Below are 54,353 nucleotides of genomic sequence, written 5' to 3'. Positions count from 1 at the left end.
GGAAAACCCGCCGTCGACGAAGATCGTCTGCCCGGTGACGTAACCGGATGCGCGGCCGGCCAGGAAAACCGCCGCTCCGGCGAAGTCCTCGGCCAGGCCGTTGCGCCCGACCATCGTGCGCGCCGCCAGCGCCGCCACCTTCTGCGGGTCGGACGCCAGCCGCGCGTTGAGCGGCGTCATGACGAAGCCGGGCACCAGCGCGTTGCAGGTGACGCCGTAGGGCGACCACGCCTCGGCCTGAGAGCGGGCCAGCGACTCCAGGGCCCCCTTGGAGACCCCGTAGGCGCCGCTCTGGACGAACGCCCGGTGCGCCTGCTGGGAGGTGATGTGGATGATGCGCCCGAAGCCCCGCTCGGCCATGCCGGGCCCGAACCGCTGCCCCAACAGGTAGGGCGCCTCCAGGTTCACCGCCATCGTGGCGTCCCACACCTCATCGCCCAGCTCGCCCATCGGCGGCCGCAGGTTGATTCCCGCGCTGTTGACGAGGATGTCCGGCTCCCCGAACACTTCCGCCGCCTCCTCCGCCGCCGCGCGCACCCCGTCGCGAGTGCCCAGGTCGGCGCTCACCCAAGCCGCCCGGCAGCCGTCCGCCGCCAGCTCGTCGACCGCGGCGGCCAGTTCCGGCTCCTTGCGCGCCACGACGACCACGCTCGCCCCCGCTCGCGCCAGAGCCCCGGCGATGGCCCGGCCGATGCCGGAACTGCCGCCCGTCACCAGGGCGACCCGGCCGTCCAGCGCGAACAGTTCGGAGAGGTAGCTGTGCGAGCTCATGCCCGCACCCTAGACCGCGCGGTGACGACGGGCAGCGTCCGGGGGTGAACGCACGAGGCCCCGGACGCGGGCGTTCTCATGCCCGCCCTTGCGAGTAAGAAACACATAAGGATGGAACGCATGGACGAGGGACGGCCGGGCAGAAGGCGCTTCGGAGGTTGATAACTATGGTTCCCCTGCTTCTCGTTCTTCTGCTCGCTCTGATCCTCTTCGGTGCCGGATTCGCGGTGAAGGTCCTCTGGTGGGTCGCCATCGCGGTTCTGGTCCTGTGGCTGATCGGCTTCGTCGCCCGTCCCAAGGGCGGCCGCGGCCGCTGGTACCGCTGGTAGCCGCACGGCACCTGTGGCCTGCACCCCCCGAAGGGGGGTGCAGGCCACTGTCATGCCGCCGTACCCCGGGGCGGAAATGGACCTGACGGGGTGAAAGCGGACGCGGCGGGTATCCGGGGAGTCAACCGGGGCGGTCGCCGTGACGCAGCAGGGAACCTGCTCACCTCCAGGATCGACGGCCGTCCCGGCCCCTGATACCGCAGTGGAGCCCGATCGGCGGTGACCCGGTCGACGCAACCGCCCCTGGGGCCTGACGCTCGGCATGGCAGCCGCGCCCCTCGGGTCAGGGGAGCAGGGACGCTACGCCGTCAAGGATCCGCTGCAGGCCGAAGTCGAGCGGGTCCCCGCCCCGCGGGACGAAGGCGCCCTCCGCGACCGCTGACGTGAGCGCGGGAAAGCGGTCCGCGTGGCGCTTCACGACGTCGGCCGTCAGGCGGGCCCATTCCTCGCTCTCCGCCTCGTCGTGGTCGGCCGTCTGCTGGGCGATGTTGCGGATGTGGCCCACGAGCAGCAGGAAGGTTTCATGCCGCTGGGCGGCCGACAGGCCGGTCCCGGCCAGTGCGGCCAGCGCGGTGTCCAGCCAGCCGAGTTGGTGGGGGCCCATGATCTGGCGCCGCATGCCGGTGGCCGCGAGGATCCACGGGTGGCGGCGGTACACGGCCGAGCACTGGCGCGCCCACTCGGTCAGCTGAGGGCGCCAGCCGCCGGGAATGTCCGCTACGGGGACCGGCGGGCCGATCGCGAGGTCGACCATCAGATCGACGAGTTCGGCCTTGCCGGGGACGTACCGGTAGAGGGCCATCGCGGTGACGTCGAATTCCTTGGCGATCCGCGCCAGCGAGACCGCGTCCAGACCCTCCTCGTCGGCGATCCGGATCGCGGCCCCGGCGATCCGGTCCGCGGTCAGTGAAGGCTTCGGCCCGCGGCTCGGCTGTCCCTGTTCGCCCCACAGCAGCGCGAAGCTCGCCTTCGCGCCCCCCTGGCTCCCCGCCGGCTTCCGGCTCATCTCCCACTCCTCACCGTCACCTGTTGACGTCCCCCGCACTAACTGTTTATATCGTATAGCTAACTGCTTACGACATATACAGTTCTGGGGAGCCACCGTGATCGCAGTAGTCCTCGCCACCTCCGCAGCCGCACTCCTCGCCGCACCCGCGGCCGGGCTCCTCGGCCACCGCGCCCTGAAGCGATCCCGGAACGCCTCCGCCATGACGATCGACAGCCGCAACGGCATCGACGAGAGCGGCTTCGTCCGCATCGGCGGCATCGACCAGTGGATCTCGGTGCGCGGCGAGGACCTGGCCAACCCGGTGGTTCTGGAACTGCACGGCGGTCCCGGCGCCTCGACCGCGATCTTCGGGCCGCGCACCCGGTCCTGGGAGAAGCACTTCACGATCGTCCGCTGGGACATGCGCGGCACCCTCAAGACCCTCGGCCGCGGAGGCGCCGACGGACAGGGCGAGATGACCTTCGAACGGATCTACGCGGACGCGGTCGAGGTCACCGACCACATCCGCACCCGCCTCGGCGTCGACAAGGTCGTCCTGCTCGGCCACTCCTACGGGAGCGTCTTCGGCCTGCGGCTCGCCCGCGAGTTTCCCGAGCGCTACTGCGCGTACGTCGGCACCGACCAGAACATCCACGACTCCGGCCGCGACGACTCCGTCCACCGGGCGTTCCTCACCCGGCTCCGGGCGACCGGAAAGCACAAGGAACTCGCGGCCGTCCAGGCCCTGGACGCCGACCGGCACCGCTGGAGCGCCCGCGAGCGCGCGATGTACGCCAAGCTGGCGGCGACCAGCGACCCGCTGACCCTGGACACGATGAAGAAGGTCGTCATGGGGTCCCTGTGGCTCTCGCCGCTGCACTCGCTGCGCGAGCTGACGTACTTCCTCAAGGGCATGAGCTTTTCGGAGCAGGTCGCCGCAGGCCCGTCGGGGTTCGACGACTGGGCCGACGGCACCGGGTTCGCGATCCCGTTCTTCGTCTTCCAGGGCGAGAAGGACGTCCTCACGTCGCCCGCCCTCGCCCGCCGCTTCTTCGACGACGTCCAGGCCCCGGTCAAGGGCTTCGCACTGATCGACGACTGCAGCCACTTCGCGGCGTTCCGCCGGCCGGAGCGATTCCTCGAGCTCCTGCTGGCCCACGTGCGGCCGGCGGTGGTCGCCCCGGAGCCGGCGGCCGCCGCACCCGTCCGGCCGGGTAGCGGATCGGCGGGCTGACGACGGCCGCCGGCGCCCGGCCGCGGAGCCCGGGGCGGGAAACCGTTTGGCGGACCGCCGCGACCACTGCTACGTTCCCGGAGGCCGTGCAGGAGAACGAGGAGGTGGTACCCGTGAACGCAGTATCGACGTGGGTGCTCCCCTCCGGGGTCACGGTCGGGCGATAGGTCGTCCGGGAGCGCCGTTCAACAGCACTCCCGAAAGGCACGACCGTGCACTTCACTTCTGAGCAGCGCCTCGACGACAACGTCCTGGAGCGCGAGTTCACCCTCGGCGAGATCCCCGGCATCCTCTGGGCGCCCGCATCCACACCCGCACCGCTGCCGCTGATCCTGCTCGGCCACCCCCCGCTCGGACTGCGCAGGATGTACCCCCGGCTGGTGGCGCGGGCCCGGCACGCCGTGGCGGACGGCTTCGCCGCAGCCACCATCGAGCTTCCCGGAAGCGGTGACCGGCCCCGGTGGGAGGCCGCCGAGCAAGCCCGCGCCGACCTGCGCCGGGCCGTGGAAGCCGGCGAGCCGGTCAGCGACGAGATCATCGATGCGCTCGTCCTCCCGCTTGTCGACAGGGCGGTCCCGGAGTGGCGGGCGGCCCTGGACGCCCTCCTGGCGCTGCCAGGGATCGGCGGCCCGGTCGGGTACTCCGGGGGAGTGATCTCCATCGGCGTCCGCCTTGCGGTGGTCGAGCCGCGCATCGCGGCCGCCGTACTCTTCGCCGGGAGTTTCGTACCTCGTGCCATGTTCGAGGAGGCCCGCCGGGTCACCGTTCCGCTGCACGTCCTGCTGCAATGGGACGACGAAGGGAACGACCGTCAAGCGGCCCTGGACCTGTTCGACGCCTTCGGCTCCGAGGAGAAGTCCCTCCACGCCCACATGGGCGGCCACACCGGCGTCCCGCAGTCCGCGGCGGAGGCGGCAGCCCGGTTCTTCACCCGCCACCTCAGGTGAGAACGATCGGCCCGCGTCCTGTTCCCCGTATCTGTGTTCGGTTAGGCTTACCTTGCCTGCGATGGGACAGGTGTCGGGTTCCGGCGCCGCAGGCGGTGATCCGGAGGACGGAACGGGCAGGGGCAGGGTGCAGATGAGAGACGGTGGCCGGGGTTCCGTCGCGCCGCTCGGGAGGAGGCGTCGTGGATGAGATCGCGCTCACGGCCGGAGCCCTGTACGCCATCGTCCTGCTCCGTGCCGGAGGGACGTTCGCCGTCGGGTGGCTCGCCGGCGCCGGTGCCCGGCGCAGCAGGCTCGCCGAGAGGATCTCCTCGGCGAAGTTCCGGCGCGTCGAGCGGGCGATCCAGCGGTGGGGTGCGCCGGTGGTCGCCGTCTCCTTCCTGACCGTCGGACTCCAGACCGCCGCCAACTTCCTCGCCGGCAGCATGCGCATGCCATTGCCCCGCTACCTCCCCGCCCTGTTCGTGGGCGGGGCGGCCTGGGCGTTGATCTACGCGACGGCGGGGCTCGGCGTGCTCGAAGTGCTGGGCAGGCTCTTCGCCGAGCGGACGGCCCTCGGGGTGTCCGCCGTGGCCGTTCTCCTCCTCGCGGTGTGCGGGGTGCTGGTGTACCGCAGACGACGGGCGGCCCCGACCCCCGGTGACATCGCGGCCGAGAAAGCGTGAGACCGTCCCGGCCCCGGAGCCGCGGTTACGCCAGGTCGGCAGCGGCCGCGGCGGCGGCCGCTTCCGGGGCGAGGACGAGGAAGTCGTCGTGCGTGCGGACCCGGACCCCCGGCCGGTCCTCGGCCAGGGCGGCGATCATCGCCGCGGCCAGCCTCCCCGCCGGCACCGGCCGGTACGGGCGGGCAGGCCCGGCGAGCAGCGGCGCCAGCACGGTCGCGGCGGTACTGCCCAGGCCCTCGCCCCGGCGGTGCGAGGGGCGGCGGCCGAGAATGAAGGAGGGCCGGAAGAACTCCGTCTGCGGGTAGCCCAGGGCCGTCACCTCCGCCTCCATGTCCCCCTTGACGCGCAGGTAGAAGGTCCGGGAGCCGGATCCGGCACCGACCGAGGAGACCACGGCGATGCGCTCGGCTCCCGCGTCCCGGGCCAACTCGGCCACGTGCACGGTGTGGTGCTGGTCCACCTCGCGGAAGGCCTCCTGCGAGCCGGCTTGCCGGATGGTGGTGCCCAGCGCGCCGTACACGTCCGTCTCGCCCCCCGGCCCGGCCGGGAGGTCGTCGGCGCCGAGCTTGGCGAAGTCCACCACCCGGGCGTCGAGCCGCGGGTGTTCGAGTCCGAGCGGGCGGCGGGCCAGCACGGTGACGCGGTCGTAGCGCGGGTCGCGCAGCAGCCGCGCGAGCAGTTGTCCGCCGACGAGTCCGGTGGCTCCGACCAGGAGCGCGCTGCGGGTCACGGGGGGTCCTTTCCGCCGCCGACGGCCGGCCCGCCGGATTCTCCGCAGGATGTCACATCCCTACGGCCACCCCGGCGCATCTCCAAGCCGCGGCGGGGAGCGAGTGGTTGGAGTACGTACTGCCCGTACGGCAGAACCCGTTGCCCGCCTTCGAGCCCCGTGAGATCATCGAGCCCCAGCGGTCCGTCTCTTTTCCCTCTGCGCCTCGGGGCGCAGCCGAAGGAGTGCGGGCCGCAGTCATGTCCACGGTTTGCGTGATCACCGATCACCAGGATCTGCGAACGACAGGGTTGATGTACACCACAGAGATGGCAGAAGCCTGCCTCGAGGATGCCGGCAACATCCTGGTCGCGCCTCCGGTCTTGCACGACGATGACGCGGTCAGGGATTTCTTCGGCTCCACGATCACGCCGGAAGACCTGATCTCCGGTTCGCCCGACCTCGCGCAGAAGACCGTCTACCTGTGTGGTGACGTGTCCGGGATCGGCAGCCGCCACCTGCGTTCGGCTGCCCGTGTGTTCGTCATCCGGGAGCTGTCACACGGTTGCAGCGAGGACGCCGACGGACCGTGGACCTTCGTCGACGCCGGCCGGGTTCCCCTGCGGGTGCACGGCGTGGGCGTGTACTACCGCCGGTTCTTCGGACCCGGCGCCGATCACTTCGGACGGATCCGTGCGGAGCACGCGTTCCAGTCCCTGACGGAGTCCACCAAGCCGGGAACGGCCCGGCGCAGCGGAATCTATCTGACGCCCGTCACGCGGGACGGTGACGAACTGCATTTCCGCCTGCTCCGGTGTTCCACGAACCTTTCGGGTCCGACCGAGAGCTTCGGCCCGACCGACACGCTCATGGTCGAGGACCTGAACCGCGAGGCCGCCGCCGTTTTCCGGAACCAGGCGCCGCTCAATCACGTCCTCGCCCAGATTTACCACAACACCCCTGCCACGGCCGGGAGCAAGCAGTCCAAGGCCAGGATTTCGGCCCATGCCGACAAGACCAAGGACATGCCCGTCAACGGCGTCATGGCCTTCTGTACCTTCTATGACCGGCTCGACACCCTGCAGCCGCTGGCCGAAGACGCCTTCGACCGCGGCGTGAAGGGTGTCAGCGGGCTGACGAGGATCCACTTTCGACTCAAGGAGCCGACCGGAGAACGCGGGGGGATGGCGCTCCCCCCGCAGTTCACCCTGACCCTTTATCCCGGCTCGGTCTTCTTCATGCCGCTGTCCACCAATCGCCTGTACACCCACGAAATCCGGCCCTCGGCACTGGACGCCGCTTTGCTCCCGACCCGCCTGGGATACGTGGTGCGCTGTTCGCGAGCCGAAGCGGTCCACAAGAACGGCCGCACGTTCCTCAAAGCGGCCGGAGGCCTGGTCGAACTCGAACCACCCACACCGGCCGGCATGGACGAGCTGCGCGGGCTGTACGCCGAGGAGAACAGGACCTCGTCCTTCATCGACTACGGCGATGAATTCCTTTTCAGTATGAACACGGGAGACTACCTTGCCCCCCGGATCTAGTATCTCGGATCAGATCCTGTCGTCCACGGTGTCAACCGAGGAGGACCTCTTCGCGGAGCTGTACGCCTCGGCGCGCTGGGAAGACGTGGGCAGAGGCCGGCGGGGCGCCGTGCTTGCCCGCGTCGACGAGGCGGGCGGGGTGCCTCTCGTCCGTACGACCACCCGGTACAACAGCCCGGCGCAGCGTTTCCGAGCCGTGCACGAGCGGCTGGCGCAGCGGGTCCAGGAACGTGCGGCGCTTCCGGCCGGCTTCAACAACGCCCTCATCGAGACGTACACGAACGCTTACACCACCATGGGCAGTCATTCGGATCAGGCCCTCGATCTGGCCGGCGAATCGTACATAGCCGTCTTCTCCTGCTATCGGCATCCCGAGGCGAGCCCGCCGAGGAAGCTGATTTTCGAAACAAAAGAGTCCGGCGGTGAGAAGTTCGAGATCGCCCTCGCCCACAACAGCATCGTCGCCTTTTCCGTCGCCTTGAATCGGCGACTCAGGCACAAGATCGTATTGGACACGCCGGTCGAGGCGGTGGACAACCCATGGCTGGGTGTCACGTTCCGGACGGCAAAGACCTTCCTTCGGTTTCGCGACGGACACGCGTACCTGCCGCAGGGTGAGCGCCTGATGCCGGCCGACGACGAGCAGAGGCGCGAGTTCTTCCAGCTGCGGCGACGTGAGAACAACGAAGCGGATTTCGTCTACCCGCCGCTGACGTACACCGTCAGCGAGAGCGATCTGATGCCGCCCGTCTGACCTTGCGCCGCCTGTTGTCCGCCGCTGCGGGGAACAACAGGCGGCGGATGCGGCCTGCGGGCCCCTCGGCGTCGGGGCGAGGACCCTTGTCGAACGCATCTCCGCCCGCTCGAACAACCGGAAGCTTCGGCGCGTACGCCGCCCGAGGGTGACCGCCGTCACCGCTCCGCCCCGGCCCCTGACCGCCGCAAAGGCGGTGTTACATGCCTGTTATTTCGGGCAACTGCTTCGAGGTGGAAAGCCACCGCAACCGAAAGCAGAAGCCGAGGTGAGCCGCGTGAATCGCTGGGAGAACAGCACAGCAGTTGTGCCGGCAAAGGAAGTCGTCCGCCTCTCGACGCGCCGGCCGGGAGCCGTCGCGGAGGCGCGCAGGCGGGCGCGCGGGTTCCTGCGAGGTCTGGAGCCGGCCGTCGGGGAGGATGTGGGCGACGCGGTCGTGCTGGTCGTCTCCGAGCTGGTGACCAACGCCCTGCGGCATACGGGCGACGCGTGCTCTTTCGAACTGGTGGCCGATGAAAGTCATGTCGACGTCTGTGTGCGTGACGCCAGCTCCCGTCTCCCGCTCATGCGTCCCCCCGACGTGAGCGGTGAGGCGGGCGGGTTCGGACTGTCGTTGGTGCACCGCCTGGCTCAAGCGGTCACCGTGACCCGCGAGGGGAGCGGCGGGAAGGCCGTCCGTGCCCGCATGGCGCGCCGTTCGGCTCTGTCGGCGCCCGGGCACAGGGCGATCGAACACGCGTAGCTCCGTCCTCAAGCGTGGGCGCCGCGTTGTCGCGCACCTTCTCGATTCACCCGTAACGTCTCGACAGAATGGCCTTCACCATGACGAACTTCCTGGCCGTGGAGCGCGCTGTACGCACGGCAGCCCCGGACGATCTCCTCGGTACGCTCCGTGCCGCGCTGGTCGAGCACTTCGAGGCGAGCGCGGTGGAGCTGCTCATGGCGGATTACAGTCTCACCTGTCTGCAACCCGTGACCTCACTGCCCCACACCGCGGAGCCGCTCCCCGTCCAGAGCACCCCCGAGGGCAGGGCCTTCGCCAGTCAGGAGCCGTACCGCCAGGACGCGGCCGAGAACGGCGCCGTCGATCTGCATCTGCCCGTCACGGTACGGGGCGACCGGTTGGGGATCTTGACGGTGCGCCTTCCCGAGCGCAGATGCACGTCAGAGGCGGTCAATGAACTCAGGGAACTGGCAGAGCTGTTGGGACACGAGATCATCGTGGCCGAACGCGACACCGACCTGTACCTCCAGGCGCGCCGGGCTTCCCGGCTCACTCTGGCCGCGGAGATGCAGTGGCAGATGCTGCCCGCTCGTTCCTGTGCCCGTCCCGAGTACGCGATCGGCGCCCAGCTGGAGCCTGCTTACGACATCCACGGCGACAACTTCGACTGGTCCACCACCGGGGAGACCCTCACCTTGACCGTCACCAACGGGATGGGCAAGGGGATCGAGGCCTCACTGCTGACGAACCTCGCCATCAACGCCCTCCGCAACGCCCGTCGGGCGGGCATCGGGATCGCCGATCAGGCTGCTCTGGCCGACCAGGCCATCTACGCCCGTTACCGGGGCTCGGAGTACGTCTCCACGCTCCTGCTGTCCGTCGAACTGGCCACGGGGCGCGGGCACGTCGTGGACGCCGGCTCTCCGCAGCTGTGGAGGCTGCGGGACAAGACGGTGGAGCGCCTGGAGCTGGAGGCACAGCTCCCCCTGGGCATGTTCGAGGAGACCCCTTATGTGATGCAGGATTTCGACGCGCTGCCCGGCGACCGGCTGGTCTTCGTCAGCGACGGGGTGTACGCGGCCGCTTCCGCGGGCGGAGAGGCGTACAGCGAGCGGGCGCTGGCCCGGGCCATCCAGGCCACCCGTCTGCTGCCTGCCGCTGCGGTGCCGCGCGGCATCCTGCAGGAACTGGCCGTGCACCGTGGCGCGGACGCGGAGGACGACGCCCTGGTGCTGTGCATGGACTGGTTCGGCCGCGCAGCCGCGGGCTGAGGGGCCCTGGCCCCGCCGCCGGGCGGCATCCGCCGGTCAGGCGATGTCGCAGATGTCGTTCGCGGCGGGAGCCTCTTCGGTGACGCCCATGTGTTCCAGGGCGGCACGGTGGAACGCGGTCATGCCCTCGAAGAGGGCTCGCTGCTGCGCGGGCGACATGCGGGTGAGGACTGCCTGGAGCTCGCCCGCCCGGGCGGCGCGTACGGACGCGAGGACGGCGCGTCCCCCGCGGCTGAGCCGCACTTCCAGTTCCCGCCGGTTGGACGTGGCGCGGGAGCGGTGGATGAGGCCGGCGGCTTCCAGCCGGTCACACAGCCGGCTGACGGACGGCGGCGTCGAGCCGAGTACTTCGCCGAGGTCGCGCAGGTTCACGCCCTCCCGCTCGTCGATCACGGTGAGCGCGCGCAGCTGGGACGGCGGAACAGCGGTCATGGCTTCCTGACCGCGGCCCCAGAGCAGGTCCAGCATCTCCAGGAGAGCGGACGCCTCGAGAGCCACCTGTTCAGGGTGGGGGGACGGCAACGGGAAGGCGTGCGGCATCGCACTAATCTAGTCACCCCTGCGGGCGTTTGCCAGCCCGCTCGCGTGTGCCCGTCCGCGGCACACGGGCTTCTGCCCGGCGGGATGCCGCTCCGGCTCATCTGTTCGGTCCCCTCATTCTGAAGGCCAGGGCCAGGGTGTCGTCGGCGTGGTACACGATGGTGTGCATGTCGGCTGCGATGGCGGCGGGAATCTCGGCCACCGGCAGGTGGGCGTGGTCGCGCAGTGCCTGGACCAGCCTGCGCTCGCCTTCGATCATGTCCCGGCGGCTCTCGGTGAGCCCGTCGGTGTACAGCAGCAGCAGGTCTCCCGGTGCGATGGGGACGGTCAGGACCGTGTCACTGCCCGGAGACGGGAAGCCGATGCCTCTGCCCTTCACCTCCAGGTAGTGCGCCGTGCCGTCGGCCCGCAGGAGGAGGGCGGGCGGATGGCTGCCGTTGGCCAGTTGCAGTTCTCCGGTGGCCGGGTCGAGCCGGCCCAGGAGCACGGTGGCCATCAGGTCCGCGTCGATGGGCTTCAGGAGGTCGTGCGTGCGGGCCAGGAGCGACTGCAGGGAGTGCCCCTCCAGTGCCAGCGCCCGCACGGCGTGGGTGACGGTGATGGCGCTGCGGGTGCTGGTGACGCCGTGGCCCAGCGCGTCGACGACGGTGACGTGGACGGTCCCGTCGGGCAGCACGAACCAGTCGTACAGGTCTCCGCCGGTGGGGGCGGCCGGGTCGGCGGGTGCGTAGTGGACGGCGAGTTCGAGGCCGTCGACCTGCGGTGGTGGAGGGCGCAGTGCGTCCTCGAGCTCGCGCAGCACCCGGCCGTGGGCGCTGCGCAGCTGCTCTTCCTGCTCTTCGAGCTGTACGTAGAGGGCGAGGACGCCGGCGTTGGTCTCGGCCAGTTCGTGCTTGAGGAGCCGGTGGTCGGCCGCGAGCGAGTCCGCGAGGGCGAGTGCGGCGCGCATCTCCTCCTCGGCGTCGGCCTGGGCGTCTGCGTCGGCGCGGGCGTCGGCCCACGGCGCGGGGGACATCCGCTGCCGGGGCGGGGGGAACCGGCCGGGGGAGTGCGTGAGGGCGGTCCGCCAGGTGGCGGAGTTCGCCGTGGTGGTGGGGGCGGGCAGCGCCAAGCCGTCGCAGGGCAGGGCCGTGGCTGCGCGGGGGGCGGTCAGTGTGACGACGAGCTGGGCGCCGTCCTGTCCGGAGCCGCTGTCGCAGGCGGCGGTGAGCTCGACGTGATGTCCGGCCTCGAACTGCTCCGTGGCTAGCTCCGTGACGGCCAGGACCAGACGGCCGCGCACCTCGGCGGGCAGCCGGTGGTGGTGGGCGAGAGCGCGTACGGCCCGGCGCAGGGCCGTCACATCGCGGAAGGTCTCACCGTTCGTCATCGTGGGCTGCGGGGCTGGGCCGCGACCACCGTGGCGTCGTCACGGGTGCGGTGGTAGCCGTGTACGAGGGCGGCGGCGAGCAGCGGGGCCGGCAGGCGCAGGAGATGGGGCGGCGGGGTGTGGGCCCAGCGGAGGTCGATGCCGTCGCTGTGGAGTACGACAGTGGCAGCGCCGGTGAGGGGGAAGGCGTGCGTCCGGGGTGCCGGCATCCGCCAGCCGACCGTACCGGGCTGGCCGGTCAGCCGGTGGTGGACCTCGTCCGGACCGAGGGCCACGGCCCGGACGTTTCCGACGCCGCAGTACTCGGCCTCTCCGGCGCTCAGCCGCAGCAGGCCGACGGCGGCGCCGCGGGTGTGGCGCAGGGTCCGGTGCATGGCGGTCATGATCTCCGTGAGCGGGTGTGCGGCGTGGGTCCGGAAGGTGCGCACCGCCGCCTGTGCGGCCTCGGCCGCGTCGGGGCCGTGCCCGAGGCCGTCCACCACGGCAGCGGTGCGCGGGCCGGGGAGGTCGGTGACCGCAGCGGCGTCCCCGCACTGGTCCTCGTTCGCCGCGGGCAGGCTGAGGAGTCCGACCGCCTCCCGGGCCGCCTCGCGGGCGTGGGGCAGCGTGAGCCGGGCGCAGATCAGGGTTCCGGTGCCGGCCCGCGTGCTGATGGCGAGGTCCGTGGCGATGCGGCGGACGGCGCCGAGGCCCGCGCCGAGGGTGCCCTTGGTGGTGTAGCCGTCGGTGAGGCAGCGTTCGAGTTCGGCCATGCCCGGCCCGCGGTCCGCGGCCAGGATCTCCAGGCCGCCGCCCAGCGGCAGCGGCTGGAGGTAGAGGCTGCCGTCGACGGCGTGCTTGTCGAGGTTCCCGGCGAGCTCGGAGGCGAGGACCGCCGCCTGATCCGGCATGGCACCGGGCAACCCGCATTCCCGTGCGAGGGCCCGGGCGGTTTCGGCGGCGTCGTGCACGGCGCTGTGGTGATCGATCCGTACCCGGCGGGTCGCCGGCGCGGGGGAGCTGGCCATCAGTGCGTCCACCTGTCGTGTTCACTGGTCTGGTCGATGCCCCGTCCGCACGGCGGCGGGCCGCATCGAGGGGCGGGTGCCGCATGCGAGCGCTCGGTGCGTGCCTCGGCGAAGACGGCGGCGGCCCTGTCGTCGAGTCGGTCGGGCGGAGCGGTCAACGGGGCGTCTCCGAGCAGCTGATCGCGACCCGTGCGTCCTCGCCGTGCCCGCTCGGAGCGGCTCGTTGCGGCGGTGGCAGGACCCGGCGACCGGTGAGGCTCCCTTGCACCTGGTGCTCTGCGCGTTGGCGGGCAGGGACCGCGCTGCTGATCACGAGCGTGCCTTTCGGGCAGGGGACCGGGGCCCGTCGCACGCCCCGATGGTTGCCGGACGGTAATTGTTGCCCTGTGGCAACTATAGGCACGGTGGCCCGCCCAAGGGAAGCCGGACCCGCACCGGCCGGTCACCGGCCGCGGGCTGCCCGGCCCTGAAATCCTGGTGGGCCGGAGCGATATGAAGGCCGACCGGCGGCCCGGCGCGCGGCTGCTCCCCACCTTCCCGGCCCGGAGGCGTTCCTCGCCGCCCGGGACAGGGGTTGCTCGTGGTGTCGTCCCATACGAGCGGGATACGGCCGCCCCAGGAGGCATACTCTCGTCAGAGAGGGCAGACGCGGGAGACCCCGCGCGGAGGCGGTGGCGGTTGCCGGCGGCTTCTGGGGGCATTGCACCTGCTCATGGAGGCGACCGCCACAATGGACCGCGCGCAACCGGCCCACGATCCTCTGGACGAGGCGTCCCGTGCGGTCGCGGACGCCGCCGAGGCGTTGGTGGACTGCTGGAACCGCGCGGGCCAGAACTCCGCAACCCGCCTTTCGGCCCTGCAGGTCCGGGCGCTGGTGGCCGTACGGCGTGTGCCGGGAGCCAATCTCTCCCGGCTGGCGGAGATGGTCGGCGCATCGGTTCCGGCGGCGAGCAGACTGTGCGACCGGCTCGAGGCCGCGGGCTTCCTGCGCCGCGACCGCGCCGCCACCGACCGCCGCGAGATCGGCCTCTCCCTGACCAAGGACGGCGCGGACGCCCTCCTGTCCCTGTCCGAACGGCGCGCGGAAGACCTGCGCGATGTTCTGCAGCACATGCCGGACGAGGAACGGGACGCCCTCCTGGCCGGTCTGCGCGCTTTCACCCGCGCCTCGCACCCCCCGGACAGTGCTCCGCCCGACCGCGCCCCTGGACGATGACGCCCTCGGCCGTACCCGTCACGCAGGTTGAGGCGGCGCCGCCGGCGGTACGCCAGATGTGATCCGGACGGCCAGGGCGAGGGTGTCGTCCGCGTGCCGGACGACGGAGTGCATGTCCGCGGCGATGGCGGCGGGGACTTCGCGCAGGGGGCGGCCGGCGTGCGTCCGGGCCGACGTGATGAGGCGGCGCCCACCTTCGACCGGATCCTCGCGGCTTTCGACGAGTCCGTCGGTGTACAGCAGGAGCAGGTCACCGGGGGCCAGGCGTTCCCTGCGTACTCCCTCACTGCCCGAGCCGGGGTGTCCGATGCCCCTTCCCCGTGCCGGGAGGTACCGGGCGGTTCCGCTCGCACGCACCAGAACCGGTGCGGGGCGCCCGCCGTTGGCGATCTGGAGGTCCCCGGTGACGACGTCCAGCCGGGCTAGGAGCACCGACGCCATCAGATCGGCATCGAAGGACATGAGGAGGTGGTGGCTGCGGGCGAGGACGGAGTCCAGCGAATGCCCCTCCAGGGCCAGGGTGCGTACCGCGTGGGTGACGGTGATGGCGGTCCGGATGCCGCGCACGCCGTGGCCCAGGGCGTCGACGACGGTGATGTGCACCGTGCCGTCCGGCAGGGTGAACCAGTCATACAGGTCGCCGCCTGTCGGGGCGCCGGGATCGGCGGGGGCGAAGTGCACGGCCAGTTCCACCCCCTCGACCTCCGGCGGTTCGGGGCGCAACGCGTCCTCCAGTTCCCGCAGCACCCGTCCGTGCGCCTGGCCGGCCTCTTCCTCCCGCTCTTCCAGGTGGACGTAGAGGGCCAGGACCCCGGCGTTGGTCTCCGCCAGTTCGTGCTTGAGGCGCCGGCGTTCGGCCGCGAGCCGGTCCGCGAGGGCCAGAGCGGCACGCAGTTCCTCGTCAGCCGCTCTCGTGTGGTCAGCCGGTGAGCCGGGGCCGGGCGCGGGCCGGTCGGCGCGCAGCGTTGCGGCGGGGAGCGCGGATGCCGCGGCCGGCAGGGCGATGTTCCAGGTCACCGAGGTGGCGGACGCGACCAGTGCCGTCAGTGCGAGCCCGCCGGCCTGCAAGGGACATCCTGTCCGGGGAGCGGTCAGGGTCACCGCCAAGTGGGCGCCGGTGCCCGACGCGTCGCGGACGGCGGTCAGCGTGACGGGATGCCCGGCCTCGAATTCGGGGGCGGCCATGTCGGTGACGGACAGGACGAGACGCCCCCGCAGGTCGGCGGGCAGCCGGTAGACCGCTGCCAAGTCGCGCACCTCTTCGCGCAGCGGGGCCAGAGCCCAGAACAGCCGGCTCATGGCCGCGTGGTCCGAGCCGCTACCGCCGCCGCCGTGCCGGCGCTACTGTGCGAACGCCCCCTGGGCGGGCTCCGCAGGGGCCGGTGCGGGGGAAGCCGGACGCCCGGGGCGGGCCGCCCCGCGGCGCGCGGCGCGTCGTGCACCGCTCTTCCCGCACCCGGAAGCGGCGCCGATGACACCCCGCGGGCGGTCAACGCCGCCACCGTGTGGTGGTGATCGTCGTACCGGCGCCCGGCTCCGTGCGCACCTCGAACTCGTCCATCAGGCGGCGGGCTCCGCCCAGCCCGTGGCCCAGGCCCGCCCCCGTGCTGTAGCCGTCGGTCAGGGCGGCCGCCAGATCGGGGATGCCCGGTCCGTGGTCGCTGACCGTCAGGCGCAGCCCGGTGCGTCCTTCTTCCCGCGCGGAGTCGATCCGCAGGCTCCCGCCGCCGCCGTGGACGTAGGCGTTGCGCGCCAGTTCGCTGGCCGCGGTGACCACGCGGGTCTGGTCGATGATGGAGAAGCCGGCCGCCACCGATGCGGAACGGACGGCGTGCCGGACCATGAGCAGGTCGTCCTCCGTGGTCAACGGGATCAGGACGGGTCCGCCGTCGCGGACGGCCGGCTGCGGGGCATCCGGACGGCCGCCGTCCCTGGTGCGCCTGCCGTCAGCCAGTGGCCTCATGGGGCGCCCCTTCCCGGGGCGGCGGTGTCCGCGTCCAGCCCAGCGCGGCCATGCCCTGTTCGGCGTGCAACGCGGTTTCCACGCCGGTCAGTTCCAGCCCCAGCTCCACGAGGGTGATGGCCACCGGAGGGCGCATCCCCGCGACGATCACCCGGGCTCCCAGCAAGCGGGCCATGCTCGTGACCTCCATCAGGTTCCGTGCCACGAACGAGTCGATGATCTCCAGGCGGGAGATGTCGATGAGGACACCCCGTGCCTGATCGGCGGAGATCCGCTCGGTGAGCTCCCGCGCGAAGGCGACGGCCGACGTGTCGTCCAGCTCGTCGAGCAGCCCGGTGACCAGCACGTCGCCCAGGCGCAGGATCGGCACGGCCGAGGAGGGCGCCGTCACCGGATGACCGGAGCGCGGGGTGCCGGCGCGGAACCGCCGGTGATCTTCATGGCTTCGGACAGGGCCTCGGCGAGCGTGGCCCGGGTGAGGATGTCGAAGAGGTCGATGCCCAACTGTGCGATGGTCTGGGCGATGGAGGGACGGATCCCGCTGATGACGCAGTCCGCACCCATCAGGCGCACCGCCCGCACGGTCTGCATCAGGTGCTGGGCAACAGCCGTGTCGACGGTCGGGACCCCGGTGATGTCGATGATCGCGACCTGGGCGTCCTCGTCCTGGATGGCCTGGAGCAGGTTCTCCATCACCACCTGGGTGCGCGCGGTGTCCAGGGTGCCGATCAGCGGCACCGCGACGACCTGCCGCCACAGCCGGACGACGGGCGTCGAGACCTCCAGCAACTGCCGGCTCTGCCGCCCGATGATGTCCTCGCGGCCTTCCACGTAGGTGGCGAAGGACAGCGCGCCGGCCGCGTCGAGGAGCCGGTTGATCAGCAGCGCCGCGGCGAGCAGGGTGTGGGCGTCGTCGATGCTCTCCCGGACGATCCCGAGCAGGACCTCCTTGAGAGCCAGGACCGACATCGACGTCGCCGTCGGCGCCGCCCCGGCCCGCGCCCGGCGCAGCGACAGGTCCCGGACCGCCTCGCGCAGTTCGCGGTGCTCGGCCACCACCTGCTCCACGGGCAGGGCGCTGTCCAGGCCGCCCAGGAGCGCGGAGGCCAGAGCGTCCGCCTCGTCACACAGGTCGCGCTCGCTGTTCGCGGGATCCATGGGGGCCCGCTCCGTCTGGTGCAGGACCCAGCGGTCAGCTATGTCGTCGGCCCGCCCCTTCAGCGACTCCACCACGAGGCGGCGGACATCGGCCGTAACGGCCGCACTGCTGACCACGCAGGTCTCCCTTCACTGGCTGCCCGAGCGCCCCCGTCGGCACCAAGAGTTGATGAACGGCAATAGTTGCTCCACGGCAAATATACGCACAGCGAGCCCCGCGGGGAAAGGTCGAACAAGTCATTACGGGCGGAACCGGCCGAAGACGAAGTCCGATGCGGAAGGCGGCTCGGCTGCCGCGTCGCGGCGCAGCCTGCCGGGGCGTCACTCGTCAGGCGGCCCCCTCGCGCTCGGACGCCTTCCGCGTCCTCACCCCGCCGACGACGAGCGCCAGCCCCACGACGACGACGCCGAGGTAAGCGGCGGACGGAAGGTCGACGACCTTGTGCAACCAGCCCCACTCCGTACCGAAGAAGGTCTGCGAAGCGAAACTGACGAGCCCCTGGGCCCCTACGACGTAGCCGATGCTCTCGACGGTGTATCCGATGGTTGTTCGCACGGATCAACCCTCTCGCGACGCCGCTGCGAGATCGTCCACCGCAGGACTGAAACCCCAGTAGGCCGAAGGGTGCAGTCGCCGGGGGCGGCAGCCCGCCGGGGAGACGGCCAAAACGAGTCCGGTCGTTGGCCTGAACGTTCGCTTACCGTGACCGTGATCAGGCACGATGACACATCGTGCTCATGAACCTCGTCAGTGTCATCGGTCTCGCCGTCCTCCTCTGGGCGCTCGTCAGTACCGCGCGCAACGCCCGGCGCAACCGGAAGGCCGGGCGCTTCGACGCCGCCGCCTACGGCCTCGTCCCCCGCGAACAGCTCGACACCCGCCACTCGGGGCCGCCCCGGGACGAGCCCGCGCTGCGCCAGGCCGTCGAGTCCGCCTTCGACGGCGCATGGGCGCCGGCCGCAGCGATGCTCGCGGCGGCCTCGGAGTCGCAGGACTGGGCCGAGCGCTGGCGGCTCGTCCAGGTGTTCGCGGACGTCTGCGTCGAGGACGAGCGCTGGCTGCGCATCTGGCGCGCGACGCGCCCCCAGGACGCGGACGCCGTCGTCGTCCACGCCCACTCCATCCTGCTGCGCGCCTGGGAAGCCCGCGGCGAAAAGGACATCAGGCACACCTCCGACGAGCAGGTCGCGAGCTTCGCCGAGCTCCTCCCGACCGCCGTGCACGCCGCCGCAGAAGCGGCACGGCTGGCACCGCACGACCCGTCGCCGTGGATCACCATGATCGCCGCCGCGCGGGGACTGGGGCTCCCGCACGACGAGTTCCGACGGCTGTGGGGCGAGGTCGTCAGCCGCGCACCGCACCACTACGACGCCCACTGGCACGCCCTCCAGTACTGGTGCCAGAAGTGGTGCGGCTCCCAGGGACTGATGTTCCAGTTCGCCAGGGCGGCGGCCGAGTCCGCCCCGCCCGGCAGCCTGCTGACCGGGATCCACCTCCACGCCGTGTACGAAGCCGCCCGCCAGGAGGGCGAGGGGGCCTACCGCACCTGGGCCACCGCGTCCATGCTCGCCCGCGTGCGGGAGGACCTGGCACAGGCCGCTCCGGACGACCGACTGCTGCCCTCCGTACGGCACCTGTACGCCGCCGCACTCGTGAAGACGGGCCGCTTCCCCCAGGCCCTGGAGCAGTTCCGGCTCATCGGCGGGTGGTGCGGCGCGGCACCCTGGGACGACCACTCCGATGTCGCCGCCGCCTTCGACCACGCCCGCGGACTGGCGGCTCTGCACTCCCGTTCCACGGGCTGAGCCGGTTCACGGACCCGCCGTACGGCGGGTCCGTGGCGTACGGCGGGTCAGCCGCCGACGTGGATGCCGGGCCGGCGCTCGGGGTCGGGTTCGTTGCTGCGGATGATCTCGCGGGTGACCGGGGCGGTGTCGCCGCGGCCGAGGAGGAAGTAGCGGACCATGTGGACCAGCGGGCTGCCCTCGGCCCAGGCGAAGTAGCAGTGCGGCTGGACCTTGGTGACGTCGCGCAGGGCCAGCAGGATGGCGGCGATGGCGTTCGGGGCGGCCGGGGCGTCGGCGCGCAGGATCCGGTAGCCGTCCACTTCGACGCCGCGGACCGTGAGGGTGTCACTGAAGTCGGAGGGGTCGACGACGTCGATCTCGAGGAAGAGGACGTCCGCCTGCCCGGGTACCGGATTGACGCCGCGCTGTTCGCGCTCCTTGGCGCTGTACTCGGCATGGTCGCCGCCCTGGCGGCGGTTGGCGATGATGTTGATGGCCCCGTCGTGGGCCAGGGTGTCGTCGATGAAGCGGCGTGCGTTCTCGTCGAAGACGATGCGGTCGGCGCGCAGTTCGGTGGTGCGTGAGACGCGGGAGACCAGCGAGACGACGATGATCCCGGCGATGAAGAAGGCGGAGATGGCGATGCCGTCGGGCTTGTCGACGATGTTGGCGACCAGGGCGTAGAGCAGGACCGCGGTGAGCAGCCCGAAGCCGACGGTGGTGGCGCGCCGGCGTCGGCGGGCGACGGAGACGGTGACGGCGAACGCACCGGAGACCATCATCGCCAGGATGCCGGTGGCGTAGGCGCCGGCCTGCTTGTCGACGTCGGCGTTGAAGGCGATCGTGATGAGGATGCACAGGGCGGTGTAGACGATCACGACGGGGCGTACGGCGCGTCCCCATTCGGGGGCCATGCCGTAGTCGGGAAGGTAGCGCGGGACGATGTTGACCAGCCCGGCCATGGCGGAGGCCCCGGCGAACCAGAGGATGAGGATGGTGCTGATGTCGTAGACGGTGCCGAAGGCCTCTCCGACGTGTTCGTGGGCGAGCCACGCCAGGGCCCGGCCGTTGGCGGCGCCTCCGGGTTCGAACGCCTCGTGGGGGATGAGGAGGGTGGTGACGAAGCTGGCCGACAGCAGGTAGACGCTCATCACGAGGGCGGCGGTGGTCAGCAGGCGGCGGGCGTTGCGGACCCGCGCGCGAAGCCGCTGTTCGGGGTCTTCGCCGTCGGCGGCGACGAGGGGCATCATGCTCACGCCGGTTTCGAAGCCCGACAGGCCCAGCACGAGAAGGGGGAAGGCCAGGAGCGCGGGCCCCATCAGCTGCCCGAAGCCCCCTCCGCCGTCGAACAGGGCGTCCGTCCACTGCGACCAGGCGCCGGGGGTGGTGAAGACGTGGACCAGGCCGACGCCGATGACGACGGCGTTCAGCGCCAGGAAGACCGCGACCAGCGGAATGGCCACGCTGACGGCTTCACTGAACCCGAGCAGGAACACCCCGCCCAGCACGAGCAGCAGCACCACCGTCAGGGCGACCTCGTGACCGTGCAGCGCGGCGGGGAAGAAGGGGTTCTCCACCACGTGCACGGATGCGTCGGCCGTGGACAGTGTGATCGTGATGATCCACGAGGTCGCCACGAAGCCGAGCAGGACCAGCACGAACAGCTTGCCCCACCAGAACGGCAGCAGGTCCTCCAGCATCGCCACCGATCCGGCTCCGTTGGGGCTCTCCTTCGCCACCCGCCGGTACATCGGCAGCATCCCCAGCAGGGTCAGCGCCACGAGCAGCAGGGTCGCCAGGGGGGAGACCGCCCCGGCGGCGAGTGCGGCGATCGCGGGCACGTAGGCCAGGCTGGAGAAGTAGTCCACGCCCGTCAGGCACATCACCTTCCACCACGCCTGCGGCTCGGTGTGGCCTTCACCGGCCGCCGGCCCCACCGGCTGGACCCGGTGGCGCAGCATCCACCGCGCCAGACCGCCGGACGGCTGTTTCGCGGCGGCAGGGCTGTCCACCACCTCCGGCATCACCAGCCGACTCGTTTCCTTCATGTCCCCCATCAACCTTTCCTGGCCTACGTGGCATGCGTGCGTGACGGCCGCCGGGCCCTCGGGGCCGTGCGACGATCACCGAGTATGGGGCCGCCCGAGCCAGGGCCTTCACCCCGGGGCGGTCTCCCGTACCGCTTCCTGCCCCGTCTGCCCCAGCCGTCACTGGGCACCCCTGTCACGCCGCCGGACGTCAACAGCCCGTCCCGGGGCGGGTCCAGCCGGGAGCCGGCCCTCCCCGCCCGTCCCGCCTGCCCGGCGCCCGAAGGACACAGCAGGGCGCGCGACCGGATCCCGGCGCGGGAAACCCTTAACGCATCCCTAACGCGGCCGCCGAGGGCGTGCGTTCCAGGAACGCCGCCGCTTCGCCGGACTCCCGTGTGAAAAACTCTGCCGCACCCGTATGGCATGGACCGGTCATTCGTGCATCCTCGTGGTGTACGAGGAGAAGGGCTACGACACCATGAACAGATCAGCCTCCAGGGGTCCGGGCCGGGCGGGCCTCGTGCTCGGTGCGGCCCTGGCGTCGATCGTGCTCTGCACCACCGTGAGTGCGGCGGCGCCCGGGAACGCGAGCGGGGTCGCGGGCAGGGACTCCGCCGCGCGCCCGGCCGGCGAGCGCGGTTGCCGCGTCGTGTACTTCGACCTGGGCGAGACCCTCGTGCACACTGCCGAGGACGGCAGCATCGCCTACCGGTCCGGAGCGGCCTCCTACTTGCGCGCCCTGCGCGAGCGCCACATCACGATCGGCCTGATCACCAACGTGCCGCCCTCCTGGGGCACGACCGACGCCGAGCGGGCCGCCAGGCTGAAGAAGGAAGTCGACGCCCAGTGGAAGGGCTCCGTGCCCTTCGCCTGGGAGGACTTCGGCGGCCGGATCCTCACCCCCCGCACCGAGGCGGAGCGCAAACCGGCTCCCGTTCTCTGGCAGCGCGCGAAGATGGAGTCCGCGCACTGCCGGCTCGTCTTCCAGGCGGAGACGGCCGAGGAGGTCGAGGTCGCGGCCTCGCTGGGCTTCGTGCCGTACCAGGTCGGACAGCCCCACCGGCCCGCGTTCCTCCCGGTCGGACTGGTCCAACTCCTCGGTCACCGCTCCTTCTGACCGGAGCCACGGCATCGCTCGACCACCGGCGCCGCCGGCATGCGCTCGTCCCACACAGGCCACATGCCGCCGGACCGCGCCTTCTGCGGCGGCCCCCGTCAGGCCTGCCGGGCCAGGGCTGTCATCGCTGCGAGGTCCGCCTCCTGCCTGGGGGCCGGGGTCCTGGGCCAGAGCAGTTCGTACTGGCTCTGGATGCGGTAGACCTCGTCGGCGAAGGAGCGAACGACCGCGTCGGTGACCGTGCCCCGCTCCGCGTGCTCGATGAACCGCTCGCACGCTTGCGCGGCGCCCTCGCAGTCGTCGTCGAACTCGAACCGCGCACACAGCGCGTCGACCGCGTGGGCACGCGAGGTCAGATGGCCGACCCCGCAGTCGAGTCCGTCGTCGTCGAGGTCAGCGGGGTACGGCGCGCGGTGCCAGGAACCGCCCTCGAACCAGTAGACGCACTCGACCCTGCCCTGCTCCGGAAGGTCGTTCCGGAGCTCATGGCGCACCCAGTCGGGCGCCCCGGCGAGGAGGTCGATCGGCGGCTCGTACCGCCCGGTCGAACCGGAATCGTCCCGCCCGAAGAGAACGGCCCGGCCGCCGTCGGCCCGGACCATCGCCCATCGGCTGCACGCGCCGTCGTCGTAGCGCAGACGGCTGCCACCGTCGCCGTGGTCGACCCAGTACCCGTGCCGGAAGCGCTCCTTCTCCTCCTGGGCGTCCCACAACGCCACGGCGAACGCCTTCCAGCGCGCCCGCAACACGGACGCCTCCGGCAGGTCCTCCGGCCGTCCCGGACGATGAATCCGCATACCCACCACACAGCTCCCAGCTCTTGCGTCCGGTCCCAGACCCTACGCGGACACCGTCGGTCGCCCGCCCCGGGGAGGGGAGCAGAGTGGCATCCCACCTCGGCGGCCACCCGACACCGCCGGGCACACGGAGACTCAGGCGTACAGGTCGTTCTGGCCGTACTGGGGGCCGTAGTAGCGCTCCAGCTCCTCCAGCGACTTCTCGGGCTTCTCCAGGCTCTTGGAGATGCTCGCCCGGGAAGGCGCCGCGTCGGGGTCCCAGGTGTGCGTCTGCCACAGGCCGGAGCGCAGGAACGCGCGGGAGCAGTGGAAGTAGATCTGCTCGGTCTCCACGAGCAGGGCGATCGCGGGCCGGTGGCCCTTGACCGTCATCCCGTCGAAGAACGGGGCGTCGCGCAGCAGCCGGGCGCGGCCGTTGACGCGGAGGGTGTCGCCGCGGCCGGGGACCAGGAAGAGCAGTCCGACCCGCGGGTTGGCGAGGATGTTGCGGTAGCTGTCCGTGCGGCGGTTGCCGGGACGGTCGGGGATCACGAGGGTGGTGTCGTCGAGGACCTTGACGAAGCCGGGCGGGTCGCCCTTCGGGGAGACGTCGCAGCTGCCGTCGGCGGCAGAGGTGCCGATCAGGCAGAGCGGGGAGCGGGCGATCCACTGCCGGTGGTGCTCGTGCAGGGACTGCCGCTCCTTCTTCGCAGCCGCGGGCGCCACCGGGCCGAGGAGTTGGCGCAGTTCGGCCTCCGAGGTGATCTCCACGGTCTGCTCCGGCTCCGTCATGTGTTTCCCCCTGGTCGGTCAAGAGGCCGACGGCCCGGCCCGGGTGCGACTATCTCATGATCACCCCATCGGGCTCGGGGTCGGTCCTTCCGCCCTGGCCCCGGGCCCGATCGACCGGAAGCGCGCCGGACGGCACCACGCCGCGCCCACCGGGCTCGCGCGGACGGGGCGCCACCGCTCGTGCGCGGGTGCGCGGGCGGGGCCTCCGGCGTCATGGGCGACAGCGTGGGGCCCCGTCGGCGGTGTTGCGGCGCCGGTCCAGACGATGCATGCGTCGGTACGGGGCCTCGGGCCCGCGACCCCGCCGCGTCCGTACCGCCCGTATATGGCACGCCAGGGCACCCGCCGCGGCCGCACCGACCAGGGCGCACACGGCCCCCCACCCGAACCCGGTGTACGCCCGCACCCCCAGCCAGGACCCCAGCGTCCCGCCCAGGTACGCGCTCGTCATGTACGCCGTGTTCAACCGGCTCCGGGCGTCCGGCCGCAACGCGTACACCCGGGACTGGTTCGCGACCGTGCCCGACTGCATGGCGACGTCCAACAGCAGGGTGCCCGCGGTCAGCGCGCCCAGCCCCACCCCACCGCCCCGCGCCCCCACCGCCAGCACGGCCGCCGCGACCGGCACCGCCGCCAGCGTCACGAGGTTCACCGGCCCGGGACCGTACCGGTCAACCAACCGCCCCGCGATCGGCGTGCACACCACCGTCACCGCGCCCACCAGGGCGAGCAACCCGACGGCCTCCGCCCCCAGCCGGTACGCCGGCCCGGTCAGCAGCAGCGCCACACTGGTCCACACGGCCGAGAACCCCCCGAACACGGCCGCCTGGTACAGGCAGGAACGCCGCAACTCCGGCTCCGCGCGCAGCAGCCGGAACGGTTCGGCGAGGAACGCCCCGTACGCACCGCGCCCCGCGGACTCCGACGGCACGGTCACCGGCACCGCGTACGCCATCACCACCGCCAGGACCAGGGCCACGACCGCCGCCACCAGATAGGGCGCCCGCCAGCCCAGCCACTCCCCGAGCGTCCCGCTGAACGTACGGGCCAGCAGCATGCCCGCGGTCGAGCCGCTCAGCAGCGTGCCCAACACCGCCCCCCGGCGGTCCGGTGCCGTCAACCCGGCCGCCAGCGGCCCGATCACCTGCGCGGCCACCGTGGTCAACCCCACCAGCGCACTGGCCGCCACCAGCGGCGGCAGCGCCGGCGCGCAGCCGGCCCCCAGCAGGGCCACGCCCGTGAGCCCGAGCAGCACCACCAGCAGCGAGCGGTGCCGGATCCGGTCCCCGAGCGGCGCCAGCAGCACCATGCCGCAGGTATAGCCGATCTGCGTGGCCGTCACCACCCACGTGGCCGCCTCCGGCCGGACCTCCAGCCCGTCGGCGATCAGCGGCCCGACGGCCTGCGGGAAGTACAGGTTGCCCACGGCCACGGCGCAGGTCAGGGCGAGCAACAACACCAGCCGGCGGCTCACGGTCCCTCCCGCGGCAGCACACTCGAACGCAATCCCGGGCAGCTCATGCCGACCAGTCCACGCCCTCGCCCCCACCCCGCCAATCGATGTAGCGTACGGCTTAATGATCAGCTTCGAACTCGGCGTGGAGGACCTCGCGAACACCCGGTTCGCGGTCTCGCCCCTCGGCGAGACCGTCCTGAGCCTGCGCGTCCTGCACGACCCCGGCCTGAGCGCCGTGCACCTCCCCTGGCGCCGCTCCGTACGCGGCGCACTCGGCGGACTGAACACGGACCTGCTGCTCTCCGTGGTCGCGGCCCGATTGACCCTGCCGGACTTCCTGACGCCCCGCCCCGCGAGCTTCGAGCCCTCCTTCGAGGACGAACTCGCCACCGTCCGCGCCACCCCACCCGCAGTGGTCCGCAGGGACCTGCTCGCCACCCACGCGCCGAGCCCCCTGCCCCCGCCCCTGCGGGCCGCCGAGGCACCCGCCGACGAACCCGTCGCCGCCCTCCGCGACACCCTCTGCGCCCTGCTCCACGCCTACTGGCAGCGGGCGGTCGAACCCCTGTGGCCGCAGATCCGCCTCGTGGTGGAGGCCGACATGACCTACCGTGCCCGCCGGCTGGCCATGGGCGGCGCCCGCCTGCTCTTCGCCGACATGCACCCCAGCCTGCGCTGGCACGAGGGCGTCCTGCACGTCGACAGGATGCTCAGCACCCATCACGTGCCGGCGTCGGGCCACGGCCTCCTGCTCATCCCCAGCGTCTTCGCCCACAAGCCGGCGCCCCCGGTCAGCCCCGAGGAACCGCCCTCACTGCTCTACCCGAGCCGCGCAGTGGCCACCCTGTGGGCCCCCGCGCCCGCCCCGACGCCCGAATCGGCCCTCGTACGCCTCCTCGGCGCCCCGCGGGCCCGCCTGCTCACCCTCCTCGCGGAACCCCTGGCCACCGTCGAACTCGCCCGCCGCCTCCGGGTCACACCCAGCGCCGTCTCCCAACACCTCGCCGTCCTGCACGACGCCGGCCTCGCCACCCGCACCCGCCACGGCCGCCAGGTCCTCTACCGCCGCACCCCCCTGGCCGACCGCCTCACCGCCCCCGACCGAGGGCACCTCACGTCCGACGGCCCGACCGCCGACCGAGCGGGATGAAGCCGGCCGGCCACGACCGCTCTTCACCACGGCCTGACGAAACCTCCCGCAGGCGATCTGGCTCAACCCTGGATGCGGCCTCAGAAGCCGTTGTCTCTCCGATCACGGGACATCGGTTCAAGGATCAGTTGGCTGGACGGCCGCGCAGGTTACTGGAGCCGTCGGAGCTCGCCGATGCGGCGTAGTTCAGGGTGGTCGACGTCGTCGTTGCCGATGACGATGCTTGCTCGCGTGGCCGGGTCGGCCTCGGCCAGGTACTGCCGACAGGCTGCGTGGTAGCGGTTGTCGAAGGCATTCTCGGCCTGTTCAAGTCCTCCGAAGAGCGCGGTGTCCCGCGTGGTGCCGCGCCGGCGGGCGACGGGGAAGCTGGTGTCGGCGAACACGACCTCGTCCCACAGGTGAGCCAGTTCGCTGCGCTGGAGGAAGCTGCCGTCCACGATCAGCACCGCTTCGGCCGGCGCGGTGACTGGGGGTTCGTCGATCTGCTGGTCGCTGGCCAGGTCGATGATGCGACTGCGGTAGCGGCGGTCGCCGCCGGGGCCCATCGGTGTGAGTACTGTCCGTGCGAACGCGGGAAAGTCGTAGGCGTCCTGGTAGTAGCCGACTGCTGAGTCGCGGCCCTGCCGATGGCGGTGGGCGCGCGGGTGGTGGAACCCGTCCATGGACAGGTGAATCGCAGGTCGGCCGCGACTGGCGACCGCAGATGCCAGCGCACGGGCCAGGGTCGTCTTCCCTGCGGCGGTGATACCGTCCACCGCGACCCGAAGCGGATGCCCGGGGTCCCGGGCCGTAAGGTGCTCTGCGATCCGGCCGATGACCTGGTGGCGGGTGGGCCGGCCCGAGCGATCGTCAGGCTGGGTCGCACGGGTCTTGATCAGTTCTGCCACCCTGCGGATCCTACGATGTGCAGGCGTCAGCAAGCTGATTGGACCGCACCGCTGCGGTTGAGAGAGGCTTCGCCTCCCTCGCACACCGCAACCCTGGTCGTGATGGGACTGCTGTCCGAGTTGCACGACCGGTTGCGCGGCCTGGTCCGCGAGCCACGCCAGGCGGGATCCGGACCCCACCACCGGCATCGTCGACACGATCCTCTGACAGATCATCACGCCGCCCTGCCAGGGGCCAGCCTGGATACGGGAAGCGAGCGGGTCGGCGGTTGCCCGGCTGTCGAGCTCTGATCACGTAGACGGTTGGCTGGGTGACGCCCGGAGGCCGCCTCGCGGGGTTCAGCCCGGTGCTGCGACTGACGTCGAGGCGCGGCCAACCGCCCCCGCTGCGTCCTAGTGCTCCGGCTCCCAGGCGCGGAGCAGGTCGAGCAGCCCTGCGTCTCCGTCAACGTGCAAGGAACTCGCCGGGATGCGGTCGTACAGGTAGAGGACCAACTCGCTGGCCGTGCCATGGACGGAGGCGCCGGCTGCGTCCGAGTCCTCGCCGGTCGCGGCAGTGGGCGCGGGGATGCGGGTGGAGCGTGCGCCGTCGCCGTCGACCGTGAGGCGCCACGAGCGGCCCTCGGCGGCGTGGAAGTCGAAGGCCGTGGGCTTGTGCGGCCAGGCGCTGGGCGACGCGACGCAGGTGAACAGGAACTCCTCGACACCGTCGAGTGCGACCTCGGCCGGCAGCGGCTGCGGGGCGCCCGCGGCGAGCTGGGCGTCGTAGGTGTGCACCGCGCTCTCCTGGACCCGGTGCTGGGCGACTCCGCCAGAGGTCCGCGGCGTCTGCAGGCCACTCCACCACGCCCAACAGCCGGTGTCCGGTCCTGCCTCGCGCAGGGCGCTCAGCAGAAGCTGCGTCGACGCGGCCAGCCAGGCCACCAGCGCCTCACGCTCCCGCGGCAGTTCCAGAGCGGCGCGCGCAGCGGCGGCCTCGGCCGGGGGAGCGTCGGCAGGCCCCGCGCCGACGATGGCGGCCCAGAAACGGTCTCCCCCACCCAGGTGCTTCACCAGATCGAACAGCGTCCACTCGGGGCAGGTCGGCACCTGTGCGTCGAGACTGGGCGCGGCGGCGACCGCGGTGCGGAAGGCGGTCGACCGCTCATCGATCAGTCGCAGCAGCTCAGGGAACTCAAGATTTATTTCCACGCCGGATGTCTATCACCGTGCTCCGGTGATCGAACAGCGATTTTTACAGCAGTTCGCCCTGGCGGACGCCGACTTGCGGTCCTGCTCCGCACCGCGCGGGCGTCGCGCAGCGCGAGCATGGCGACGATGCAACCGAGGATCACCACAACGGCCCAAGCAGCGTCCTGCTGGCCGCCGCCGCGGCCGTCACTGACCCGATGGCCCCTGGAGGACACCGGCGCCAGCCACACGCGACGAGCCTCACCGAAGGCGTTCCCGCTAAGGGCTCTTCCTCACGATTGTCGCGTAGGTGGGCAGCATGCCCGATTGCTCAGGCGGTGGGGCCTTACGTGCGGGTAAGTACGCACAGCAGAACGGTAGTTGAGCGCGATCGCCGTCGATCTTCCTCAATTCTTGCTCAGAAGAAAGCTCGACTTCACCGTTTTCCCGCGAACGCGGTTACGGTCGTCGCACAAGGCCGCCTCGTTGACCTGAGGTGGCCTCAGGAAAGTTTCGCATCTGGGGGAAATATGCGTTTGACGGTACGTAACACCGCCGGCCCGGTCGTCGCTTTGGCGCTGCTGAGCGGATTGGCGGCCCCCGCTTATGCGGCGGAGCCCGTGGCCCCTGCGGTGGAGCTCGTGGAGGAGGCCGCTCCCGAGGACGACTCGCTGGCGCAGCTGCCGGAGACGTCGACCAACGGGGAGGCCGGCACGACGGCGTGCGACAACCCTCGCCGCACCTGGTACGAGATCCCCTCGAAGACCGCCGTCCACATGCCGGCCAAGTTCGGCGGCACGTCCTTCAAGGACGGTCCGGGAGGCACCATGGTGGTCAGGGTGGAGCGGTCGGGGAAGGTCCTCCGGGAGGTCAGCGCGGGCGGTGAGGTCGAGGTGAGCGGCATCGTCGCCAAGGCCAAGGTCTCCATCTCGGCGAAGATCGGCACCGAGGCCGGGATCACGGTGGGTCACGAGTTCCGCAGGAACGTGACCAGCGGAAAGTACGGCCACCTGCAGTACGGCTCCTGGGGCTACTCTGTGAAGTGGGCCAAGTACGAGACCAGCGCGGATCGGTGCGGCAAGAAGCTCATCAAGAGCGGGACCGCGAAGCTGCCCACCTCCGAGGTCGGGTGGAACTACTGGGAGACGAGCTCGTGACAGCTCGGCGCAGGCCGCCGGCCGTAGCCGTTGCCCTCGCTCTCACGTCCTTCCTGGCCGCGGCGTGCAGCAGCGCGAACGCGACACCGTCGGACACGCCGTCGCCCAGGTCGCCTGTGGGGGAGACGGAGGAAGCCCAGGGAAACCGTGCCAAGGGCGCGCTGGAGTCGGTCTCTCCCGACGATCCGAAGTTCGTGGAGTCCGGCCTGGAGCGGGTGTCGGACGGCGCGCACAGCCGGCCTTCGCTCGAAAAGAGCAAGGCGTACAAGGTTTCCCTGGCCTGTGTCGGCACGGGAACCGTAAAGGTGGTCATCGGCGAAAAGACGCCGCAGTCCCTTCCCTGTGACGGAATATCCGTGAGCCACGACGTGCGGAATTCAGCGGAGGAATCGCCGATCGACGTCACGGCGGCTCCCGGAGCCACAGGAATGGTCGCCTGGCAGATCATCGCCGTTTCCTCTTGACGGTGGCGCTCGATGGGTCCTGCTCCCCGCCGGAAAAGGCGGGGAGCAGGACCCATTTCTCGTGGGACACGGGAAACAGGCCGTCGGCCTTCCGTTTGACCCGTGGCCGTCAGTGGTCCAGCTGCCTGCCGGTGTCGGCCGGGCGGCTGCCTCCGTGGGAGGCAACCAGGGCATCGGCGACGGCACTTGCGTCCGCGTCGGCTACATCAGCCGGGTATTCGGGCAGGAGGTCGTCCCAGACGGGCAGCCACGACCCGTACAGCTGCGTCTGCCCCTCGGGCCGGGCGAAGAACCACACGTGCAGGTGCGCGGCCCCGTCCCCGATCCGGTAGACGTGGGCCCGGGAGATGTGCGGCAGTGCCTGCACGTGGCGGACGATGTGAGTGGTGAGCACGCCGAGCTCGGCGGCCAGGTCGTCCGGCAGATCGGCCATGTCGTAGTGGTCGCGGGGGTACAGCATCAGCACCAGCGGCACGCCGACGCCCGGTATCCGGCTCAGCCGCCAGCGGTCGTTGAGCCAGATGCCCTCGTCGCGGGAGGCGCACTCGTCGCAGTCCGCCGGATCTTCGCCGTGCCGCGGCCGCTCGGGCAGTACGGGCGGGCGGAGCGCGGAGACGCGTAGGCCGTCCGCCTCGAAGGGACTGATGTCCCATCCGGTCATCCTTGCCAGCGGAAGCCGAAGCTCGTCATCCGCGGCTGCACGTGCGTGGTCGTAGAACTCATCGGGTCGCAAGGCCATGATCGCAAGACTAAGTGGTGTTGCAACCGGATTGCTCTGACCGGCTGTTGGCCGCGCCGGCGGCCCCCTGCCGCCCTCCGGCCCTGGTCGTCGGACCGAGGCCGGAGGGGGACACCGTGACAGCAGGCGCGGCCGCGTCCTAGCGGCGTGCGTCCACCACCGCGAGGAGCTTGCCGCTGGTCGGGCTGCGGTCCAGCGACGCGCCGTCCACCGCCTCGACCACCAGGTCCAGCAGCTGCTCCGTCACCGCCGAGCGGAGCTCCGGGTAGCCGGACAGGAAGACCTCCCGCAGTCGCTCCGCGTCCGTCGTCGGCGCCTGCTCCACCCGTACGGTCAACCGCTCGCGCGTGTCCGTCCCGTCGAGCCGGATCTGCACCTCGCCCCGGTGGCCGCCCTGTTCCCCGGCCAGGGCCACGAAGCGGCGGTAGTTGAGGAAGTACGTCGCCACCCGCATCACGTCACCGGTGCGCCCCCTCAGCTCGAAGCGGGGCGCGTGCCGGCCGCAGGGGCAGCGGCCGGGGATCTCCCGGCCGAGGTCGCCTATCAGGTACCGGCCCAGGTTCTGGCCGCGCCGGGCGTGCGTCGTGAAGACCAGTCGGCCCGTCTCGCCCGGGGCCACCGGCCGGTCCTCGGCCAGTTCCACGATCTCCATCGTGTGGAGATCGGCGTGCAGGTGGTGGACGCCGCCTGCGCTCTCCGTGCACTGGTAGCCCAGCGGGCCGAGGTCGGTGCTGCCGTAGGTGATCGAGCGGACGGCCGCGATTCCGAACTCCTCCCTCAGCGTGCGCAGTTGCTCCTGCGTGAAGTGCTCGCCGCCGTAGAAGACCTTCCGCAGGCCTCCGTACGCACGCAGCGCGTCCGCCTCCGCGTGCAGCAGCTGCCAGAGGTACGAGGGCATGCCGAAGAGGGTGTCGGCCCGGTGCTCGATGAGGGCCTCGGCCGTGGCCCGGTGGTCCGGTCCCGCGGACAGCGGCAGCTGCACCCCGCCCAGCCGCTCCAGTACGGAGAAGAAGCTGATGAAGCTGCCGTACATGCCGCCGCAGTAGAAGAGGTTGGCGGTGCGGTCCCCGACCGGGTCGTAGCCGGCGGCGAGCAGGCCGCGGGCGGCGGCGTGCATCTGGGTGTCGTAGTCGTCGTAACTGAAGACCGACAGGGCGGGAGCGCCCGTGCTGCCGCCGCTGCGGAAGTAGAGCTCGGCATCGGCCCGGGCGAGCTCCCGGGCCGGTCCCTGCACGTCCTCCTTGCCCAGCAGCGGGCCTGTGGGCAGGGGGAGTTCGACGGGCCGGACCAGGTCGTCGAGGCAGGCGGTGGTGGCGAAGGCGGCCGGGTCGGCCTGGACCGCGACGCGGCGGCTGTAGCGCTGGAGGGCGTAGACGCCGTCGTGCGGCTCGCCCGCGTAGCTCTCCAGCATGGCGCCGACCGGCGTCACGCGGGTGACGCCCGCGGCCAGGGCGGTACGGGAGAGCTCGGCGATGTCGGACGGGCTGCCCGCGAGCCCCGCCGTCTGCAGGTAGCGGCGCATCGGGCGCAGGGTGGCGATCAGCCGCTTGCGGGGCAGCGGCTTGACCCACACGCTGCGGTGCAGCGGCGAGGCCGTGAGCGGCGACCGGGTGTCGGCCATGACCCGCCACGAGCCGTCGGGCGCGGCGAACACCCGGGTCAGGCCGAGGTGCTCCTCCAGCCGGGCCACCAGCTCGGTGGTGGTCAGCTCGGCGGCCTCGGCGGGGTCCGGTCCGCCCGCCGGAGCGGAGCTCGCGGCAGGCGGGCGGGCCGCGAGGACCGCGGCGAAACGCTCGGCGAAGGCGAACACCTCCCCCTCGTCCTCCGTGTCGAGGTAGACGACCTGGGGGCTGGAACACGCCTGCTGTTCGTGGCGGCACACGTCGTCCGCGAGGGCGTCGAGCGTCCCGGCGTCCGACCAGGCGTCGCCCGTCAGGTACGCGAAGGAGATCCGGTGCCCCCACTCCACCAGCCGGCAGCCGGCCGGCACATGCGCCGCCACCCCTTCGACGGCGCCTTCCCCGCCCCATACGGCGACGGCGTCCGCGGGCGCGCACATCAGGCGCAGCCACTCCTGCCGGGAGGACGGGAAGCGCAGGACGACGACCCGCGCGGCCAGCGCGCCGCTGGGATCGAGGGCCGCGAGCTCGGCCATCAGGTGCTGGGTGAGGAGCGTGTCGGCGCTGCTGGTCTTGAGGATGTTGACGTTCCCGGCGAGCAGCCCCTCGACGATGCTCAGCGGCGCGACCGTCGAGGCGTTGCCGGGGGCGATGTGGGCGACCAGGCCGACGGGCGCCCACGCCTCGTAGACCGTCTCCCGAGGATCGGCCCGGTTCAGCCGGCCGGGCGTCGCACCGCCGAGTTCCCGGCGCAGCTTGCGGGTCAGCTCCCGCCGGCCCAGCAGGGCACCCAGCTCGGCCAGGACGGCCGGGTCCTCTCCCGCGGGCAGGTGCGCGGCGAGCCGGGCGCGTACCGGGTGGGCCGGGTCGCACAGGGCGGTGGCGAGGGCGTCGCAGGCGGCCAGCACGGTCTCGGTCTCCAGCACCGTGGCCAGCGCGGCCTCCACGGCGGCCGGCAGGCCGGCGAGCCGGCGACCGGCCTCCTCGTCGCCGATGAACGCACCCTGCCAGTAGTGGTGCGCGGCGCCGCCGTCGTGCTGCTCGTCCGCGGCACCGGTCATGGTCTTCGTCACGGTCACGCCATGCCCTTCATCAGTTCCGCTGCGGCCACCGCGCAGCTGCGGTTGCGGCTCACCCCGGCACGGCCGTGGACGGTGAACCAGGGGGTCTCCAGCTCGCACCCGCAGGCGTCGCCCGGCTGGAGGGAGGCGAGGTCGCCCATGACCACGCTCTGCGCCGGCACCGAGGTGATGTACGGCGACACGAGGTGCAGGTAGCCCCGCTCCCCGTACGGCAGGGGCTCCAGCGTGCGCGTGGAGCGGATCGTCACCCGGGACCACACGGGGGCGTGCAGCCGGTGGTGGTCGCACTCGATGTACGGGATGCAGTGCTCCACCGACCCGAAGGTGTCCCGGATGCGCTCGCCCGGGACGCCGAGCTGCTCGGTGACGCGGGCGTACAGCTCCTCCTTGCCGATGCGCCGGTCCGCGTGGCCCTTCCAGCCGCCGCCGAGGACGACGAGGGACCCCTCGGGCAGGCGCAGCGGAGGCAGCCCCATGGCCCGCATCCGCTCCAGGGTGAAGAAGAGGAAGGCCGGGAAGCCGAGGATGCGGACCGGGGCGTCCTCCCGCTCGAAGCGGCGCAGGGCGGCGATGCAGCCGAAGGGGTCGAACTCGTGGTCGCCGCCGGTGTTGCGCAGTGCGTACTCGACGCTGCGCGCCGGGGCGAAGTCGCACAGGTAGTTGTCGGTGAAGGCGGTCCCCAGGCTGAGCGAGGGGGCCGGCTCGTAGCTGTAGAGGAGGTAGTTGACCTCCTGGTCGGGGGTGATCCAGCCGTTGCGCTCGAAGATCCGGGCGACCATCCGCTGGGCGGAGCGGATGGTCCAGTGGTCGAAGAACATCTGCGACTTCTGACCGGTGGTGCCGGAGGAGGTCAGGTGCAGCTCCACGTCCTCGCGCGGGATGGAGAGCACCTCGTGCCGCTTGAAGAAGTTCGCGTGGACGAGCGGCGTCCGGTACGGCGACGCCGGGGGAGTGGCCTCGTACAGGGAGCGGAAGAACGGGGAGCGCTCGACGTGCCAGGCGTTGGTCTCCGCCATGGCGGCGGCGAACAGCTCGTCCTCCGCGGGCCCGCAGGCGTACGGGTCGGTCAGGTCGCACAGCTGCTGTACGTGCGGCAGGAGGGCCGGGTCGGGAACGGAGACCGGCGCGAGATGGGGGTTCATGGGGTGACCTCTGATGATGTGGGCAGGTGCGTCGACGCCCAGGCCGACACGTAGCAGTCCAGATAGGGCTGGAGGGGCGGTTCGACGGCGACGCCGCGGAAGTCGATGCGCTCGCTGGAACGGGACAGGACGGCGTAGTCGTGGAAGCCGTCGTCGTCCGCGCGCATCGCCGGGTAGACGGCCCCGGCGACGAACCCCTCGGCCAGGAACGCCGAGAGGACCTCCTGGTGCGCGAGCGGCACCAGGGCCTCGACGTAGCCCGCGCCCGCTCGGGCCAGGGCCCGGGTGACGGGTTCGAGGCACGCGGCCGCGGCGGCCGGGTCGGGGTGGACGGTGAGCAGGGAGCCGTACCCGCCGGCGCGGTTGAGGTAGGCGTAGACCTCGAACCGGCCGTCTTCGGGAGTGAGCAGCACGTTCGGCGTGTGCAGCGGGTAGAACCAGCCCTCGGCGCTCGGGAACCGCTCGCGGAAGCGGCGCCGTACGAAGGCCGGCGCCTCGATCATCTCCAGCCGGTCGCCGACACCTTGGGCCGACGGCGGCGCAGGGTGCGGGACGGTGACGGCCCGCACCCCGGGGTAGCCGATGCCCAGCGCGGCCTCGGCGGTGCGCAGCAGCGGCAGGAGCGGGGCGGGCACTTCGGTGACGGGAATCCGGCGATCCAGCACCCCGACGGAGTGACGCGCGTAGAGTGCGAGGCTTTCACGGCTGCGGAGGTCCACCGCGTTGGGCAGGATGCCCAGCGGGCGGAAGCCGTTGCGGGCGACGACGCGTTGCGGGCCGGCGCTGACGGTGCGCACGGTCGCGTACACCGAGTCCAGCCGTCCCGTGTCCAGCATGCCCGCGCACAGGGCCTCGGTCAGGGCGGCGGCCAGGCCCGCCGAGCGGTGCTCGGGGTGCACGGCGATGCCCTCCAGGCGGCCGATGCGGCTGCCCGCCTCACCGTGGATGGCGGCGGACGCGGTCAGGGCCCCGGTCTCGGCGCAGCGGCCGACCAGCCACAGGGAGTACGGGTCCTCGATGAGCCGGGCCATCTCGGCCGGATCGGTGCCCAGGGCCACCGGGTAGTGCGGTCCGTAGACGGCGTAGTAGAGCTGGCGCAGTTCGGCGATGTCCGAGCGGGCGGCGGGCGTGATGAGGGGGTTCACCGCTCGCCTCCGGCGGGTTCCGCCGCGGCCGGTGCGGGCGCGGGGGACCGCAGCAGGGCCAGCGCGCAGGCCGCGGGAACCAGCCCGGCGCCCTGCACCAGGCACAGCGTCCGTGGGGAGAGGAAGTCGCCGGCGAAGCCGAACGCCAAGGACGCCACCGGCAGGGAGGCGCCCAGCACGGCCTGCATCACGGCGAAGAAGCCGGGCTTGTCGGCCGGCGGTACCAGCCGCTGGAAGAGCGCCACGAAGCGGACGCTGACGGCCCCGGCACACCAGCCGGCCACGGCCAGGCAGGCCGCGATGACCACACGGTCCGCGAACAGCCCCGGCAGCGCGAGGGCGAGGGCCATCAGGCCCAGGCAGCAGGCGCCGACGGCCGTGGGGCGTCCCGGCACGCGGGTGCCGGTGAAGGCGCCGACCAGCGCGCCGGTGCCCAGGGAGGCCTCCAGCAGGGCCACGGTGCCGCCCCCGCCCGCGAGGACCGAGCGGGTGTAGAGGGGGATGACGACGAACACGGCGGTGGTGAAGAGGTTCGCCGCGGTGAAGCAGATCAGGATGCGCCGCACGTACGGGAGTTCCGAGAGGATGCGGCGCAGCGTGCGCCGCTGGGGCGCGGCCGACGCGCCGGCTCCGACGCCCGGCACGACGGTACGGAAGCGGGCGCTCGCGACGAGGAGGGCGGCGCAGAGGTAGGCGGCTGCGCAGCCGACGGCCAGCCCCGCCACGCCGGTCCGGTCGACGGTGAGGGCGCCGAGCAGCGCTCCACCGAGGCCGGCCAGGGACTGGGTGGACAGCTCGAAGCCGGTGGCGGTCTCGATGTCGGCGTCGTCGACGAGTTCGGGCACCGAGGTGGTCAGGCAGGGGTCGAAGAACGCCTGGCAGGTCGCCAGGGCGAGACCGGCGGCGTACACGGTGGCGAGCGGCAGGCCACCGCCGTACGCCCACAGCGCGAGCACACCCGAGGCGCCCCCGGCCAGGGCGGCGGCGGTGCGCAGCACCGAACGGTGCGCGAACCGGGCGACCGCTGCGGCCACCACGGGCGCCAGCGCCACGGCGGGCAGCGTGCAGGCCGCCATGAACAGCCCGGAGGCGAGCCCCCGCGTATCGTGCACGGCGTAGGCGACGATCCACCAGGACACGCCGACCTGGAACATCCGTGCGGCGGCCTGGGTGAGTATCTGGCCGAGCCACACGGCGCCGAAGGCGCGGTTGCGCAGCACAAGCGGAGCGCGCCGCCGGTCGGCCCCGGTCGCCGTGCCGGTCTCGGCCACGGACGAGGCGCTCATGCGGTCGGCCTCTCGTCGAGGACCCGGACGAGCTTGCCCGAGCGCGGATTGACGGCGAGGTCGCGGTGGTGCACCCACTCCACGGACAGCGGGTGCACGAATCCGGCGCGCACACTGTCCGGATAGAGCGGCCGGACGTTCTCCAGCTCCGCGACGACGGACTCGGCCAGTTCCTTCCGGCCGTGCTCGCCGGGGGCCGTCGCCAGCCGCAGGACGAGCCCGTCGCGGCCTTCCCAGCGGCGGACGACGAGCTGCATGCCGACCACGTGCCCCGCGGTGTCCGCCGCGGCCACGGCGTCCTGGGCGTCCTGGGTGTAGAGGGAGACGGGACCCACCCGTACGCCCTCCTCGGCGCGGCCGAGTATCCGGAAGTGCCCGGGCCCGCCGCCCGTCCACTCGGCCCGGTCGCCCGCGGGGTAGCGGATGATCGGCATGAGGCGGCGGAAGAGGCTGGTGACGACGACCCGGCCGGGCCGGCCCGGTTCCGTGATGGGCTCATCGGTGGAGTCGTCGAGGATCTCGACGACCGAGTACGGCGTGAAGGCGCGGTGCACCCGGGCGTCGGAGCCGGGCACGGGGCGGCCTAGGAGGCCCGCGTCGACGCTGGCGTACCCGACGGAACGGGCCTCGGCGCGGGGGAACGCGGTGGCCAGCAGGCGCCGCTGGTCGTCGAAGAGGGCCTCGCCGCCGAAGAGGAGCAGCTCCACCGAGTCGAGCCGGACACCGGACGACACGGCCTGCTCGGCGAGCCGGCACAGGGTGGTCGGTGTTCCGGCCAGTACCTGCGCGGCGAGATCGCGCAGCGTGGGGAGCGTCGACTCCAGCGGCGCGCCGCCGCCGATGGGCAGGCGGACGTTGTCCACGGGCGCGTGGGTGAGCGAGTCGAGGACGAAGAGGAAGCTGGCGTACAGCTCCCCGGCGTAGAAGAGGTCCGCGACGCGGTGTCCCGGGCGCAGGCCCGTGTCCACGAGTCCCTGGCCGAAGGCGGTGACGAACGTGCGCCACTCGTCACGTGTGTAGACGGAGAACTTGGGGGACCCGGTGGTGCCGCCGGTCTTGTAGACCGTGGCCTCGCTGAGCGGACCGGTCAGCACGCGGCTGTCGTGAAGGGTGTTGGCTGCCCAGAACGCTCGCTGGTCGACCACCGGCAGGTCGGTGAGGTGGTCGGCGTTGGGCGGCAGGGACGCGTAAAGCTCCTGGTAGAAGGGCGAGTTGTGACGGGCGAAACGTATGAGGTCCGAAAGTTGCTGGGCGGACATGAGCCTTTGCCTGGTGACGGAAATGGAACGGGAGTCACGGGCGGGGCGCGTGGAGAGCGCGAACTCTCCTGCCGGCCCGGCCGGTGTGAACGAGGGCCCCCCGGCACCCCGCCTCCTCGATGCGCGCCAAAACATGACGCGCAGTCACAATGATGAAACATCAGTGTCCATGTCACCAAACTGGGCAAGGATTTTCGGCCAGGGCGGCCAAATCCGCCGGAATTTTCCAGAGGTGGCCGAGAGAGCCCACGTGGTCGGGTGTCCGGAACGGCTCACCGGCGTGCTGCACCAGCACGCTGTCCGTGGGAGGAGGGAGGGCTGGCCCGGCGGTGTGGTGGTGCCCGACACGGCCACCCGCCGCCCCCGTCCCGCCCGGCTCGCGGCTGCCGCGACCGCTGCCGAACGGCGCGGCGCCCCGGCTCTCGGTCGCGGTACTTTGCCTGATCCCGACCTGGACGGCGGCCCCGATCCGCCGAAAAGGGCCGGCGTCCCCCCCCCCGGCTGCCGTATCCGTCGTTGTTCAGCTCGTGCGGGTCAACGGCTGCCCGGCGAAGCGCACCCCTGCCAGGCCGTGAGCCATGAGGTTGCGGATGTTGCCGTGATCAGTGTCGTCCGGCGTCGCGAGCACGCTGCGATAGTGCTCACCGAATGCCAGCAGCGCTTCCTGGTCGCTCAGCCCTTCCAGCAGAGCCAGTCCGAGCGTCTTGCAGGAACCCTCGTTCTCACCCGCGGCATTCTCCAGCTCCCCATTGCGGAACGCCTGCGGCTGGTACTCGTAATGCGCGGCGATGAAGGCCAAGGTGTCGGCGAACTCGTGCTCACCTGACGCGAGGCTTGCCCGGAACGAGTGCAGGTCGGTCATGTCGTTTCCCTCGGGTTGAACAGACGATCCGATTGCCGTCTGTGACCGGACGACATTACCCCCTGGTGCTCACGACACGATCTTGCTCGACCGGCCATCCGGCGACGGCGGAGCCGGCCGCCGTGCAGCCGCAGCCGCCTCGCCCTCTGGCCCGTACGCGGCGGGGGAAAGGCCACGCGCTGCGTTGCCGCGCCCCTGGAGCGGCTCGGTTGCCGACCCCACACCTTCGCGAACCCCACCTACCTCGCCTGAAGCATCCGCGCCCGCCTCGGGGTCCGCTGCGGGAGTCGCCTGCTCACTCTGCCGGCCGACCTCCCGAGTGGCTAGTCACTTTCGTATCGGACCTGCTCCTCCTCAAGTCGCACCGGCGGCGGCCGGGAATCATCTTGCGGGCGCTGTCGGCGGTTGATCGTCCGCCGGGATGATTCAGGCATGGACTGGGCTCAGGAAATCGATTCGCTCGCCCTCGCGACCGCCGAGCGGCTCGCCCGACAGCACGTCGGTGTCGTGGTCGCCGCCGTCGCCGACGGGCACGTGGGGTTCGCAGGTGCGGGATCCGCCGGTGGGACCGGCAGCGGGACCCCGGGCGCGGACACGCTGTTCGAGATCGGCTCGGTGACCAAGACCTTCACCGCGCTGACCCTCGCCCGGATGGCGGTCACGGGCGCGGTGGAGCTCGACGAGCCGCTGGCCCGGCTCCTCCCCGACGGCACGGCCGTACCGTCGCGGGACGGGCAGGACATCACCCTGCGGCACCTGGCCACCCACACCTCCGGCCTGCCCCGCCTGCCCAAGGGCATGATGCTCCGGGCCCTGCTGCGCCCCCGCACTCCGGACCCGTACGCCGACTGCACCGCCGACGCGTTGCTGTCCGGGCTGGCCCGCACCCGCCTCCGCTCGGCTCCGGGCCGCCGGATGCACTACTCCAACCTCGGAGCCGGACTCCTCGGGCTGGCCCTGGCCCGCCGCGCCGGCATCACGTACGGGGAACTGGTCGGCTCACAGGTGTGTGCCCCGCTCGGCATGTCCGACACCCTGGTGGCGGCCCACGCCACCCGGCCCGGCCGGCTCGCCCAGGGCCACGACAGGAAGAGGCGCCCCACCCCGCCGTGGAACCTGGCGGACCTCGCGGGGGCGGGCGGGCTGTGGTCGTCCGCGACCGACCTGGTGTCCTACGTACGGGCCCAGCTGGACGGCGGCCCTGCCGAGCTCGCGGAGGCGATCCGCCTCTCCCGGCAGGTCGAGCACCGCAGCACCCGCTTCACCTGGATGCACCTCGGCTGGACCGCCCACCGCCTCCACCCCCGCCAGGGCGCCCACCTCCAGATTTGGCACAACGGCGGGACGGGAGGCTTCTCCTCCTTCGCCGGCTTCGACCCCGAGACCGGCACGGCCGTCATTGTCCTGAGCAACACCCAGCGCGGCGTCGACGCCGCCGCCTTCGACCTGCTCCGCACCCTCCAGGGGCGGGTCTGCGCGCGCGACGCCTCATAGCCGTCGACCCTGCCGCCCGACCTCGCGGAGGGCCGCGCGTCCCTCCACCGGGGTCCAGCGCATCGCCACCCGTCCGGCCGACGGCGAGGGGGCCTTGCCGAGGTCCTGGGGCCCGTCAGCGGTGGCCGAGCACGTTGACCACCAGGCCGTTGGGATCACGGACGAAGAACCGGCGTACCCCCCACTCCTCGTCCTGCAGGGGGTGAACGATCTCCGCGCCGCTCTCCCGCACGGCCGCGTAGGCCGCGTCCACGTCATCCACTTCGATGCTCATATCGGGAGCGACGGGTGCGGTCTTGTCGCCGGCCATGAAGCTGATCTGCGCCGTCGGACTGGACGGGGCCGCGAGCGTCATGATCCAGCCGTGGTTCATCACCTCCTGGAATCCGAGCAGGCCGTAGAACTCCCGGCTTTCCCGCGGGGCTTGCGAGTGGACATTGGGTACGACACGGCGAACGGCCATCGGTGACTCCCGGGGACAACAGACCGGCGTTGACGGTTTCCAGGAGTACTGCACCACACCGACCGTCGCACTCCGCGAGGTGGCCGAGCGGGGCGTCTCACCGCCGTGTCGGGCGTCGCGGCCTTCGGCGCCGCTTCTCGTACGCCTCGCGGATCCCGCCGGCCAGCCCCAGCAGCACCGCCGCTCCGACCGTCACCGCGGCCGCGGTGCGCAGGCCCCAGCCGTGGGCGTCCCCGGCAGCCCGCGGGGAGACCTTGCCCTGCGGGTCGCGCAGCACCGCCAGCGACTCGCCCTCCTCCGCGAGCCGCGAGGGGATGTCCAGGTGCTCCGGGCCGCCCGCGGGGCAGTCCAGATGGTGGTCGTACAAGGTGCGGGTCGTGGAGGTCCAGTGTCCTTGGGCGTCCATGGAGGACTCCGTCCGGGTGTGCTTGCCGACCTCCAGCACGACGCAGCTGATCTCGACGCCCCGGTCTTCCAGCGCACCGTGCCCCACGGACACGAGCGCGAAGAAGGCGCCGAAGCCGGCCGGGAGGGCGGACAGCGAGATGAGCGAGGCCCCGCGCCGCGCGGCGCGGGCGGCGTGCCAACCGAGCAGGGCCAGCGGGAGCAGCAGCCCGCCGAGGAAGAACTCCCAGGGGCCCAACGGCCCGTACGCCGACTCCCAGGCCACCCCGAACGCCAGGGCCGCGGCCAGCGGCGGCGCGGCCACCGCCAGCGCGGTCCGCCACAGCCCGCGCCCCCATCCCCCTTGCCAGCCCGCCATGCCCGCCCCCCGTGGCTCGTACGCGTGCCTTCAGGTAACCGCGACGGCACGGGCACGTAAAGGGAGCGGGACTCCGTGATCAAGGGCTGCCCTTTCCGGGCCTGTCGATCCGGGCCGTGTTCCTGAGGGATGCGCACCGTGAGCCGGCGCTCGACAGATTCCCGTCATGAGTGACGACGAGGACTACCTGGACAAGAGCCCAGCGGCCGCACGGATGGGCAAGGCCGCGGAATACCTGGTCGCGGCCTCGTCCATCCTCAGCCACGGGCGGCGAGTTGAACGTTTCCACTTCGCTCGTGGACGACGAGGGCGTGGACCTCGTCTTCCATCGCCGCGGGAGCTCCGCGACCCTGGCGGTGCAGGTGAAGGCGAGGATGTCCACCGGGACGCAGGTTCAACAGGGCAGGCTGATGGCCTTCGTACGGTCGCAGACGTTTCAGCCGCGAACCGACCTGGACATGCTGTTCGTCGCCGTGGACGTCGAGCGGGGGGCCGTCATGACGGCCTGGCTGATCCCGAGCGGGACGTTCGGAGAGATGGTGACGGAGCCCAACAGCAGAGGCCGCTTCCGGTTCTCGGCGTCGATGAAGCCGGATGCCAAGGACCGCTGGAGCCCGTTCCAGCTCACGGCTGCGGAACTGCCGAGGCGCATCCTTGCCCGGCTCACAGAGCTGGAGAAGACGGGGGCCGAGTAGCGCCGCAGGCACGCGAAGCGGCCGATGCCTGCCGCCCCGCGCAGCTGGGGCGGCCCGCACGCGCGGCAGCTGATGCTCGTCCTGGACCGCACGGACGGACAGGCGGCAGCACTGGCCCGGTACCAGAGCCTTCAGACCCCGCCCCTGCCGACGGCTCGGCCTCCCACGACGCGACCCACCGGAGCCGGCCCGCCGCCGGCACTGGCGTCCGCTGGGGAGAGGCTGCCGGGCTGGTTCTCATGGGCGGGTCAGGCGGTGCGGCCGGGCCGCGGTGAGCCGCCCCCCGAGCACGGCGCCGTGGGGAAGGCCGCGGCGGCTCCGGCGGCGGCCGAGTCGCCCATCCGGCCGAAACCCGCCCTCACCAGGGCAGGCCGGTCATAGCCTCGGGTCATGACCATGACCCAGGACACGACGTACCAGTTCCGTACCGCCCGCCCTGAGGACACCGGGGCCATCGAGTCCCTTGACGGATCCTTCACCACCGACACCGTCTTCGAAGTGGCCGTGACCGAGGACGGCTTCGCCCTGCGCGAGGTCCCGGTGGACCCGCCGCTGGTCAAGGTGTTCCCCGAGGACGACGGCAGTGCCGAGGACGACGAGGCGGAGGACGAGGACGCCGACAGCCGTACCTTCGTGGCCGTCGCTGCCGACGGCGGTCTCGCCGGCTTCGCCGCCGTGTCCTACTCACCGTGGAACCGGCGCCTGACCGTCGAGGACATCGAGGTCGCCCCGAAGCACCGGGGCCGGGGCGTCGGCCGTGCGCTGATGGACCTCGCGGTGGACTTCGCCCACGAACGCGGCGCCGACCACGTCTGGTTGGAAGTGAGCAACGTCAACGCCCCGGCCATCCACGCCTACCGCCGGATGGGCTTCGCCTTCTGCGGCCTGGACACCACGCTCTACCACGGCACCGAATCCGAGGGTGAGCAGGCGCTCTACATGAGCATGCCCTGCCGCTGAGCCGCCGGCAGACAGCTGACGACGAGGCCGGAGCCGTCACCCGGTCCGACCGTAACGGTCAGCACCCAGGCGGCGGGGCCGGCGCGTACCACTGCGCGCCGCTCTGCTCCGCCCGCCCGTCCGCCGCATCGAAGAGAACGCGCGGCTGGACGGGGCGCACGGGCCGCGCTCCGAGCACACGGAGCATCTTGCCGCCCTGGAGCGGGAACTGGCCGACGCCGGACTGGCGCTCCCCGACGGCTTCGCCGCCTTCTACGGCAGCGAGCACCTCTGCGGCACCTTCGACGAGGTCTCGGTGACGGCCTGCTGGAGCCACCTCTCCGGTCCGCTGCACAGCCCGGCCGAGGAAGGCACCCGTCTCGTGCGGTTCCTGCGCGACCAGCAGGACTGCGTCATCTGGTACCTGTACCTGCGCCCCTCCGGCGAGGCGTCCGTGGTCTTCTCGCACGTGGAACTGGAGTCCGCCGGCTGGTGGGCGCAGGGGGAGCCGACCGAGGAGGCCCGTGCCGCGGTGGCCTCCTCGCTGACGCGGTGCGCCGACACCTTCGAGGAGTTCGCGTACCGCTTCGTCGTGGAGAACGAACTGTGGATGCACGCGAACTCCGCCGACGCCGAGAGCCCGCCCCCTCCCCACCTCCAGGCGTACGCCGACCACTACGCCTGCGCCGACTCCTGACCGGGCGGCGTGCCCGCCCGCGGCCGCCGCTGCTGCGCCGACCCGGCAACGTGGTGCGTACGTTTACCCGGCAACACCGGCGGGAGGGCCGGTGCCGACGTACGGTCGAGCAACGACCAGCCCCGGCGGCCGGCACCGCACACCCTGCGCCGGCCGCCGGGGCCGGCCCCTCCACGCATGACCGGAACAGGAGCGGAGCAGCCGATGCTTCTCTACGCCCAGACCCCCGCACGGCGGAACCGCCAGATCCTCGCGGACCTGATCGCCGTGGTCGTGATCGCCGGCGCGGTGTGGTTCGCGCTGGCCGTCCACGACGCGATCATGCAGCTGGCCGAACCGGGACGGAAGGTGGAGAGCGCCGGCGAAGGCTTCGCCGGCGCCCTCGGCGACGCCGGTGAAAAGGCCTCGGACGTGCCGCTGGTCGGCGGCCTCCTGGAGAAGCCGTTCCAGTCCGCGGCCGACGCCGGCACCGGGCTCGCCGACGCCGGACGGTCCCTGCAGGACGCCGTCAGCCAGTTGGCCACCCTGACCGCAGTCGTCCTGATCGTCGTCCCCGCAGCCTTCGTACTCCTGGTGTGGCTTCCCCTGCGCCTGCGTTGGATCCGTCGCAGCGCCGCCGTCCGCAGCCTGTCCGACGCACCCGGAGGCGCCGACCTCCTCGCGCTGCGCGCCCTCACCGGCCCGCCGGGCGACCTCCGTGCGATCCCCGCCCCGCCGGGCGGTCTCGCGGACGCCTGGCGTCGCGGTGACCGGGAAGTCGTCACGGCCCTGTCCGAGATCACACTCAGGCGCGCGGGCCTGCGGCCCTGACGGCATGTCGCAGATGGGCCTGGTGGGGGTGAAAACCGCTATGTAATGTCACATCGCATGTTGCTCTTACGCCGTGCGGCATCGGCCGCCGCCCTCCTCGTCACCGTCCTCCCCGTGACCCTCGCCTCGCCCGCGCACGCCGCCGACGCCACCCCCGCCTGCCACCCCCCGGCCTCCGTACCGCTCGACGCCGAACAGGCACGCCTCGCGGACACCCGCACCACCGCCCTGGTCGAACGAGCCGGGTTCGCGGACTTCGTACGGCGCTTCCCCGCCGCCCTGTGCACGACACGTACCCCCGCCGATGCCGAACGGCTCCTCGACTCCTGGGGCCAGGCCCTCTGGCAGGCCTCCGTACGGCGCGCCCAAGGGCAGCGGCCCGGCGGCGACCTCGCCCCCGGCGACGACCGCCCCCTGTACTGGGCACGGCTCTCCATGACCGCCGCACTCGCCCGCTGGCAGCCGGCCTTCACCGTCGACCGGGCGGCGCTCCGCGCCCGCTTCGAAGACGCCTCCCGCGGCCTCACCGACAACGCCTTCCGGGCCGCTCCCGGCGTACGACGCGTCTTCATCAGCGGCTTCGACCCCTTCGGGCTCGACGCGGAGATCCGCCGCGCCAACCCCTCGGGATCCGCCGCCCTCCAGCTCAACGGAATGCGCGTCACCCTTGCCGACGGCAGCCAGGCCGAGATCCGCGCCGTCGTCCTGCCCGTGCGGTACGCCGACTTCGACGCCGGCATCGTGGAGCGGGCGTTCGCCCCCCGCCTGGCCGCCGGACCCGCCCCGGCCGACATCATCACCACCGTCAGCCAGGGCTACCCCGGCATCTTCACCCTGGAGGACTGGGCGGGGCGGGCGCGGTCCGCCGACCCGTACCCCGACAACGCCCGCGCCCTCTCCGGTGGCACCCGCGAGCACCCGGTGACGGCCCCCGGCCTCGGCCCGGGCCCGGAGTTCATCCGCACCACGCTGCCCGCCGACGCCGTGACCGCCGCCGTCCAGACCCCGTACCCGGTCCTCCTCAACCCCGACGTGACCGAGATCCCGGCAGGCGCCACCACCCCCGTCGACCGGACCGACGGCCCGACACCCGGCTCGCGCGCCGTGGCCGGCGGCGGTGGCGGCTACCTCTCCAACGAGGTCGCCTACCGCTCCAACCGGCTGCGCACCGAACTCGCCCCGCACCTGCCCGGCGGCCACCTCCACACCCCTGTACTCACCGGCCTGCCCGCCGACCCCCGACTGCTGACCGGCCCCGAGTTCGAACGCAACGAGAACGCGATCACCGCCGAGGTCCGCACCGTCCTCCAACACGCCGCCGTACCCCGCTAGTCAGTGCCCGACGGGTCGTGTGACGCTCCCGCCGGCGTCCGGCAGGTGAACGGGTCCGGGTGCCGGACCGCGGAGAGGGGAGGCCCACCGGCAGCACCCCCGACGGAGTTGCTAGGTTCCGGACCATGGGGCGGAACACCTGGATGACCAGGTACTTCGGTGGGGGCGCACTGCTGTGCGCGGTGTTGGCCGTGTGGAGGCTGCTGCTCGGTGCGGGCATGTCGGTGTACCGGCCGGACGTCGTCGCACTCGGGGCGGTGGCCTTGGCCCTGACCGCCGGGTGGGTGTGGTCGGGTTCCCGGCCGGTCCGGGCCGCATCTCGGCGGCAGGTCGAGCCGGTGCCGGCGCCGCCCACGCGGCTGCCTTGGGACCGGTTCAGCCGGTTCGTGATCCTTCAGTGGCTGCTGGGCTTGCTGGTGCTCCTGCCCGCCGTGTCCGTGGTGACCGAGCTGGCCACCCGTCCGGATGGTGATGACCTGAGGCGGATCGCGGCGATACAGAAAGCCGGGGCCGAGGTAGCCGAGGGCAGCGTCGTCGCGACTCACCGGCTGGTCAAGGACGACCCCAAGTACCCGATGTACAGCGGTGACGTAACGGTTGAAGTCCCCCTCCGTACCCGGGACGGCGCCGTTGCGGGCAAGCGGCGGGTGGAGGTGGTGAACGGACACTTCGGGCGTCAGGCCTACGGGGTTTCCGGCCAGACCCACCAGGTGTTGTACGCCCCGACCGCCCCGGAACTCGGTGGCGTGGTGGACTACTCGGGCAACCTCGGCCGTTACGCGAGGACGGGCTCTCTGCTCGCGTTCTCCCTGCCGGCCTATGGCACCGTGTTCGCCATCATTCCCGGGGGACTCCTGCTGTTCGTCCTGGCCATGAAGCTGATCCCGCTCCGGCCGGTCGACGCAGCCGCCCGAACCCTTCGTGACGACGCGGCCGGCGGGGCGCCACTGCCCGCCGTCCGCGCACGGATCACCGCGGCCCGGCGAGCCGACCACATCTCGCTGGGCTCCGTGGACGGCACGGTCCGCGTGACGTCGGACCACAAGCTGCGCATCGAGCTGGAGGACGGTTCCGAGGTGCTGGTCGGCAACCAGGACGTCGAGCCCTCCGCCCTTGCCCTCATCGCGGCGCGCATGGGAGCACGGCCGGGCTGGTTGTGCGGTGCCCGGAACTGGCGTCTGATCAGGAGCGATCAGCCCGTCGTCTTCGTCACCGACGAGGGTGAGGTGGCGTGGCTGAAAATGGCCCGCGAGGACTTCCAGCAGGTCCTCGTCCCGGCCGCCCCCGTGCAGCCCGACGCGGAGCGCCGCACGGTACTCTCCCCCGCGCCCAGCGCCGTGGTGGCGGGGGCGCACTGGCCCTGGCTCACCGGCATGCTGCTGTCCTACGGTCTCGTCGTCCTCGTGCTGACGGTGCCGATGTCCTGGGGCGCCGCGTGGGGCGCGGCCGTACTCGCCGCGGTCGTAGCCGTGGCTTCCTGCGTGTTCCTGACACGGCGCCGGGCGGCACTCTCCGACCGGGCGGACGGCTGGGAGATCCACGAAACCCGCGATCCGGAACTGGACCCGGCCTGAGACCGACCGCTCCTCGGGAAGGGTTACCGAACCTTTGCCCGATCACCCTGAAGGCCGAGCGGGTCTGCGGCCGGTCAGAGGGCCTGAGGTCGGATGAGGGCCGCCGTAGCGAAGGAGGTGCGCCATGTACGAAGGCTTCCGCTTCCGCTACCTCCACGCCGGAGTGGGCTTTGCCGCCGACCTACGCGCTGACGCGTACGAGACGGACGGACCTCCGCCCCCACCGGCCTTCCTCATCCACCGCTCGCTGTACCTGCGGCTTCCCTCGAAGCAAACCCCGTACTGGCTGGAGGCGGCCTGGCTCGCCTTCGGGGCTTCCCTGCACGCGGAACAGCTGGTCGGCGGCCGGGCCCTGGTCCTCGACGTCGATGCCTTCACGTACCCGGGCGGCGACTTCCGCGCTGAGATCGGCGCCCTGGCCATCGACGGATGGATCCACCGCCGTTCGGGCTTGCCCCGTGCAGCGCCTCGATGACGTACGACAGGCCCTCCCACCGCGTCACCTTCACCTGGCCGGGCCCACTCGTCCCCTTCGCGGACGAGCTCCCACCACCGCCACCCGCCGCGAGATGAGTCGGCGACCACAACGGGCGAGGAGTCCGTGCCGCCCATGCGATGGCGGCGGTCTGGCCCTGGCTGACGGGGGCTGCCCCGAGTCGCGCTCTTGGCGTCAGTCGAAGATCTCACTGGACCAGTACTGCCGCACGCACCGCTCCGGGTCGCCCTGCTCGAAGCCCAGACCATAGGCCGTGGTCCGCTCGTACTTGCTCCCGTGCGGGTGCTGGGCGCCACCGACCACGCTGTCTGCGGCCGACACCAGGGCATCGACGGCAGCGTTCAGATCGGCCTTGTCGACATACCCCTGCCGCTCGGCGTGCCTGCTCCAGGCACCGCTGAAGCAGTCCGCGATCAGCTCGGACTCCTTCACCGGGAAGGCATGGCCCTGCTGGTCGAGGACCGGCCGATCGTTGTTCATCAGCACGATGTCCCGCCACCCTCGCTGCTCCATGTAGGCGTGCTGGACCTCGTGGCCGTACTCATGGGCCAGGACGGCGGCCACTGCGAAGTCACCGTTCTCGGCGCGCAGCTTCGCCGCCGCGCCGAACGGGAAGAAGACCCCGCCGGTGAACACGACCCCTTCCTTGTTGGTGTAGCGGTCCGCCGGGCAGTAGAAGATGTCCTGCGTGTTGGAGGTGACCGGTTCCGCGGAGCAGGCACTGCGGTAGCTCTCGCCGGCCATCGGAACGGTGTAGAAGGCGGAGGGTGCCTTCAGGCCGATCTCCTTGAAGTGCTCCGCCCAGTAGAGGGCGACGTTGCCGAAGGAGAAGTCCAGGTACTCGGCCATCCCCTCGGGCGTACCGGTGGGAATGTCCTGCGCGTGCTCCGCCGGGGCGGTGGGTGTGGGCGGCGGCACCGGCGCGACGCCCGTAAGGAGCAGTGCGGTGAGAAGCCCCGAGCACAAGCCGACAAGCCGGATGCGGTGCCGCATGACGATCTCCCGACATTTGACCTCGTCTCCACCGTGCGCCCGGCCCGGGCCGGGGGCAACCCAGGACAGGAGTTGTGCCGTCTCACCAGGCGGTCGCATGCCCCGGACGGTCGGGGGCTTCGTGAGGTCAGTGCCGGAGGCGTGCCGGGGGGCTGGGCCTGGTCCGTACGGGATCTGCGCGGGGTGCTGCGGCGGGCCGGGATCGGGCCGGAGGTGGACCTCGGCAACCCGAGTGCGGTGCGTTGCGGGCGGATCCGCGCCTGTGGCCCGACAGGGCCTGGGTGCGGCGGCCGGCCGGCTGCTTCATGGCTGTGGGGTTGCTGCTGCCGGGGGCGGTCCTGTTCCGGGTCGGCTTGTGGGATGTGATGGGAGCGCTGACCTTCGGCGGCCGCGTCGTCGGGGCGGTGTTCCTGGCCGGCGCACCGGCGGAGGTGGGCGCGGCGGTCGCCGCGGCGGACTTCTGGGGCAAGCGGAGGGTGCGCTACTGCGGACCCGCCGTTGTTTTATGGGGTGATGTACAGGCAGCCGATGCCGAGCATGGCTTGGTGGGCACCCTCCGCCCTTGAACCGGCAGCCGTGGACGATCTTCCGGGTCTTCCTGTGGGCCAATGTGTGCTCGACGCGGGCGCGAACGGCCCCGGAAGGTGTCGGACCTCTGCGGAGCCCGGGGCCGCAGGCACCGGCAGATAGGTACTGCCTCAGAATGTGGCTGTGGATGACAGGTGGGATGTACGGCCCGACAGTGACCGTCCTCAGTGGACCCTGAACCCGTATCTGGGTGTGGGCCCGCTGCGTTTCGGTATGAACCCCGACGAGGTATCGGCCGTCCTTGCCCGCGTGACGACAGAGACTCAATGGTTCATCACCACACAGCTCGGTGACGGTCGGGAGGCCAGGGAGGAGGGCGGGTACCGGGAGTTCGGGCTTTCCCTCTTCTACAACCGGGAGGAGAAGCTCGAGGGGCTCACTGTCGATGGCCTGCGGGGACCACAGGTCCTCGCCGAAGGAGTGGCCCTGACGGGCCGCGTGCCTTCCGAGGTGGAACGGTGGATGACCGACCGTGCCGAGGCACGGTTCCCCGAAGACGATCTCGAGCTCGGCTACCTGGGCACCGGTATCCCGGGCTCATGGAGCCTCGGGCTGGTGGTCAACGTACAGCGTGTAGCCGATCACCTAGTGACACGCCCAGTGATCTTCGCTGAACACGTACTGGACGACGCACACCACATCCTTCCCCGGCAGGCATGGATCATCTACTGAGGGATGCCCCGTAAGTGCCCTTCAGGTTGGTGGACAGATGACCGGGCTGATGTTCCGGCCGCTCGCTATCCGGCGAGGTTGAGTTTGTGCAGGCGTGCGACGCCCAACCGCGATGACTGCCAGTACGAGGGCGAAAGCTGGCCATGCGACGACCTGCTCGACCTTGCCTCACCCTACGCTGATCACCCTGACTACTCGCGACACCCCTGAGACAGAGATCGTTTACGGGACAGCCCTTACCCAGATCGCCTGGGCGGCGCGCGACGCCTCTCAGAATGGACCGACGGGCACCCTCACCGTGGCCTCCCAAGGGAACTGCTCGCGCTTCGTCGACATGGCAACACCTGACGAGTTGTAGGGCGTCGCGCAGTCCTGTCTCCGATGGCGCATCGGCGGCACCTGTGCGGTCTTCGTGAGACTCGCTGGTCGGGGTTCTCACCCCGTCGGGCGTTCAGCGCCTCGTCTCGTACCTGGTCAGGATCACGCCGCAGGGAAGAGTCCGGGTCTCCACCAGGTTCAGGTTCACCCAGCTGTCCAGCGCGGTGAAGAACGGCGTGCCGCCGCCCACCAGGACCGGCGCGGTGGCCAGTACGTACTCGTCGATCAGCCCGGCCCGCATGGCCGCTCCGGCGAGCGTCGCGCCGCCGATGTCCATCGGGCCGCCGTCCTCGGCCTTGAGCCGGGTGATCTCGGCGACCGCGTCGCCGGTGACCAGGCGGGTGTTCCAGTCGACCTCGTCGATCGTCGAGGAGAACACCACCTTCGACATGTCCCGCCAGCGGCGCGCGAACTCGATCTCCGCCGAGGTGGCGTCGGGCTGCTGGTCGCCGGTCGGCCAGTAGGAGCTCATCGTCTGCCACAGCTTGCGCCCGTACAGCGTCAGGTCGGTCGCCTGCAACTGGTCCGACCAGAACTGGAAGAGCTCGTCGCTCGGCACGCTCCAGCCGATGTCGTCACCGGGCGCGGCGATGTAGCCGTCCAGGCTCAGGTTCATGCCGTAGATCAGTTTCCGCATGACGCCATCCTTCCGTGAGTCGGTCCCACGCGTACAGCCGGCGGACTGCGCCCAGCTCCGCCGTCAGTGACGCGCGCCAGAACACCTTGGCTCTGCTGTGTCTCCCGGCCCCGCAGACACGCTGCTCCATGCCGCCCATGCGGCCCATGCCGGCCGCCCCGGCGGCTCCGTGCCACCGCCCGGGACTGCACTGCTGGCGGCGCCGGTCCCGGTCCCGCGGCGGGTAGCGTGAGTGATATGTCATGGGATGCGAGTGCGCGTCCGCATCGGCTGGCGGAGCGTAGGTCCGGGGTGACCGAGTTGGAGCCGGACCGGTTGCCGGAGGTGCGGGAGTTGGGGGAGTGGGGCTGGTCGCTGGCACCGGACGCTCCGATGTGGGTGTTCCTGCCCTACGTGTGGCCCCCGGGTGCGCGCACCTGGGTGCCCGACCGGTCGACTCGCTGGCAGATCGACACCACCCTGGACGCGGCGGACCACGTGCTGGAGGTCATCTGCCGCCCGGTCTCCCAGGCCGAGTGGCAGAGGCAGGAGAGGGATGCCGCCGGGGACTTGGCCCGCGTCGGGATCCCACCACGCCCGGTGGGCCGGCTGTGGCTGCTGCACCCCGTGGGCGGGTTCGAGTGTGTGGACCACGTACTCGAGCACCTGTGCACCGAGGCCGAGGCCCGCGCGGTTCCCGTGGGCCTGTCCGCTGGATTCGTGGAGCTCTGTGCGGACGAGCTGAGCGTCCTTGCCGGAAGGGACGATCAGTCGTCCAGCTGAGACGGGGTTTTTGTCGATAGTGGTTCGTCAGCATGGTGTGGGTGCGGAGCGACGGCCCTGCGCGATCGTCGCTTTGGCCGGGATCTACCGGGCTCTGGTCTGTCGGCGGTCGGACGCGGGCCCGGCCGGGCCGCTGCACGTGGGGCGTGCCCCGGGACGGGGCGCGATCGCAACGATCGCAGAGGGATGGCGGGTTGCGTAGGGTTGGTGCATGGACGACGTGCTGCCGCTCCTGGCGATCTTCGGTGGGCTGGGCGCCGTCGTGCTCGGCCTGACAGCGCTGGCGCGGCGTGTGCGGGCCCGCGGGACTTCCGGCGCGGCTATCGGCGCGGCGTTGGCCTCGTGGGAGGAGGCGTACCGGGTGACCTCGTACGAGGCCCACCACGAGATCCGGGCACAAGCGGAACGTCAGGCGCCCGCGCTGTCGCCCGACGGCCCCTGGCACCGCCGGCAAGGAGGGGACGGGCGCACCCCCGTCGCGCCCCGATCGCCGAGGAGCCGGCGCCACACGCGCCTGACCCCCCTGGCCCGGCGCCTGCGCCTGCGCCTGCGCCGAAGCTAGGGGCGTCCCGAAAGGGGAATCCGACGGGGCACGTGTGTGGCGCCGGGCGGCACGGCGGGCGCGGGAGTACGCGTCGGCGCTCGGGCCGTCGGCAGTGGGAGCGGCCCCGTCGGCTTCAGGCCGGCGGGGCCGTGTCTCAGACGGGCGCGGTGGCCCGCCGCTTCAGGGTGCTGATGACGACCAGTCGCCGGGTTACTTGTTGTTGAGGCTGGTGTGGTTCCACCAGCCCTGGCGCCCGGCGGTGAAGGTGACCTCGCGGGTCCCGATCAGGCCTTCGTAGGGCTTGCCCGTGACCAGGGGGCTCGTCTTGACGACGCCCTTCGGGTCCTTGACGGCGGGGATGGTGACGGCGGTGGCGTGCTCGAGGTCGCTCTGCTCGAAGCCGGCGGGCTGGGTGGTGGTGATGACCTCGTCCCAGTTCGGGGAGGCGGCGAGCTGGTGGGCGAGGTGGACCTCGGACCCTTCGCCGAAGGCGAGGCAGGTGAGGTGGTCGGGGTAGTCGGTGGCGTCGAGGGGCTTGTAGTGGACGACGTCCTGCTTGCGGCAGGTGGCGGTCGTCTCGTCGAGGATCTTGGTGAAGGTGCGAGCGCCGGTGTTGTCGACGGTCACGCGCTCGAGTACCACCGGCAGCGAGTCACGGCTGCCGTCGACGATCTCCTTGAGGGGCCAGTGGCCCTCGGAGAACAGGGAGTAGTACACGCGCCGGTCCTCGTGGTTCCCGAGGTCGTTGAGGTACTTCTTCCGCAGGCTCCCGTCCAGGCCGAACTTGGTGATCATCTGGAAGGCGTGGACGGCGACGTGGTAGAGCGGGAGGTGGTAGGCGAAGATCGTGTCGGTGCCGATGAGCAGGAACCGGTGGCCGTGGGCGGCGGCGTCGGACGAGGCGGTGGCGTCGGTGGTGGTCATGCGGGCACTCCTCGGGGTGGGATGGGGCGGGGTCGGGTGTTCCGTCGGCCGTCGGCGGGATCCGTCGGGCCGGCGGTGTGGCGGCGGCGCCAGAAGGCGTGCCGCGGCCATCGGTGTTCGAGGCCGTAGAAGGTGCGCCGGTTGCGCAGGTGGGTGGCGGTGATCGTGTCGAGTTCGGCGGCGTAGCGGCTGAGGGCGGTGCGGTCGCCGCCGAGGTGGCCGTGGACCGCCTGGCCGGCCCGCATGCCGGTGTACAGGGCGGTGAGGATGCCCTGCGACGACAGCGGGTCGAAGGCGGCGGCGGCGTCGCCGGCGGCGACCCACCCGTCGCCGTGCACGGCGTCCAGGCGGACGGTGTGGGCGGGTGCGCGCCGTACGGCGGCGGCCGGCCACGGGTGCGCGGCCACCCGGGCGCCGGTGTGGCGGGTGCGGGCCACGTCGGCGCGCAGGCCGGCGCCGCCCGTCCGGGGGGACGGCAGGTC

57 protein-coding genes (2 of these 57 cut by a window edge) are annotated in these 54,353 nt (G+C 71.7%); 26 read left to right on the top strand and 31 right to left on the bottom strand.

Features of this window, described 5'->3' with window-relative positions; translation table 11 throughout:
• Window positions 1-771: the 5' portion of an SDR family oxidoreductase gene (locus tag AB0D45_RS03985; RefSeq protein WP_362455163.1), read on the bottom strand. 9 nt of this gene lie to the left of the window's left edge; only the first 771 of its 780 coding nucleotides appear in the window; its start codon is at window positions 769-771; the stop codon falls past the left edge of the window.
• Between the two features lie 167 nt (window positions 772-938).
• On the opposite strand from AB0D45_RS03985, the gene AB0D45_RS03980 reads away from it, so the two are divergent.
• Window positions 939-1,100 (top strand): hydrophobic protein, encoded by a 162-nt coding sequence (locus AB0D45_RS03980; RefSeq protein WP_362455162.1) that lies wholly within the window; start codon window positions 939-941, stop codon window positions 1,098-1,100.
• Window positions 1,101-1,383: 283 nt separating this feature from the next.
• Here the strand turns inward: AB0D45_RS03980 and AB0D45_RS03975 are convergent, their stop codons facing one another.
• Complete coding sequence (locus tag AB0D45_RS03975) at window positions 1,384-2,106, bottom strand: TetR/AcrR family transcriptional regulator (RefSeq protein WP_362455161.1); 723 nt, start codon at window positions 2,104-2,106, stop codon at window positions 1,384-1,386.
• Between the two features lie 97 nt (window positions 2,107-2,203).
• Here AB0D45_RS03975 and AB0D45_RS03970 point away from each other — a divergent pair, with 97 nt between their 5' ends.
• From AB0D45_RS03970 to AB0D45_RS03960, 3 genes are all read left to right on the top strand, one after another.
• The gene (locus AB0D45_RS03970; protein ID WP_362455160.1) at window positions 2,204-3,322 is read left to right on the top strand and encodes an alpha/beta hydrolase; all 1,119 of its coding nucleotides are present in this window, start codon (window positions 2,204-2,206) and stop codon (window positions 3,320-3,322) included.
• 212 nt (window positions 3,323-3,534) lie between these two features.
• The gene (locus tag AB0D45_RS03965) at window positions 3,535-4,269 is read left to right on the top strand and encodes an alpha/beta hydrolase (RefSeq protein ID WP_362455159.1); all 735 of its coding nucleotides are present in this window, start codon (window positions 3,535-3,537) and stop codon (window positions 4,267-4,269) included.
• A gap of 182 nt (window positions 4,270-4,451) precedes the next feature.
• Window positions 4,452-4,934, top strand: coding sequence for a VTT domain-containing protein (locus AB0D45_RS03960; protein WP_362455158.1), 483 nt, complete (start codon window positions 4,452-4,454; stop codon window positions 4,932-4,934).
• A gap of 25 nt (window positions 4,935-4,959) precedes the next feature.
• Here the strand turns inward: AB0D45_RS03960 and AB0D45_RS03955 are convergent, their stop codons facing one another.
• Complete coding sequence (locus AB0D45_RS03955) at window positions 4,960-5,664, bottom strand: NAD(P)H-binding protein (RefSeq protein WP_362455157.1); 705 nt, start codon at window positions 5,662-5,664, stop codon at window positions 4,960-4,962.
• 293 nt (window positions 5,665-5,957) lie between these two features.
• Here AB0D45_RS03955 and AB0D45_RS03950 point away from each other — a divergent pair, with 293 nt between their 5' ends.
• The 4 genes from AB0D45_RS03950 to AB0D45_RS03935 all read left to right on the top strand — a co-directional run bounded on the left by AB0D45_RS03950 (window position 5,958) and on the right by AB0D45_RS03935 (window position 9,936).
• On the top strand, window positions 5,958-7,187 hold the full coding sequence (locus AB0D45_RS03950; protein ID WP_362455238.1) for a hypothetical protein: 1,230 nt from the start codon (window positions 5,958-5,960) through the stop codon (window positions 7,185-7,187).
• A complete protein-coding gene (locus AB0D45_RS03945; protein ID WP_362455156.1) occupies window positions 7,171-7,941 on the top strand; it encodes a hypothetical protein in 771 nt (256 codons plus the stop codon). Before AB0D45_RS03950 ends, AB0D45_RS03945 begins: the two co-directional genes overlap by 17 nt.
• 148 nt (window positions 7,942-8,089) lie before the next feature.
• Window positions 8,090-8,683 (top strand): ATP-binding protein, encoded by a 594-nt coding sequence (locus AB0D45_RS03940; RefSeq protein WP_362455155.1) that lies wholly within the window; start codon window positions 8,090-8,092, stop codon window positions 8,681-8,683.
• 80 nt (window positions 8,684-8,763) lie between these two features.
• Window positions 8,764-9,936, top strand: a complete 1,173-nt coding sequence (locus AB0D45_RS03935; protein WP_362455154.1) for a PP2C family protein-serine/threonine phosphatase — start codon at window positions 8,764-8,766, stop codon at window positions 9,934-9,936.
• Between the two features lie 36 nt (window positions 9,937-9,972).
• Here AB0D45_RS03935 and AB0D45_RS03930 read toward each other — a convergent pair whose 3' ends face one another.
• The 3 genes from AB0D45_RS03930 to AB0D45_RS03920 all read right to left on the bottom strand — a co-directional run bounded on the left by AB0D45_RS03930 (window position 9,973) and on the right by AB0D45_RS03920 (window position 12,852).
• Window positions 9,973-10,476, bottom strand: a complete 504-nt coding sequence (locus tag AB0D45_RS03930; RefSeq protein WP_362455153.1) for a MarR family transcriptional regulator — start codon at window positions 10,474-10,476, stop codon at window positions 9,973-9,975.
• A gap of 97 nt (window positions 10,477-10,573) precedes the next feature.
• Window positions 10,574-11,845: a SpoIIE family protein phosphatase gene (locus AB0D45_RS03925; RefSeq protein WP_362455152.1), complete on the bottom strand. Its 1,272-nt coding sequence runs from the start codon at window positions 11,843-11,845 to the stop codon at window positions 10,574-10,576.
• Complete coding sequence (locus AB0D45_RS03920; protein ID WP_362455151.1) at window positions 11,842-12,852, bottom strand: SpoIIE family protein phosphatase; 1,011 nt, start codon at window positions 12,850-12,852, stop codon at window positions 11,842-11,844. The genes AB0D45_RS03925 and AB0D45_RS03920 overlap by 4 nt, the downstream gene beginning before the upstream one ends.
• A 712-nt stretch (window positions 12,853-13,564) precedes the next feature.
• Here AB0D45_RS03920 and AB0D45_RS03915 point away from each other — a divergent pair.
• Window positions 13,565-14,068, top strand: coding sequence for a MarR family transcriptional regulator (locus AB0D45_RS03915; RefSeq protein ID WP_362455150.1), 504 nt, complete (start codon window positions 13,565-13,567; stop codon window positions 14,066-14,068).
• Between the two features lie 18 nt (window positions 14,069-14,086).
• Here the strand turns inward: AB0D45_RS03915 and AB0D45_RS03910 are convergent, their stop codons facing one another.
• The 5 genes from AB0D45_RS03910 to AB0D45_RS03890 all read right to left on the bottom strand — a co-directional run bounded on the left by AB0D45_RS03910 (window position 14,087) and on the right by AB0D45_RS03890 (window position 17,745).
• Window positions 14,087-15,367, bottom strand: coding sequence for a PP2C family protein-serine/threonine phosphatase (locus AB0D45_RS03910; protein WP_362455149.1), 1,281 nt, complete (start codon window positions 15,365-15,367; stop codon window positions 14,087-14,089).
• A gap of 190 nt (window positions 15,368-15,557) precedes the next feature.
• Window positions 15,558-15,911, bottom strand: coding sequence for an ATP-binding protein (locus AB0D45_RS03905; RefSeq protein WP_361604023.1), 354 nt, complete (start codon window positions 15,909-15,911; stop codon window positions 15,558-15,560).
• A 103-nt stretch (window positions 15,912-16,014) separates the two neighbouring features.
• Window positions 16,015-16,422, bottom strand: a complete 408-nt coding sequence (locus AB0D45_RS03900; protein ID WP_361603963.1) for an STAS domain-containing protein — start codon at window positions 16,420-16,422, stop codon at window positions 16,015-16,017.
• Window positions 16,419-17,306: an STAS domain-containing protein gene (locus tag AB0D45_RS03895; protein ID WP_362455148.1), complete on the bottom strand. Its 888-nt coding sequence runs from the start codon at window positions 17,304-17,306 to the stop codon at window positions 16,419-16,421. The genes AB0D45_RS03900 and AB0D45_RS03895 overlap by 4 nt, the downstream gene beginning before the upstream one ends.
• Window positions 17,307-17,517: 211 nt before the next feature.
• Window positions 17,518-17,745 (bottom strand): hypothetical protein, encoded by a 228-nt coding sequence (locus tag AB0D45_RS03890; RefSeq protein ID WP_362455147.1) that lies wholly within the window; start codon window positions 17,743-17,745, stop codon window positions 17,518-17,520.
• A 182-nt stretch (window positions 17,746-17,927) separates the two neighbouring features.
• On the opposite strand from AB0D45_RS03890, the gene AB0D45_RS03885 reads away from it, so the two are divergent.
• Window positions 17,928-18,995, top strand: a complete 1,068-nt coding sequence (locus AB0D45_RS03885; RefSeq protein ID WP_362455146.1) for a hypothetical protein — start codon at window positions 17,928-17,930, stop codon at window positions 18,993-18,995.
• 47 nt (window positions 18,996-19,042) lie between these two features.
• Here the strand turns inward: AB0D45_RS03885 and AB0D45_RS03880 are convergent, their stop codons facing one another.
• Entirely contained in the window at window positions 19,043-21,025 is a 1,983-nt protein-coding gene (locus AB0D45_RS03880) for an amino acid transporter (RefSeq protein ID WP_362455145.1), read from the bottom strand.
• A 400-nt stretch (window positions 21,026-21,425) separates the two neighbouring features.
• Here AB0D45_RS03880 and AB0D45_RS03875 point away from each other — a divergent pair, with 400 nt between their 5' ends.
• Window positions 21,426-22,124 (top strand): hypothetical protein, encoded by a 699-nt coding sequence (locus tag AB0D45_RS03875; RefSeq protein WP_362455144.1) that lies wholly within the window; start codon window positions 21,426-21,428, stop codon window positions 22,122-22,124.
• A gap of 98 nt (window positions 22,125-22,222) precedes the next feature.
• On the opposite strand, the gene AB0D45_RS03870 is transcribed toward AB0D45_RS03875, so the two are convergent.
• The 3 genes from AB0D45_RS03870 to AB0D45_RS03860 all read right to left on the bottom strand — a co-directional run bounded on the left by AB0D45_RS03870 (window position 22,223) and on the right by AB0D45_RS03860 (window position 25,166).
• Window positions 22,223-22,921, bottom strand: a complete 699-nt coding sequence (locus AB0D45_RS03870) for a hypothetical protein (RefSeq protein ID WP_362455143.1) — start codon at window positions 22,919-22,921, stop codon at window positions 22,223-22,225.
• Between the two features lie 135 nt (window positions 22,922-23,056).
• Window positions 23,057-23,692: a pyridoxamine 5'-phosphate oxidase family protein gene (locus AB0D45_RS03865; RefSeq protein WP_362455142.1), complete on the bottom strand. Its 636-nt coding sequence runs from the start codon at window positions 23,690-23,692 to the stop codon at window positions 23,057-23,059.
• A gap of 211 nt (window positions 23,693-23,903) precedes the next feature.
• Complete coding sequence (locus tag AB0D45_RS03860) at window positions 23,904-25,166, bottom strand: MFS transporter (protein WP_362455141.1); 1,263 nt, start codon at window positions 25,164-25,166, stop codon at window positions 23,904-23,906.
• Between the two features lie 103 nt (window positions 25,167-25,269).
• On the opposite strand from AB0D45_RS03860, the gene AB0D45_RS03855 reads away from it, so the two are divergent.
• Entirely contained in the window at window positions 25,270-26,298 is a 1,029-nt protein-coding gene (locus tag AB0D45_RS03855) for an ArsR family transcriptional regulator (RefSeq protein ID WP_362455140.1), read from the top strand.
• Between the two features lie 149 nt (window positions 26,299-26,447).
• Here the strand turns inward: AB0D45_RS03855 and AB0D45_RS03850 are convergent, their stop codons facing one another.
• Together AB0D45_RS03850 and AB0D45_RS03845 are read right to left on the bottom strand one after the other, a co-directional pair.
• Window positions 26,448-27,185 (bottom strand): hypothetical protein, encoded by a 738-nt coding sequence (locus tag AB0D45_RS03850; protein ID WP_362455139.1) that lies wholly within the window; start codon window positions 27,183-27,185, stop codon window positions 26,448-26,450.
• 393 nt (window positions 27,186-27,578) lie between these two features.
• Window positions 27,579-28,376: a maleylpyruvate isomerase family mycothiol-dependent enzyme gene (locus AB0D45_RS03845; protein WP_362455138.1), complete on the bottom strand. Its 798-nt coding sequence runs from the start codon at window positions 28,374-28,376 to the stop codon at window positions 27,579-27,581.
• Window positions 28,377-28,891: 515 nt separating this feature from the next.
• On the opposite strand from AB0D45_RS03845, the gene AB0D45_RS03840 reads away from it, so the two are divergent.
• Together AB0D45_RS03840 and AB0D45_RS03835 are read left to right on the top strand one after the other, a co-directional pair.
• The gene (locus AB0D45_RS03840) at window positions 28,892-29,512 is read left to right on the top strand and encodes a hypothetical protein (protein ID WP_361609939.1); all 621 of its coding nucleotides are present in this window, start codon (window positions 28,892-28,894) and stop codon (window positions 29,510-29,512) included.
• A 116-nt stretch (window positions 29,513-29,628) separates the two neighbouring features.
• Complete coding sequence (locus tag AB0D45_RS03835) at window positions 29,629-29,976, top strand: hypothetical protein (RefSeq protein ID WP_362455137.1); 348 nt, start codon at window positions 29,629-29,631, stop codon at window positions 29,974-29,976.
• A gap of 109 nt (window positions 29,977-30,085) precedes the next feature.
• Here AB0D45_RS03835 and AB0D45_RS03830 read toward each other — a convergent pair whose 3' ends face one another.
• The 7 genes from AB0D45_RS03830 to AB0D45_RS03800 form a co-directional block, all read right to left on the bottom strand.
• Complete coding sequence (locus AB0D45_RS03830; protein ID WP_362455136.1) at window positions 30,086-30,637, bottom strand: hypothetical protein; 552 nt, start codon at window positions 30,635-30,637, stop codon at window positions 30,086-30,088.
• 217 nt (window positions 30,638-30,854) lie between these two features.
• Window positions 30,855-33,413, bottom strand: coding sequence for an acyl-CoA reductase (locus tag AB0D45_RS03825; protein WP_362455135.1), 2,559 nt, complete (start codon window positions 33,411-33,413; stop codon window positions 30,855-30,857).
• Window positions 33,410-34,558: an acyl-protein synthase gene (locus tag AB0D45_RS03820; protein ID WP_362455134.1), complete on the bottom strand. Its 1,149-nt coding sequence runs from the start codon at window positions 34,556-34,558 to the stop codon at window positions 33,410-33,412. The genes AB0D45_RS03825 and AB0D45_RS03820 overlap by 4 nt, the downstream gene beginning before the upstream one ends.
• Window positions 34,555-35,703 carry a GNAT family N-acetyltransferase gene (locus tag AB0D45_RS03815; RefSeq protein ID WP_362455133.1) on the bottom strand — a complete coding sequence of 383 codons (1,149 nt, stop codon included), beginning with the start codon at window positions 35,701-35,703 and terminating at the stop codon, window positions 34,555-34,557. Before AB0D45_RS03815 ends, AB0D45_RS03820 begins: the two co-directional genes overlap by 4 nt.
• Window positions 35,700-36,989 carry an MFS transporter gene (locus AB0D45_RS03810; RefSeq protein WP_362455132.1) on the bottom strand — a complete coding sequence of 430 codons (1,290 nt, stop codon included), beginning with the start codon at window positions 36,987-36,989 and terminating at the stop codon, window positions 35,700-35,702. The genes AB0D45_RS03815 and AB0D45_RS03810 overlap by 4 nt, the downstream gene beginning before the upstream one ends.
• Entirely contained in the window at window positions 36,986-38,248 is a 1,263-nt protein-coding gene (locus AB0D45_RS03805) for an AMP-binding protein (RefSeq protein ID WP_362455131.1), read from the bottom strand. The genes AB0D45_RS03810 and AB0D45_RS03805 overlap by 4 nt, the downstream gene beginning before the upstream one ends.
• A gap of 520 nt (window positions 38,249-38,768) precedes the next feature.
• Complete coding sequence (locus tag AB0D45_RS03800; protein WP_362455130.1) at window positions 38,769-39,110, bottom strand: HopJ type III effector protein; 342 nt, start codon at window positions 39,108-39,110, stop codon at window positions 38,769-38,771.
• A gap of 432 nt (window positions 39,111-39,542) precedes the next feature.
• Between AB0D45_RS03800 and AB0D45_RS03795 the strand changes: the two genes are divergently transcribed.
• Window positions 39,543-40,604 carry a serine hydrolase domain-containing protein gene (locus AB0D45_RS03795; protein WP_362455129.1) on the top strand — a complete coding sequence of 354 codons (1,062 nt, stop codon included), beginning with the start codon at window positions 39,543-39,545 and terminating at the stop codon, window positions 40,602-40,604.
• 115 nt (window positions 40,605-40,719) lie between these two features.
• Here the strand turns inward: AB0D45_RS03795 and AB0D45_RS03790 are convergent, their stop codons facing one another.
• Together AB0D45_RS03790 and AB0D45_RS03785 are read right to left on the bottom strand one after the other, a co-directional pair.
• Window positions 40,720-41,067, bottom strand: a complete 348-nt coding sequence (locus AB0D45_RS03790) for a VOC family protein (protein ID WP_362455128.1) — start codon at window positions 41,065-41,067, stop codon at window positions 40,720-40,722.
• A 97-nt stretch (window positions 41,068-41,164) separates the two neighbouring features.
• Window positions 41,165-41,830, bottom strand: coding sequence for a hypothetical protein (locus AB0D45_RS03785; RefSeq protein ID WP_362455127.1), 666 nt, complete (start codon window positions 41,828-41,830; stop codon window positions 41,165-41,167).
• Window positions 41,831-42,126: 296 nt separating this feature from the next.
• Here AB0D45_RS03785 and AB0D45_RS03780 point away from each other — a divergent pair, with 296 nt between their 5' ends.
• Together AB0D45_RS03780 and AB0D45_RS03775 are read left to right on the top strand one after the other, a co-directional pair.
• Window positions 42,127-42,525, top strand: coding sequence for a hypothetical protein (locus AB0D45_RS03780; protein ID WP_362455126.1), 399 nt, complete (start codon window positions 42,127-42,129; stop codon window positions 42,523-42,525).
• Between the two features lie 390 nt (window positions 42,526-42,915).
• Window positions 42,916-43,485 carry a GNAT family N-acetyltransferase gene (locus AB0D45_RS03775; RefSeq protein ID WP_362455125.1) on the top strand — a complete coding sequence of 190 codons (570 nt, stop codon included), beginning with the start codon at window positions 42,916-42,918 and terminating at the stop codon, window positions 43,483-43,485.
• Between the two features lie 58 nt (window positions 43,486-43,543).
• Here the strand turns inward: AB0D45_RS03775 and AB0D45_RS03770 are convergent, their stop codons facing one another.
• Window positions 43,544-43,753 carry a hypothetical protein gene (locus AB0D45_RS03770; protein WP_362455124.1) on the bottom strand — a complete coding sequence of 70 codons (210 nt, stop codon included), beginning with the start codon at window positions 43,751-43,753 and terminating at the stop codon, window positions 43,544-43,546.
• A gap of 27 nt (window positions 43,754-43,780) precedes the next feature.
• On the opposite strand from AB0D45_RS03770, the gene AB0D45_RS03765 reads away from it, so the two are divergent.
• From AB0D45_RS03765 to AB0D45_RS03745, 5 genes are all read left to right on the top strand, one after another.
• A complete protein-coding gene (locus tag AB0D45_RS03765) occupies window positions 43,781-44,161 on the top strand; it encodes a hypothetical protein (protein ID WP_362455123.1) in 381 nt (126 codons plus the stop codon).
• A gap of 177 nt (window positions 44,162-44,338) precedes the next feature.
• Window positions 44,339-44,971 (top strand): hypothetical protein, encoded by a 633-nt coding sequence (locus tag AB0D45_RS03760; RefSeq protein WP_362455122.1) that lies wholly within the window; start codon window positions 44,339-44,341, stop codon window positions 44,969-44,971.
• Window positions 44,972-45,028: 57 nt separating this feature from the next.
• Window positions 45,029-46,303, top strand: a complete 1,275-nt coding sequence (locus tag AB0D45_RS03755) for a pyroglutamyl peptidase (RefSeq protein ID WP_362455121.1) — start codon at window positions 45,029-45,031, stop codon at window positions 46,301-46,303.
• 125 nt (window positions 46,304-46,428) lie between these two features.
• Window positions 46,429-47,877, top strand: coding sequence for a hypothetical protein (locus AB0D45_RS03750; RefSeq protein WP_362455120.1), 1,449 nt, complete (start codon window positions 46,429-46,431; stop codon window positions 47,875-47,877).
• Window positions 47,878-48,001: 124 nt separating this feature from the next.
• Window positions 48,002-48,352 carry a hypothetical protein gene (locus tag AB0D45_RS03745; protein WP_362455119.1) on the top strand — a complete coding sequence of 117 codons (351 nt, stop codon included), beginning with the start codon at window positions 48,002-48,004 and terminating at the stop codon, window positions 48,350-48,352.
• A gap of 195 nt (window positions 48,353-48,547) precedes the next feature.
• Here AB0D45_RS03745 and AB0D45_RS03740 read toward each other — a convergent pair whose 3' ends face one another.
• A complete protein-coding gene (locus AB0D45_RS03740; RefSeq protein WP_362455118.1) occupies window positions 48,548-49,366 on the bottom strand; it encodes a neutral zinc metallopeptidase in 819 nt (272 codons plus the stop codon).
• A 311-nt stretch (window positions 49,367-49,677) separates the two neighbouring features.
• On the opposite strand from AB0D45_RS03740, the gene AB0D45_RS03735 reads away from it, so the two are divergent.
• On the top strand, window positions 49,678-49,932 hold the full coding sequence (locus tag AB0D45_RS03735) for a hypothetical protein (protein ID WP_362455117.1): 255 nt from the start codon (window positions 49,678-49,680) through the stop codon (window positions 49,930-49,932).
• A gap of 235 nt (window positions 49,933-50,167) precedes the next feature.
• Window positions 50,168-50,626, top strand: coding sequence for a hypothetical protein (locus AB0D45_RS03730; protein WP_362455116.1), 459 nt, complete (start codon window positions 50,168-50,170; stop codon window positions 50,624-50,626).
• Window positions 50,627-51,077: 451 nt separating this feature from the next.
• On the opposite strand, the gene AB0D45_RS03725 is transcribed toward AB0D45_RS03730, so the two are convergent.
• Entirely contained in the window at window positions 51,078-51,641 is a 564-nt protein-coding gene (locus tag AB0D45_RS03725; protein WP_362455115.1) for a dihydrofolate reductase family protein, read from the bottom strand.
• A 291-nt stretch (window positions 51,642-51,932) separates the two neighbouring features.
• On the opposite strand from AB0D45_RS03725, the gene AB0D45_RS03720 reads away from it, so the two are divergent.
• Entirely contained in the window at window positions 51,933-52,403 is a 471-nt protein-coding gene (locus AB0D45_RS03720; RefSeq protein ID WP_362455114.1) for a DUF5956 family protein, read from the top strand.
• 211 nt (window positions 52,404-52,614) lie between these two features.
• The gene (locus AB0D45_RS03715) at window positions 52,615-52,965 is read left to right on the top strand and encodes a hypothetical protein (RefSeq protein WP_362455113.1); all 351 of its coding nucleotides are present in this window, start codon (window positions 52,615-52,617) and stop codon (window positions 52,963-52,965) included.
• Between the two features lie 192 nt (window positions 52,966-53,157).
• Here the strand turns inward: AB0D45_RS03715 and AB0D45_RS03710 are convergent, their stop codons facing one another.
• Together AB0D45_RS03710 and AB0D45_RS03705 are read right to left on the bottom strand one after the other, a co-directional pair.
• A complete protein-coding gene (locus tag AB0D45_RS03710) occupies window positions 53,158-53,871 on the bottom strand; it encodes a hypothetical protein (RefSeq protein ID WP_362455112.1) in 714 nt (237 codons plus the stop codon).
• Window positions 53,868-54,353: the 3' portion of a tryptophan 7-halogenase gene (locus tag AB0D45_RS03705; protein WP_362455111.1), read on the bottom strand. Its footprint extends 708 nt past the window's final position; 486 of the gene's 1,194 nt are visible here — the last part of the coding sequence; its start codon lies beyond the right edge, outside the window — the gene reads right to left on this strand; its stop codon occupies window positions 53,868-53,870. Before AB0D45_RS03705 ends, AB0D45_RS03710 begins: the two co-directional genes overlap by 4 nt.

It is taken from the genome of Streptomyces sp. NPDC048352, from assembly GCF_040651895.1.
Classification (GTDB): domain Bacteria; phylum Actinomycetota; class Actinomycetes; order Streptomycetales; family Streptomycetaceae; genus Streptomyces.
The sequence above is the reverse complement of the archived record's forward strand: the minus strand, read 5'-3'. Positions and strand labels throughout refer to the sequence as shown.

What these genes read in the sequence shown, in the direction of transcription:
- AB0D45_RS03920 (WP_362455151.1), bottom strand. Translation starts at nt 12,852, where the DNA reads ATGGCCAGCTCCCCCGCGCCGGCGACCCGCCGGGTACGGATCGATCAC.
- AB0D45_RS03730 (WP_362455116.1), top strand. Translation starts at nt 50,168, where the DNA reads ATGAACCCCGACGAGGTATCGGCCGTCCTTGCCCGCGTGACGACAGAG.
- AB0D45_RS03855 (WP_362455140.1), top strand. Translation starts at nt 25,270, where the DNA reads ATGATCAGCTTCGAACTCGGCGTGGAGGACCTCGCGAACACCCGGTTC.
- AB0D45_RS03830 (WP_362455136.1), bottom strand. Translation starts at nt 30,637, where the DNA reads ATGACCGGATGGGACATCAGTCCCTTCGAGGCGGACGGCCTACGCGTC.
- AB0D45_RS03870 (WP_362455143.1), bottom strand. Translation starts at nt 22,921, where the DNA reads ATGCGGATTCATCGTCCGGGACGGCCGGAGGACCTGCCGGAGGCGTCC.
- AB0D45_RS03740 (WP_362455118.1), bottom strand. Translation starts at nt 49,366, where the DNA reads ATGCGGCACCGCATCCGGCTTGTCGGCTTGTGCTCGGGGCTTCTCACC.
- AB0D45_RS03755 (WP_362455121.1), top strand. Translation starts at nt 45,029, where the DNA reads ATGTTGCTCTTACGCCGTGCGGCATCGGCCGCCGCCCTCCTCGTCACC.
- AB0D45_RS03880 (WP_362455145.1), bottom strand. Translation starts at nt 21,025, where the DNA reads ATGAAGGAAACGAGTCGGCTGGTGATGCCGGAGGTGGTGGACAGCCCT.
- AB0D45_RS03805 (WP_362455131.1), bottom strand. Translation starts at nt 38,248, where the DNA reads ATGTCCGCCCAGCAACTTTCGGACCTCATACGTTTCGCCCGTCACAAC.
- AB0D45_RS03885 (WP_362455146.1), top strand. Translation starts at nt 17,928, where the DNA reads ATGAACCTCGTCAGTGTCATCGGTCTCGCCGTCCTCCTCTGGGCGCTC.
- AB0D45_RS03975 (WP_362455161.1), bottom strand. Translation starts at nt 2,106, where the DNA reads ATGAGCCGGAAGCCGGCGGGGAGCCAGGGGGGCGCGAAGGCGAGCTTC.
- AB0D45_RS03865 (WP_362455142.1), bottom strand. Translation starts at nt 23,692, where the DNA reads ATGACGGAGCCGGAGCAGACCGTGGAGATCACCTCGGAGGCCGAACTG.
- AB0D45_RS03935 (WP_362455154.1), top strand. Translation starts at nt 8,764, where the DNA reads ATGACGAACTTCCTGGCCGTGGAGCGCGCTGTACGCACGGCAGCCCCG.
- AB0D45_RS03810 (WP_362455132.1), bottom strand. Translation starts at nt 36,989, where the DNA reads ATGAGCGCCTCGTCCGTGGCCGAGACCGGCACGGCGACCGGGGCCGAC.
- AB0D45_RS03980 (WP_362455162.1), top strand. Translation starts at nt 939, where the DNA reads ATGGTTCCCCTGCTTCTCGTTCTTCTGCTCGCTCTGATCCTCTTCGGT.
- AB0D45_RS03800 (WP_362455130.1), bottom strand. Translation starts at nt 39,110, where the DNA reads ATGACCGACCTGCACTCGTTCCGGGCAAGCCTCGCGTCAGGTGAGCAC.
- AB0D45_RS03820 (WP_362455134.1), bottom strand. Translation starts at nt 34,558, where the DNA reads ATGAACCCCCATCTCGCGCCGGTCTCCGTTCCCGACCCGGCCCTCCTG.
- AB0D45_RS03930 (WP_362455153.1), bottom strand. Translation starts at nt 10,476, where the DNA reads ATGCCGCACGCCTTCCCGTTGCCGTCCCCCCACCCTGAACAGGTGGCT.
- AB0D45_RS03725 (WP_362455115.1), bottom strand. Translation starts at nt 51,641, where the DNA reads ATGCGGAAACTGATCTACGGCATGAACCTGAGCCTGGACGGCTACATC.
- AB0D45_RS03745 (WP_362455119.1), top strand. Translation starts at nt 48,002, where the DNA reads ATGTACGAAGGCTTCCGCTTCCGCTACCTCCACGCCGGAGTGGGCTTT.
- AB0D45_RS03905 (WP_361604023.1), bottom strand. Translation starts at nt 15,911, where the DNA reads ATGGTCCGGCACGCCGTCCGTTCCGCATCGGTGGCGGCCGGCTTCTCC.
- AB0D45_RS03950 (WP_362455238.1), top strand. Translation starts at nt 5,958, where the DNA reads ATGTACACCACAGAGATGGCAGAAGCCTGCCTCGAGGATGCCGGCAAC.
- AB0D45_RS03925 (WP_362455152.1), bottom strand. Translation starts at nt 11,845, where the DNA reads ATGACGAACGGTGAGACCTTCCGCGATGTGACGGCCCTGCGCCGGGCC.
- AB0D45_RS03795 (WP_362455129.1), top strand. Translation starts at nt 39,543, where the DNA reads ATGGACTGGGCTCAGGAAATCGATTCGCTCGCCCTCGCGACCGCCGAG.
- AB0D45_RS03875 (WP_362455144.1), top strand. Translation starts at nt 21,426, where the DNA reads ATGGCATGGACCGGTCATTCGTGCATCCTCGTGGTGTACGAGGAGAAG.
- AB0D45_RS03760 (WP_362455122.1), top strand. Translation starts at nt 44,339, where the DNA reads ATGACCGGAACAGGAGCGGAGCAGCCGATGCTTCTCTACGCCCAGACC.
- AB0D45_RS03785 (WP_362455127.1), bottom strand. Translation starts at nt 41,830, where the DNA reads ATGGCGGGCTGGCAAGGGGGATGGGGGCGCGGGCTGTGGCGGACCGCG.
- AB0D45_RS03910 (WP_362455149.1), bottom strand. Translation starts at nt 15,367, where the DNA reads ATGAGCCGGCTGTTCTGGGCTCTGGCCCCGCTGCGCGAAGAGGTGCGC.
- AB0D45_RS03915 (WP_362455150.1), top strand. Translation starts at nt 13,565, where the DNA reads ATGGAGGCGACCGCCACAATGGACCGCGCGCAACCGGCCCACGATCCT.
- AB0D45_RS03710 (WP_362455112.1), bottom strand. Translation starts at nt 53,871, where the DNA reads ATGACCACCACCGACGCCACCGCCTCGTCCGACGCCGCCGCCCACGGC.
- AB0D45_RS03715 (WP_362455113.1), top strand. Translation starts at nt 52,615, where the DNA reads ATGGACGACGTGCTGCCGCTCCTGGCGATCTTCGGTGGGCTGGGCGCC.
- AB0D45_RS03790 (WP_362455128.1), bottom strand. Translation starts at nt 41,067, where the DNA reads ATGGCCGTTCGCCGTGTCGTACCCAATGTCCACTCGCAAGCCCCGCGG.
- AB0D45_RS03750 (WP_362455120.1), top strand. Translation starts at nt 46,429, where the DNA reads ATGGGGCGGAACACCTGGATGACCAGGTACTTCGGTGGGGGCGCACTG.
- AB0D45_RS03775 (WP_362455125.1), top strand. Translation starts at nt 42,916, where the DNA reads ATGACCATGACCCAGGACACGACGTACCAGTTCCGTACCGCCCGCCCT.